At 56.6% G+C, this 57,671-nt stretch carries 46 protein-coding genes and 1 riboswitch (2 of these 47 cut by a window edge); of the genes, 18 read left to right on the top strand and 28 right to left on the bottom strand.

The window, feature by feature from the left end; all coding sequences use genetic code 11:
• From cpsB to IM317_RS03810, 14 genes are all read right to left on the bottom strand, one after another.
• A protein-coding gene (gene cpsB / locus IM317_RS03875) for a mannose-1-phosphate guanyltransferase (protein WP_033145975.1) crosses the window boundary here: on the bottom strand, window positions 1–1,126 show its 5' portion. It extends 311 nt beyond the left edge of the window; the window shows 1,126 of its 1,437 coding nt (coding positions 1–1,126); its start codon is at window positions 1,124–1,126; its stop codon lies beyond the left edge, outside the window.
• Between the two features lie 3 nt (window positions 1,127–1,129).
• Window positions 1,130–2,353, bottom strand: a complete 1,224-nt coding sequence (gene wcaI / locus IM317_RS03870) for a colanic acid biosynthesis fucosyltransferase WcaI (RefSeq protein ID WP_033145976.1) — start codon at window positions 2,351–2,353, stop codon at window positions 1,130–1,132.
• Complete coding sequence (locus tag IM317_RS03865; RefSeq protein ID WP_033145977.1) at window positions 2,350–2,829, bottom strand: GDP-mannose mannosyl hydrolase; 480 nt, start codon at window positions 2,827–2,829, stop codon at window positions 2,350–2,352. The genes wcaI and IM317_RS03865 overlap by 4 nt, the downstream gene beginning before the upstream one ends.
• Before the next feature lie 2 nt (window positions 2,830–2,831).
• A complete protein-coding gene (locus IM317_RS03860) occupies window positions 2,832–3,797 on the bottom strand; it encodes a GDP-L-fucose synthase (RefSeq protein WP_033145978.1) in 966 nt (321 codons plus the stop codon).
• Between the two features lie 2 nt (window positions 3,798–3,799).
• Window positions 3,800–4,921, bottom strand: a complete 1,122-nt coding sequence (gene gmd, locus IM317_RS03855) for a GDP-mannose 4,6-dehydratase (RefSeq protein ID WP_014884502.1) — start codon at window positions 4,919–4,921, stop codon at window positions 3,800–3,802.
• Window positions 4,922–5,077: 156 nt separating this feature from the next.
• Window positions 5,078–5,638, bottom strand: a complete 561-nt coding sequence (gene wcaF / locus IM317_RS03850; RefSeq protein WP_033145979.1) for a colanic acid biosynthesis acetyltransferase WcaF — start codon at window positions 5,636–5,638, stop codon at window positions 5,078–5,080.
• Between the two features lie 15 nt (window positions 5,639–5,653).
• Window positions 5,654–6,400 (bottom strand): colanic acid biosynthesis glycosyltransferase WcaE, encoded by a 747-nt coding sequence (gene wcaE / locus IM317_RS03845; RefSeq protein WP_033145980.1) that lies wholly within the window; start codon window positions 6,398–6,400, stop codon window positions 5,654–5,656.
• Window positions 6,401–6,416: 16 nt separating this feature from the next.
• On the bottom strand, window positions 6,417–7,637 hold the full coding sequence (gene wcaD / locus IM317_RS03840; RefSeq protein WP_029742034.1) for a colanic acid polymerase WcaD: 1,221 nt from the start codon (window positions 7,635–7,637) through the stop codon (window positions 6,417–6,419).
• Window positions 7,612–8,829: a colanic acid biosynthesis glycosyltransferase WcaC gene (gene wcaC, locus IM317_RS03835; protein WP_033145981.1), complete on the bottom strand. Its 1,218-nt coding sequence runs from the start codon at window positions 8,827–8,829 to the stop codon at window positions 7,612–7,614. Before wcaC ends, wcaD begins: the two co-directional genes overlap by 26 nt.
• Entirely contained in the window at window positions 8,826–9,317 is a 492-nt protein-coding gene (wcaB, locus tag IM317_RS03830; RefSeq protein WP_032642828.1) for a colanic acid biosynthesis acetyltransferase WcaB, read from the bottom strand. Before wcaB ends, wcaC begins: the two co-directional genes overlap by 4 nt.
• Window positions 9,317–10,159, bottom strand: a complete 843-nt coding sequence (gene wcaA / locus IM317_RS03825; RefSeq protein WP_023312403.1) for a colanic acid biosynthesis glycosyltransferase WcaA — start codon at window positions 10,157–10,159, stop codon at window positions 9,317–9,319. Before wcaA ends, wcaB begins: the two co-directional genes overlap by 1 nt.
• A 65-nt stretch (window positions 10,160–10,224) precedes the next feature.
• Entirely contained in the window at window positions 10,225–12,387 is a 2,163-nt protein-coding gene (gene wzc / locus IM317_RS03820; RefSeq protein WP_033145982.1) for a tyrosine-protein kinase Wzc, read from the bottom strand.
• Window positions 12,388–12,389: 2 nt separating this feature from the next.
• On the bottom strand, window positions 12,390–12,833 hold the full coding sequence (wzb, locus tag IM317_RS03815) for a low molecular weight protein-tyrosine-phosphatase Wzb (RefSeq protein WP_023312405.1): 444 nt from the start codon (window positions 12,831–12,833) through the stop codon (window positions 12,390–12,392).
• Between the two features lie 6 nt (window positions 12,834–12,839).
• Complete coding sequence (locus IM317_RS03810; protein WP_014170829.1) at window positions 12,840–13,979, bottom strand: polysaccharide export protein; 1,140 nt, start codon at window positions 13,977–13,979, stop codon at window positions 12,840–12,842.
• A gap of 692 nt (window positions 13,980–14,671) precedes the next feature.
• Here IM317_RS03810 and IM317_RS03805 point away from each other — a divergent pair.
• Window positions 14,672–16,255, top strand: a complete 1,584-nt coding sequence (locus IM317_RS03805; protein ID WP_033145983.1) for a TerC family protein — start codon at window positions 14,672–14,674, stop codon at window positions 16,253–16,255.
• A gap of 109 nt (window positions 16,256–16,364) precedes the next feature.
• Here the strand turns inward: IM317_RS03805 and asmA are convergent, their stop codons facing one another.
• The 3 genes from asmA to udk form a co-directional block, all read right to left on the bottom strand.
• A complete protein-coding gene (gene asmA, locus IM317_RS03800) occupies window positions 16,365–18,215 on the bottom strand; it encodes an outer membrane assembly protein AsmA (RefSeq protein ID WP_033145984.1) in 1,851 nt (616 codons plus the stop codon).
• Window positions 18,216–18,237: 22 nt separating this feature from the next.
• Window positions 18,238–18,819, bottom strand: coding sequence for a dCTP deaminase (gene dcd, locus IM317_RS03795; protein WP_023312408.1), 582 nt, complete (start codon window positions 18,817–18,819; stop codon window positions 18,238–18,240).
• Between the two features lie 91 nt (window positions 18,820–18,910).
• A complete protein-coding gene (gene udk, locus IM317_RS03790) occupies window positions 18,911–19,552 on the bottom strand; it encodes a uridine kinase (protein WP_033145985.1) in 642 nt (213 codons plus the stop codon).
• Between the two features lie 343 nt (window positions 19,553–19,895).
• On the opposite strand from udk, the gene IM317_RS03785 reads away from it, so the two are divergent.
• On the top strand, window positions 19,896–23,225 hold the full coding sequence (locus tag IM317_RS03785) for a diguanylate cyclase (protein ID WP_033145986.1): 3,330 nt from the start codon (window positions 19,896–19,898) through the stop codon (window positions 23,223–23,225).
• On the opposite strand, the gene alkA is transcribed toward IM317_RS03785, so the two are convergent.
• Window positions 23,190–24,062: a DNA-3-methyladenine glycosylase 2 gene (gene alkA / locus IM317_RS03780; RefSeq protein ID WP_033145987.1), complete on the bottom strand. Its 873-nt coding sequence runs from the start codon at window positions 24,060–24,062 to the stop codon at window positions 23,190–23,192. The two genes, IM317_RS03785 and alkA, sit on opposite strands and share 36 nt — an antisense overlap.
• A gap of 255 nt (window positions 24,063–24,317) precedes the next feature.
• Here alkA and yegD point away from each other — a divergent pair, with 255 nt between their 5' ends.
• The 7 genes from yegD (at window position 24,318) to baeR (ending at window position 36,808) form a co-directional block, all read left to right on the top strand.
• On the top strand, window positions 24,318–25,670 hold the full coding sequence (yegD, locus tag IM317_RS03775) for a molecular chaperone (RefSeq protein WP_033145988.1): 1,353 nt from the start codon (window positions 24,318–24,320) through the stop codon (window positions 25,668–25,670).
• Between the two features lie 200 nt (window positions 25,671–25,870).
• Window positions 25,871–27,073 (top strand): MdtA/MuxA family multidrug efflux RND transporter periplasmic adaptor subunit, encoded by a 1,203-nt coding sequence (locus IM317_RS03770; RefSeq protein WP_033145989.1) that lies wholly within the window; start codon window positions 25,871–25,873, stop codon window positions 27,071–27,073.
• Window positions 27,073–30,195: an MdtB/MuxB family multidrug efflux RND transporter permease subunit gene (locus IM317_RS03765; protein WP_033145990.1), complete on the top strand. Its 3,123-nt coding sequence runs from the start codon at window positions 27,073–27,075 to the stop codon at window positions 30,193–30,195. Before IM317_RS03770 ends, IM317_RS03765 begins: the two co-directional genes overlap by 1 nt.
• Window positions 30,196–33,273, top strand: a complete 3,078-nt coding sequence (mdtC, locus tag IM317_RS03760) for a multidrug efflux RND transporter permease subunit MdtC (RefSeq protein ID WP_033145991.1) — start codon at window positions 30,196–30,198, stop codon at window positions 33,271–33,273.
• Window positions 33,274–34,689 (top strand): MFS transporter, encoded by a 1,416-nt coding sequence (locus tag IM317_RS03755; RefSeq protein ID WP_033145992.1) that lies wholly within the window; start codon window positions 33,274–33,276, stop codon window positions 34,687–34,689.
• Window positions 34,686–36,089, top strand: a complete 1,404-nt coding sequence (gene baeS / locus IM317_RS03750; RefSeq protein ID WP_023312417.1) for a two-component system sensor histidine kinase BaeS — start codon at window positions 34,686–34,688, stop codon at window positions 36,087–36,089. The genes IM317_RS03755 and baeS overlap by 4 nt, the downstream gene beginning before the upstream one ends.
• Window positions 36,086–36,808, top strand: a complete 723-nt coding sequence (gene baeR / locus IM317_RS03745; protein ID WP_033145993.1) for a two-component system response regulator BaeR — start codon at window positions 36,086–36,088, stop codon at window positions 36,806–36,808. The genes baeS and baeR overlap by 4 nt, the downstream gene beginning before the upstream one ends.
• Before the next feature lie 55 nt (window positions 36,809–36,863).
• Here baeR and IM317_RS03740 read toward each other — a convergent pair whose 3' ends face one another.
• Window positions 36,864–37,865: a hypothetical protein gene (locus IM317_RS03740; protein WP_048976170.1), complete on the bottom strand. Its 1,002-nt coding sequence runs from the start codon at window positions 37,863–37,865 to the stop codon at window positions 36,864–36,866.
• Window positions 37,866–38,284: 419 nt separating this feature from the next.
• Between IM317_RS03740 and yegQ the strand changes: the two genes are divergently transcribed.
• Entirely contained in the window at window positions 38,285–39,646 is a 1,362-nt protein-coding gene (gene yegQ / locus IM317_RS03735) for a tRNA 5-hydroxyuridine modification protein YegQ (RefSeq protein ID WP_023312421.1), read from the top strand.
• Between the two features lie 161 nt (window positions 39,647–39,807).
• Here yegQ and IM317_RS03730 read toward each other — a convergent pair whose 3' ends face one another.
• Window positions 39,808–40,308, bottom strand: coding sequence for a DUF523 domain-containing protein (locus IM317_RS03730; protein ID WP_033145994.1), 501 nt, complete (start codon window positions 40,306–40,308; stop codon window positions 39,808–39,810).
• 141 nt (window positions 40,309–40,449) lie between these two features.
• Between IM317_RS03730 and yegS the strand changes: the two genes are divergently transcribed.
• The gene (gene yegS / locus IM317_RS03725; RefSeq protein ID WP_033145995.1) at window positions 40,450–41,349 is read left to right on the top strand and encodes a lipid kinase YegS; all 900 of its coding nucleotides are present in this window, start codon (window positions 40,450–40,452) and stop codon (window positions 41,347–41,349) included.
• A gap of 68 nt (window positions 41,350–41,417) precedes the next feature.
• On the opposite strand, the gene fbaB is transcribed toward yegS, so the two are convergent.
• On the bottom strand, window positions 41,418–42,470 hold the full coding sequence (gene fbaB, locus IM317_RS03720) for a class I fructose-bisphosphate aldolase (RefSeq protein WP_033145996.1): 1,053 nt from the start codon (window positions 42,468–42,470) through the stop codon (window positions 41,418–41,420).
• A 250-nt stretch (window positions 42,471–42,720) separates the two neighbouring features.
• Here fbaB and IM317_RS03715 point away from each other — a divergent pair, with 250 nt between their 5' ends.
• The 3 genes from IM317_RS03715 to IM317_RS03705 are packed head-to-tail and all read left to right on the top strand — an operon-like array spanning window position 42,721 to window position 45,949.
• Window positions 42,721–43,998 carry a nucleoside permease gene (locus IM317_RS03715; protein WP_033145997.1) on the top strand — a complete coding sequence of 426 codons (1,278 nt, stop codon included), beginning with the start codon at window positions 42,721–42,723 and terminating at the stop codon, window positions 43,996–43,998.
• A complete protein-coding gene (locus tag IM317_RS03710) occupies window positions 43,995–44,999 on the top strand; it encodes an ADP-ribosylglycohydrolase family protein (RefSeq protein ID WP_033145998.1) in 1,005 nt (334 codons plus the stop codon). Before IM317_RS03715 ends, IM317_RS03710 begins: the two co-directional genes overlap by 4 nt.
• Window positions 44,996–45,949: a PfkB family carbohydrate kinase gene (locus IM317_RS03705; RefSeq protein ID WP_033145999.1), complete on the top strand. Its 954-nt coding sequence runs from the start codon at window positions 44,996–44,998 to the stop codon at window positions 45,947–45,949. The genes IM317_RS03710 and IM317_RS03705 overlap by 4 nt, the downstream gene beginning before the upstream one ends.
• On the opposite strand, the gene IM317_RS03700 is transcribed toward IM317_RS03705, so the two are convergent.
• Genes IM317_RS03700 through thiM form a run of 3 tightly spaced genes read right to left on the bottom strand, consistent with a single transcriptional unit; the run spans window position 45,923 to window position 48,279 of the window.
• Window positions 45,923–46,669 (bottom strand): GntR family transcriptional regulator, encoded by a 747-nt coding sequence (locus tag IM317_RS03700; RefSeq protein ID WP_033146000.1) that lies wholly within the window; start codon window positions 46,667–46,669, stop codon window positions 45,923–45,925. The two genes, IM317_RS03705 and IM317_RS03700, sit on opposite strands and share 27 nt — an antisense overlap.
• A gap of 42 nt (window positions 46,670–46,711) precedes the next feature.
• A complete protein-coding gene (gene thiD / locus IM317_RS03695; RefSeq protein WP_033146001.1) occupies window positions 46,712–47,512 on the bottom strand; it encodes a bifunctional hydroxymethylpyrimidine kinase/phosphomethylpyrimidine kinase in 801 nt (266 codons plus the stop codon).
• Window positions 47,509–48,279, bottom strand: a complete 771-nt coding sequence (thiM, locus tag IM317_RS03690) for a hydroxyethylthiazole kinase (protein WP_033146002.1) — start codon at window positions 48,277–48,279, stop codon at window positions 47,509–47,511. Before thiM ends, thiD begins: the two co-directional genes overlap by 4 nt.
• Window positions 48,280–48,314: 35 nt before the next feature.
• Window positions 48,315–48,411: riboswitch (TPP riboswitch) on the bottom strand.
• A gap of 632 nt (window positions 48,412–49,043) precedes the next feature.
• Between thiM and IM317_RS23880 the strand changes: the two genes are divergently transcribed.
• The 4 genes from IM317_RS23880 (at window position 49,044) to IM317_RS03670 (ending at window position 53,748) form a co-directional block, all read left to right on the top strand.
• Complete coding sequence (locus IM317_RS23880) at window positions 49,044–49,928, top strand: YadA C-terminal domain-containing protein (protein ID WP_223997987.1); 885 nt, start codon at window positions 49,044–49,046, stop codon at window positions 49,926–49,928.
• Window positions 49,929–50,138: 210 nt separating this feature from the next.
• Complete coding sequence (locus tag IM317_RS03680; protein ID WP_049015802.1) at window positions 50,139–50,573, top strand: hypothetical protein; 435 nt, start codon at window positions 50,139–50,141, stop codon at window positions 50,571–50,573.
• Between the two features lie 313 nt (window positions 50,574–50,886).
• On the top strand, window positions 50,887–52,263 hold the full coding sequence (locus IM317_RS03675) for a diaminobutyrate--2-oxoglutarate transaminase (protein WP_014884533.1): 1,377 nt from the start codon (window positions 50,887–50,889) through the stop codon (window positions 52,261–52,263).
• 18 nt (window positions 52,264–52,281) lie between these two features.
• Window positions 52,282–53,748 carry an aspartate aminotransferase family protein gene (locus IM317_RS03670; protein WP_033146003.1) on the top strand — a complete coding sequence of 489 codons (1,467 nt, stop codon included), beginning with the start codon at window positions 52,282–52,284 and terminating at the stop codon, window positions 53,746–53,748.
• Between the two features lie 36 nt (window positions 53,749–53,784).
• On the opposite strand, the gene IM317_RS03665 is transcribed toward IM317_RS03670, so the two are convergent.
• From IM317_RS03665 to IM317_RS03650, 4 genes are all read right to left on the bottom strand, one after another.
• Entirely contained in the window at window positions 53,785–54,300 is a 516-nt protein-coding gene (locus IM317_RS03665; RefSeq protein ID WP_033146004.1) for a protein disulfide oxidoreductase, read from the bottom strand.
• A 76-nt stretch (window positions 54,301–54,376) separates the two neighbouring features.
• Entirely contained in the window at window positions 54,377–56,557 is a 2,181-nt protein-coding gene (locus tag IM317_RS03660) for a polysaccharide biosynthesis tyrosine autokinase (protein ID WP_033146005.1), read from the bottom strand.
• Window positions 56,558–56,571: 14 nt separating this feature from the next.
• On the bottom strand, window positions 56,572–57,006 hold the full coding sequence (locus IM317_RS03655; RefSeq protein ID WP_033146006.1) for a protein-tyrosine-phosphatase: 435 nt from the start codon (window positions 57,004–57,006) through the stop codon (window positions 56,572–56,574).
• On the bottom strand, window positions 57,006–57,671 hold the 3' portion of the coding sequence (locus IM317_RS03650) for a polysaccharide export protein (protein ID WP_033146007.1). Its footprint extends 474 nt past the window's final position; only the last 666 of its 1,140 coding nucleotides appear in the window; its start codon lies off the right edge, out of view — the gene reads right to left on this strand; its stop codon occupies window positions 57,006–57,008. Before IM317_RS03650 ends, IM317_RS03655 begins: the two co-directional genes overlap by 1 nt.

Raw genomic sequence — 57,671 nt, 5'->3', positions numbered from 1 at the left:
ATTTCCCCCACGGACGGTAGACTTCGCGGTGAATATGGTGCTCGTGACGGCCATCGGCCTTGATCTGCTCCACCACTTTTTTAACGTCCTGCACGGCGTTACGGTCGGCAATCAGCACGGCGTCCTTGGTCTGGACAACCACCAGATCCTTCACCCCGACCGTGGTCACCAGGCCGGATTCGGCGTAGACGTAGCTGTTTTCCGTTTTGTGGCTAATAACATCGCCGTGGTGGACGTTACCCTCCGGGGTATGGGCGCTGATCTCCCACAGGGAGGACCAGGAGCCGACATCGCTCCAGCCCGCATCCATAGGTACCACGACGGCGTCCGCCGTACGTTCCATCACCGCATAGTCAATGGACTCTTCCGGGCAGGCGAGGAACGCCTCTTCATCCACGCGGATGAAGTCGAGATCCGGGTCCACCACCGCCATCGCTTTCTCGCAGGCGTCCAGAATATCCGGGCGGTATTTGCGCAGCTCTTCCAGATAGCGTCCGGCGCGGAACAGGAACATCCCGCTGTTCCAGTAATACTCACCGCTGGCGACATACGCCTGCGCGGTTTCCAGATTCGGTTTTTCAACAAACTGCGCCACGTCAAACGCCACGCTGTCGCCTTCACCCGGCGTCACGCTGCCGCGACGAATATAGCCATAGCCGGTTTCCGGCAGATCCGGCACGATGCCGAAGGTCACCAGCTTGCCGCTCTCGGCGTAAGGGATCGCCGCACGCACCGCGTCGCGGAACGCGTCTTCCTGCTGGATAACGTGGTCTGCCGCCAGGACCAGCATCAGCGGGTCACAGTCCGGGCTGCTGCGTTTTGCCGCCAGCGCCGCCAGGGCGATCGCGGGCGCGGTATTGCGTCCGGCAGGCTCCAGGATGATGTTTTCGGTGAGCTTATTCAGCTGGCGCAGCTGCTCGGCAACAATAAAGCGGTGCTGTTCGTTACAAATCACCACCGGGCTTTCACACTCCACGCCGTGCAGACGGTTTACCGTCGTCTGCAGCATGGTGAGATCCCCTTTCAGGCAGAGGAACTGTTTTGGATAGAGCACGCGGGACAGCGGCCACAACCGGCTACCAGAGCCACCAGCCATCACAACCGGATACAAAGTGGTTTGACTCATGATTTATCCCCGTATATCTGCAATAAATTGGCTCAGCACGTTCTCTTTCTCGAGCGTGCGTTCGGCATATTCACGTGCCACCGTGTTCACTTTTGGCATGGCAAGTGCCTTCTCAATTCCGGTTACCAGCGCCGGGACCGATTCCGGCTCCACGCACACGGCAATACCCGGATAGCTGTCGCACAGCTGGCCTAATTCTGTTTCGGCTTCTGCCGTGATCACCGCGTTACCGCCCACTGCCAGAATGTTGGTCAGCTTGGACGGCAGCACCGCGTCCGCGGCGCCGCGTTTTTGGACCACCAGATGGCAGTCGCCCATCTTCAGCAGCGCAGGCAATGCCTCGTAAGACTGAAGCGGGAAAAATTTCACGTTGGTCAGGCCGCGTTCCCCGGCCATTTTTTCCAGCCGCGCCTTTCCACCGCCCTGCCCGACAATCACAAACGTCCACGGATGTTCACTCAGCAGCTGGGCCGCTTCAATCACGCTTTCCAGCCCCTGCTTTTCGCCGATGTTGCCTGAGTAAAGAATGATTTTTTGATATTCAGGCAAACCGAGCTGCGCGCGCAGGGCCTGAGCATCTTGCTCAGTTACATCGCGAAAACGCGCCACTTCTGACCAGTTCGGGAAGAAAATGACTTTCTCCGCCGGGACGCCCTTCTCCTGCGCCTTGTTCATCATCGAGCGCGAGATAGTTGAGACGTAATCAACGTTGTGCAGGCCGCTGCGCTCAAACGCGCTGGCGAGCTTCGCCACCTTGCCGCCCTTGCTTTTGCCTGCCATCCCCAGGCCTAGCATGGCGTCAACTTCGTAATCCTGTATGTGCAGCAGAGTGCGCGCGCCGGAGAGTTTGCCCAGCAGGCGCATGCCCGGCGTGCAAAACAGCGTTGGCACCACGCCGATGATGCGATCCGGCTTCCAGCGACGCTGCGCCATCAGCGGAAAGAAACTGCTCAGGGCAAAGCTGCCAAGATGAAGTAACCGCTTCAGCGTTGAGGGCTGCTTAGGCACATACAGCGGGCAGCGCCAGACGGTCGCTGCGCCCTCTTCGCGACGGTAGCGCCAGCTTGAGTAGCGCTCCCCGACTTTCCACTCCGGGTAGTACGGCGGCGCGGTAATGACCCGCACGTCATGTCCCTGGCTCGCCATCCACTCGACCATCTCGCCGGTGTATTTTCCGATGCCGGTTAGCTCCGGCGAGTAGTTGATTCCGTACACTAAAATTTTCATAAGCCCGGCACTCCGGACTGACGATCGGCCAGGAAATAGGCACGACTGTTGTCATGCACATTGTCGCTGGCAAGCAGCGCCTCTGGCGTCTGCCAGCGGTAGTCGTCATGCTGAGAATCAGGCAGACGCAGGTCTGCCTCACTCACCTTCAGGCGGAACCCCAGCACGATGTAGTGCGTGGTGAACCCGGTGCCTGAAAAGTTATCGTCATAGAAGTGCTGCCAGACCCCGTAAAACTGGCCCGCTGCCATCGGCAGCTGCAGGCCCAGTTCCGCCAGAGTGAGACGCTCAAACGCATCGCTGAGCCGCTCATCCTTCTGCACGCGCCCGCCGGGCACGAACCAGAAGCCCTGTGCAGGACGGTTGGTTCGTTTCCCCAGCAAGAACTCGCCGCGTTCGTTCTCCACGATCAAATCAATTGAGATGAGCGGAGTCGAACGCACTACCGTGGCAAAATCTTCCTGACTTAAAAACATCGTTACCCCCGGAAGCGGTGCTGGTTTTCCAGGAACCACTGGTAGGTACTGGCCAGCCCCTGCTCCAGTGACACCTCGTGATACCAGCCCAGCTGATGCAGGCGGGTCACGTCCAGCAGCTTGCGCGGCGTGCCGTCCGGTTTCGTCGCGTCAAACACCACGCGTCCTTTGTAGCCCACCACCTGCGCGATGGTTTGCGCCAGTTCGCGAATGGTGCAGTCCACGCCGGTACCGACGTTGATGTGCGACAGCATCGGCTCGGTGTTCTCCTGCCACACCTCACGATCCAGCTCCATCACGTGAATGCTGGCGGCAGCCATGTCGTCCACGTGCAGGAATTCACGCATCGGCGTACCGCTGCCCCACACCACCACGTCCGGCGCGTTCTCGGCGGTCGCCTCGTGGAAGCGGCGCAGCAGCGCCGGGATCACGTGCGAGTTGCTCGGGTGGAAGTTGTCGTGCGGTCCGTACAGGTTGGTCGGCATCACCGAGCGATAGTCGCGGTTGTACTGACGGTTGTAGGACTCGCACAGCTTGATCCCGGCAATCTTGGCAATCGCGTACGGCTCGTTGGTCGCTTCAAGCGTGCCCTGCAGCAGTTCGCTCTCGGCGATCGGCTGTTTCGCCATTTTCGGGTAAATACAGGACGATCCGAGGAACAGCAGCTTATTCACGTTGTGCAGATGCGCCGCGTGAATGATGTTGCTCTCGATCATCATGTTTTCGTAGATGAAATCCGCCGGGTAGGTGTTGTTAGCGACAATGCCGCCCACCTTCGCCGCCGCCAGATACACCTGGTCAATGCGTTCGTTAGCAAAGAAGTCCTGTACCGCGAGGCTGTCGAGCAGGTTCAGCTCGTCGCGCGTGCGGACAACCACTTCCACGTCACCGCGCTGTTCGAGCTGGCGAACAATCGCGGAACCCACCATTCCGCGATGACCGGCGACAAAAATACGTTGTTTCGTCATTCTCAGGACTCCAGCGCGATGGCAACCTCGTAGCCATGAGACTTGAGCAGGGAGTGTTTTTTCGCTGCTTCAAGATCTTTGGCTACCATCTCGGAAACCATTTCCTGCAGAGTGATTTCTGGTTTCCAGCCCAGCTTCTCGTGCGCTTTGGTTGGGTCGCCCAGCAGGGTTTCCACTTCAGCAGGACGGAAGTAGCGCGGGTCAACCTGGACAATCACGTCGCCTGGCTTCACGCCCGGAGCGTCGTGGCCGGTCACGGAAACCACGATACCTTTCTCTTCCACGCCGGTACCTTCGAAGCGCAGCTTGATGCCCAGCTGTGCCGCGGCCATTTCAACGAACTGACGTACGGAGTACTGCACGCCGGTCGCAATCACGAAGTCTTCTGGCTGTTCCTGCTGCAGCATCATCCACTGCATTTTCACGTAGTCTTTGGCATGGCCCCAGTCACGCAGGGAATCCATGTTGCCGAGGTGCAGGCAAGACTCCAGACCCTGCGCGATGTTGGCGATAGCGCGGGTGATTTTGCGGGTCACGAAGGTTTCGCCGCGACGCGGAGATTCGTGGTTGAACAGGATGCCGTTACACGCGTACATGCCGTAGGATTCACGGTAGTTCACGGTGATCCAGTAGGCGTACAGTTTTGCTACCGCATACGGAGAGCGCGGGTAGAACGGCGTGGTCTCTTTCTGTGGGATTTCCTGCACCAGGCCGTACAGCTCGGAGGTGGATGCCTGGTAGAAGCGAGTTTTCTTCTCAAGGCCGAGGAAGCGGATTGCTTCCAGCAGACGCAGCGTACCCATGGCATCAACGTCGGCGGTGTATTCCGGGGATTCGAAGGAGACCGCTACGTGGCTCATCGCGCCCAGGTTGTAGACTTCATCCGGCTGTACTTCCTGCAGGATACGGGTCAGGTTGGAGGTATCGGTCAGGTCGCCGTAGTGCAGATGGAATTTCGGGTTCGCCGCGTGAGGATCCTGATAAATATGATCCACACGTTCGGTGTTGAAAGAAGACGCACGACGTTTAATACCGTGTACTTCATACCCTTTTTCCAGCAGGAACTCTGCCAGGTAAGAACCATCCTGCCCGGTAACGCCGGTGATGAGAGCGACTTTAGACATGTTTATATTCCTCTACTTATGAATTTAATCAGAGCCGTTAAGTAGGCTATCTTTTTTGTCATTTTGAACGCGGGCTGTGCTCGAAATCCTCACGTACCTAAGTACGTTCCGGTTTCTCCGCGCAGTCCGCGTTCAAACTGCCTGCAACGATTACGCCTACTTAACAAGGCTCTTCGTTTCAACGCGTTCGCGTATCACCACTGCGGGGTTGCCACGGCAAATTTTATTTGCCGGTAGCGATTTAAAAACGCTGCTGCGGGCACCGACTACCGTGCCATCGCCAACAGAAACACCCGGTGCAACAAAAACATCCGTTGCCAGCCAGCATTTTTCGCCAATCACAACAGGCGAAGCGGTAATATCAAAATGCTGACTCATAAAGTCGTGGCTGCCGGTGCACAAATAACATTTCTGTGAAACCACCGAATTTGCGCCAATCGTAATTTCGCCAAGGGTATATAACACCGCGTCATCCCCAACCCATGCGTAATCTCCCAGCGTTAATTTCCACGGATAGGTAATTTTTACAGAAGGTCGGATGACTACGTTTTTTCCGATTTTTGCGCCAAACAGGCGCAATAAAAAAGCTCGCCAGCGGTACATTATTTGCGGCGACCAGGCAAATAATGTTGCCTGAACGGCCCACCACAGCTGTACCTTAATACCGTTCCCGCCCCGAAAACCTTTCGGCACGGAGAAACCTTTTAAATCCTGCATTGCGTTTCCTTATATTCAGGCTTTGTTATATAAGGTTTTCGTTTTGCCTGTGGTACGCAGGCGTAATAAATAAGACAATTCCGCCCAGAACCCCGGCACGCGTAATATTTTACGCTGTACGTTTTTGGCATCCTGGCACAATTCCAGATTATTCGAGGTTGACACGCCGCCCATGGAGAACTCAGACACCAGCCCTTTAATTCGACGGAACGGGTAACCTGATTTATACAGGCTGGCTGCCAGCGCATAATCGGAAGAAACCTTATACTGCAAATCGTAAGGCTGTTTTTTCAGACCCTTTACCGGGAAGAAAATGGCCTGATGGCTGGCCGGCAAGCTGTGATAGATATACCAGCCTGGCTTCGCGCTGCGGCACACTTTATGTCCGTCGCCAAAATCGAGCAGCGCATCGCCAATATACATGGCGTCCTCTTTCTGGCGAGCCAGCTGACGGGCAAACAGCGCCACGTCTTCATGAAAAATATCGCCCGAGTTCAGGAAGATGGCATAACGGCCTTGCGCCATATTGATGCCTTTATTCATCGCATCATAGATGCCTTTATCTTTCTCGCTGATGTAGCGTAAGTTGAACTCACCGTTGAGTTTTTCCAGAAACTCCGCCGTGCCATCGTTCGAGCCGCCGTCGACCACAATCCACTCAAAGGTGAGGCTTGGATCGCGCGCCAGGTTGCGCAGCGAGCGCCAGGTTTTTACCACCCCTTCGTAATTACGAAAAGCGACAGTAATGACGCTAAGAAACATAAATCACCTCATTTCGTCATACGTTCGTAATATTAAGCGCCTTGCGCAGAATAAACGGACAGACAATCAAGAAAGCATATTCCGGGCTAAATATTGACCCGGTAAAAAACAGCGACACCGGAGTAAACAGATAAAGCTGAACGCGAAAGTTCTGGTTATCACCAAACGCGTTAATCATCATTTTGAAAACTTTAAACAGATACCACAGGGTCAACAGTACGGCGAACCACGAAAAATAAATAATTAACAGATACAGACCATTGTCTATGGTTTTACCGACATCCGCACCGTTAAAGATTCCGAATGATGCAACATATTCGTAAAGTGAGCCGAATCTTACTACCCCATCAATATGGGTTAAAGAATAACCCACCATCACCAGTGGCCCAATGATGCGATAATAGGACGAAGACCCTTCCGTTCCCAAATCACCCAGACGTTCTGAGATGTAAGGGAAGGCAAATATCACGCCTACCATAAATACCGTCAGGGAGATAATCGCCAGCGGCAGTTTTTTCTTAATCGCATCTTTGTTCAGGTACTGGAACGCCCACTCCAGCAGGTAAAACAGGATAAATGTCATTACCCCTGAGAACGATCCAGACAGAACAATTCCTGCAAGAATCATAGCATCGGTCTTAGGCGTTTTGATACCAAACTGTTTGATGCTGAGCCAAATTGAGATTAACGCCAGAGCGAAAAACGCCGGTTCAAAATAGAGGGCTGTAGTACGCTTCCCGCCAAACTTGATGAAGTTCAATACATAGCTGTTACTGTAAATGAGATATTTCGAAATTATCTCCATCAGGCTGCTGCCGCCGGTGAGAATAATTTGCGCCATCTCCAGTGCGGCAAGCATAACAATTAACGCAACGGCAATATAAAAGAACCTAAGGATTTTCCGATAATTGTGCGGAGAAATAGTTTTAAATCGAATACTCCAGACCATACCGATAATAATGACAATATAAACAAACAGCATGGTCGAGGTGACGTATTTACTCGCATCCAGCGACTGGCCAAAGATGTAGTTAAACAGCGTCAGGCCCGTGCCCAGCCCTAGGGCAATCATCAGCTTCTTGAGGTTGATTTTATCGACATACAGCAGAAGCAGAACGGGCAGGAAGGTCACGATGGTTATCGGGAAGCTTTCGCCGAGCTGGGCAATTTTGACGTTGACCAGCAGGTAGATCAGCGGCAGCAGCAGATAACTACAGATTCTGATAGAACGAGACATATTCCTCCAGCATCTGTTGTCCACTGTAGGCCTTGCGGCTGCGGTTGCGGAACGATTCCAGGTCAGTACCAAAAACGATCTCAGCAATCTGCGCCTTCGGCAGCTGTACCAGCGGCAGGACCTCCTGCTCCGTGAAGGTTTTCCCGCCGGACTTTTCCAGCACTTCGCGCGCCGCATCGCTGTGGGTGGCGATCACCGGCACACCAATAGAGAGCGCCTCGCAGAGGATCAGCGGGTAGTTATCCACGCGGGAGCTGAACACCAGCGCGTCCATTTCATTCAGCGCGCTCATCAGCTTGCGCTTGTCGGTTTCAAACCCGTGGTTCACCACGTTGGTCCCTTCGAACGGCGAAAACTTGCCGAAGGTGTGAAGCTCTATCTTGTCACCCAGTGCCATCATGTCGCGCACCAGCTGCTGGTTGGTCTTACCGTCGTAACGCAGGTCATGCGCAACGATGGCGATTTTCGGTTTGCCCGCGGTTTCGGCCACCGGGGTTAGCTCGGCAAGAATGGCTTCCGTCGCCACGTCGATGCCGTTGTTGATAATCTGACAGCGCCCTGCCCCGTACAGGCTGTTGAAGGCATCGGCCACGTGCTGGCTCGGGGAGATAAACGTACAGCCGAGCGAGAGCATGTCGCGGAACAGCTGACGCTTTCCGGCCACCAGCTGATGCGCGCGATCCACTTTCACCGGCGGGTAGTTGCTTAACGTCGGGCACTTCTGGCAGTTATCTTTCCAGCCTTCGCAGCCGTCGGTAAACGCGCAGCGTCCGGTCACGCTCCAGTGATCGTGCAGCGTCCAGACAAAGCGGGTGTCGGGCTTGTGGGCCTGCACCTTCTGGCAAAACGCCACCACCTCTTCCAGATTCAGCCAGTAGCTGTGCAGAACGTGAAAATGCAGCACAACCGGGCCCGCGGTGCGGGTAACCGTGCGGTAAAGATTGTTCAGGTTGCCAAACAGATCGCGGTTAAACAGACGGAACAGCGCAATGTTGGCAATCGAGGTCAGACGCGGCGTGTGCTTGTGCACCTGCGGGAAATTATCGTGGCTGACGCTTTTCTTGCCGCCTTTGCCGTAGCCGTAAATAAACCGAGACTGAAGTCCTTTTTGCAGCGCGCGCTGGTGCAGATCCAGGGCCACGCCTGCCGCTCCGCCTTCTGCGAGGCGTACGTTAAATTGCAGAATGTTCATTTAATCACCTTCACGCGGGCTTTTTCTCCCACCACCAGCGCGTTATCCGGAATGCTGTCCAGCACCACGCTGCCAGCACCAATCGTGACGTTATTACCAATCGTAATGTCACCGACGATCACCACGTTCGCGCCCAGCTCGACGTTATTGCCGATGACCGGGCAGGCCAGGCTGTCAGGCCCGCGGTTGCCAATGGTGACCGCATGACGAATGGTGAAATCATCCCCGGCGACCACAAACTTGTTGATCACCACCGCATAGCCGTGATGGATGGTAAAGCGGCGGCCAATGGTGGCAGCGGCCTGAATTTCATAGCCAAAAAAGCATTCGGTAATGATGCGGTACAGCACCAGCACGGGCGCCGCCCAGATATTGTTCAGCACGTTTTTCTTACGCCACACCGAGCAAAAGTGCGCGATGCGGTACGCCAGAACCATGCAGCACGGACGCAGGCTCCAGCTGTTAGCGCGGCAATCTTCCAGAAACATTATTTCCCCCGAAGTCCATCAGCCAGGCGCTTGCCGTTACGCACGGACAGCAGCGTCAGCAGCGTGCGCCAGTTCATGCGCTTATTGCGGATCTGATAGAGGGTAAAGAGCTGATATTTACGGCTGGCACGGTCAAACTTGTCCTTGTGCTTGCGGTAAAAATGGAAGTAGCCGGAGAACTTCTTCGGCGAGGAGGTGATTTGCATCTCCCCGTGGTTGATATGCAGGATCTGGGTGGCCTCTTCCACTTTCCACGGCTCGCCGTATTCCACCACCATGCGCAGGAAGATGTCGTAATCCTGCGCGGCCTTGAGTTCGGTATCGAACAGGCACTCTTTGAAGCGCCACGCCCAGGTGAAGACCTGGTTACCAATAATGTTGCGCTTGTAGAACAGGCGGCGAGAATACGGCGATTTCGGGTACAGCGGCAGACTCGCGGGCTGCGAATAAACCTCGCCCTGGCAAACATAGTCGTTGGCATACAGGAAAGCGTGCGTGACCAGCTGTTCTTTATGCGACAGGAAGATAGACAGGCGGTTCGGCGTCCATTCGTCATCGTCGTCGATCCCGGTCAGATACTGCCCTTTGGCCTGCATAATCGCCTGATTACGCACCGCGCACGCGCCGGAGTTAATGGCGTTATGCGTATAGACCACCCGCGGGTCGTTGAGGTCAGTCACAAACTTTTGCAGCTGTTCATACGAGGAAGAGCAGTCATCAACAATGATCAGCTCCCAGTTATCGTAATCCTGTCGCAGGACGGATTTGATTGCGCGGATCGCCAGCTGCTGACGATTCCATGTCGGCATATAGATTGAAACTAAAGGGCGTTGTGTGGTCATGGTCTTCCCCTTATCCCTCACCCCGCCCCTCTCCCTGAGGGAGAGGGTTAGGGTGAGGGGGATTTTTATTTGCTGTCAGATTTATATTCGTACTCGTAATAGCCGTAATCCTGGTACCCGGTCGCGCGGCGGAAGATGGAGTTCAGGATCACCCCTTTCACCTCAATCCCGTTCTGCTCGAAGCGGCTCAGGCTGGTTTCCACCTCTTTCAGGGTGTTGACCGCGTAACGCGCCACCATCAGCGTGGTGCCAGCGTGGCGGCCAACAACCGCTGCGTCGGTCACGGCCAGAATTGGCGGCGTATCGATCAGCACCAGGTCGTAATTTTTGCTCGCCCACTCCACCAGCTCGGTAAAGCGTTCGCTCATCAGCAGCTCGGACGGGTTAGGCGGCACCTGACCGCGTGGGATCAGGTCAAATTTCGGCACCGTTGTGGGTTTCGCGCTCTGGCTGATTTCACCTTTGCCGAGCAGGATTTCCGACAGACCGTGCACGTTGTTGGTGCCCAGCAGCTCGTGGGTGTAGCCCTTACGCATATCGCAGTCGATCAGCAGAACGCGCTTGTTGGTCTGGCTGACCACCGCCGCCAGGTTGGCGCAGACGAAGGTTTTACCGATTGACGGGCTGACGCCGGTTAACATCAGGACGTTGTTTTTGGCCTGCATCATGGCGAAGTGCAGACTGGTACGCAGGCTACGGATCGCTTCGATGGCGAGGTCGGTCGGGTTACCCACCGCCAGAAGCTGGCTCTGTTTGTAACGCTTGACGCCCTTGATGGTTTTGACGCTGTCGCGGGATTTTTGCCACTCGGACAGCGGAATGCTGGCATAGACGTTGATACCGCTCTCTTCCAGCACCTGCGGGCTTTCGATACCGCGGTTGAACAGCGAACGCAGCAGTACGCCCACGATTGAGAGCATCAGGCCAAGAATAATGCTGCCGAGAATAATCAGCGCTTTCTTCGGCTTCAGCACCCCAGGCTGGGTAATGGCCGGGTCGACGATGCGCACGTCACCGACGGTACTGGCTTCGGTGATTTTCAGCTCCTGCTGCTTGTTCAGCAGCTGCATGTAAACCTGCTGTCCTGACTCCACGTCGCGGGTCAGACGCACGATCTCCTGCTGCGTTTTCGGCATCGCGGTCACGCGGTCATTGAGCTTCGCCTTCTCCTCTTCCAGGGTACGGCGTTTCTCCAGCAGCGTGCGGTAGGCCGGGTGACGTTTGGTATAAAGCTTGGAAATCTCCGCCTCTTTGAAGGTCAGCTCGTTGAGCTGCGCATCAATGTTGACCATCGAATCGAGGACCGATTTCGCCTCCAGCGGCAGGTCAACGGAGTCTTTATCCTGACGATAGGCGTTCAGCTTGTTCTCGGCATCATCCAGATGGGCGCGCACTTCCGGGAGCTGTTTCGCGAGGAAGGCCAGGCTTTTCGCCGCTTCCGCCGACTTACGCTCAACGTTCTGCTCAAGATAGTTGCGGGTAATGCTGTTCAGGATGTCGCGGATTTGATCCTTATCTTCACCGGTAAAGGTCATGCTCAGCACGCCGGTGTCCTTACCGTTTTCGGTGACGGTCAGGTTGTTTTGCAGATTGTTGATCATCCCCAGGGTGGAGAATTTGGTGACGGTGAATTCGCCGCCCTCCTGAGCGTTGATGGCGCTGACCATCATGCTGACGCCGTCTTTGGTCAGCATCTGCCCCACTTCGCCGCGGGCGCTAAAACCTGCGTCGCTGGTTAGCTGGTACTGTTTCGGGCCTAGCACCGTCAGGGTAAACGTCTGATCGCCTGCCCCTTTTGGCAGCACGAAGTCAGTGACTTTCACCGTGTCGTTGTTGCGCCCCATCAGCCGATCCCAGCCGGCACCAAAGACCGGGAAGGTATTTTTGGTGACGGAGATATCGAGCCCGAGGTCGTGAACCGTTTTACCCAGCACCAGGCGTGACTGGATGAGCTGAATTTCGGCGTCGGATGCCGGCGGCTTGTTCGCCAGCGCGGAACCAATGTCTTGCACCAGCGAGTTGCCGGTATTCTGCTCGATCTGCACCAGCGCGTCGGCGCTGTAGATAGGGGTGGCGAACAGCGTATAGACGACGGCCGCCGCGGCGAACACGGCGGTAATGCCCAGCACCCACCACTTTGCCTCTACAACAGTGCCGACCAGGCGCCCAATATCAATTTCATCACTGCCCGAAGTCGGGGCGGCAGAAGGTCTTGTTTTTTCTGTCATTGTTATCCCTGCTGAACTTTCAGTGCCTGCGCCCACTGTTGGGCAGATTGGTCAAGTAAGGTGTAAACCGCCTCAAAGGCCTCATGGCTTTTGCGATACGGATCGGGGATTTCACGTTCATTGTCCCAGTGACCAAACAGCATCACCTTGCCGCGCATCTCCGGAGCGATATCGCACAGCGCATGAATATGGCGTTTTTCCATCGTCAGGATCAGGTCATACTCCCGGCACATGCGGCCAGTGACCTGGCGGGCCACGTGGCCGTCGAGAGAGAGGTGATGATCCCGCGCCACGCTCGTTGCGCGCTCATCGGCACCTTTACCGACCAGTGCACCCAGCCCTGCCGAATCAACGGTCAGTTCGGGCTGGTAGTGTTTCAACAACCGTTCAGCCGTAGGGGAACGGCAAATGTTCCCCACGCATACCACCAGAATTTTGTTAAACATCGCGGATTACCAGGTATGAATGTCGCGCGCCGTATCCGTCATGTAGCGAACGCCACTGATGGTTGGCAGCAACTGGTTGATCAGACGGTTCCAGCGGGCAACCGGCGCGGTAGTGACATACACCACATCGTATGGCTGGAGACGGAACTCCGTTGCCATCACCAGAGAGGTCGCATCGGACATATCCAGCTGGTAGATGTTGGCAATCTTGCCTTTCGCACTGCCCTCACCTTTCAGCGGACGGATAACGAAGATACCGGTCGCGTTAGAGGTCGTCAGATCGATACCCTCAGCATTGCCCAGCGCTTCGGTCAGCGTCATACCGCTGAAGTCCATTTTGAGGGTGCTCTGTTTCTTCACTTCACCCATCACGAAGACTTTCAGATCGTCATTGCGCGGCACGTAGAGGATGTCGCCCGGATAGAGCAGGCGGTTCTGGGTCAGATCGCCGTTTTGCATCAGCGCCTGCAGCGAAATGCGCTGCTCCTTCCCGTTGTGGGTGAGCACCACGTTGCGCCAGTCGGCGCCGTCGGTTAACCCGCCCGCGGCGTTGATGGCATCCAGTACGGTCAGAGGAACGTTGGTGATGGCCTGCTGGCCGGATTTGTTCACCTGGCCGGAGATATAGGCTTTTTGCGAGCGGAATGCGGCGATATTAACGTCCACCTGCGGATCGGCGATGTACTGCGCTAAGCGGCCGGTAATATCACTACGGATCTCGGCAAGCGTTTTGCCTGCAACATGGACTTTACCAATGTAGGGATAGAACATGGTGCCATCTGACTGCACCCAGTTACCGGTATCGCTTGAGCTACGGTACTGGCCCGCTGGCGTGGTCAGTTCAGGGTGGTCCCAGACGGTCACGTTGATCACGTCACCCGGCCCCACGCGGTACTGGTAGGACGCAATTTCCTGGTCCAGCGACATATTCGGCTGGGCAACATTCGGACGTGGACGTAATTGTTCGACCAGACGAGGCGTAAGCGGATAAACATTCACCATTTTGTCGAGATCAAAATCGGCATCCTGTTGCTTGATCACATCCTTACCCATTGTTGACATATTGCTGCCGGGAAAGACCGTGCAACCACTCATCAAGGTCACAGACACCAATAATGGCATCAATTTCATTTTGGATTTCATCATTGATTATTTATCACTTTGGCAGAGTAATTATCCTGTGCAATTTAAATAAGCTCGAGTCGTATTGGGTTTCAGCATGCAGTTAATCAAATAGAAATATAACTGGCATCAGTCCTAAAAAGAGCTTATTCATCCATTGGCTATTGACAGAATAATCGAGGCTGATTCACACGCTTTCAGGCACGCTACCGCCCTTGGCTTTCAGTTACCAATCCACTGACTAAACAATGTGTTATGGATAGACACCCTCTTGAGCAAGGTCTTTTGGAAATATATCAGTCGCTTGAGAAACCCGACGGATAATGAATAACCATCCCTGAAGACCGAATATTAATAGCAACACCGAGATTTAACATTTGATGCTGGGAGAATTGTTGCAGCTAACCTAATAGCAGGCAAGGAGACAACTGTCCTAATATCGGTTTTTAAGATTAATATTAAGAGCAAATTTTTGACCTTTTAGGAATTTCTTTATATTGACAAAATGAGAGTAAAAATCATCACCTGCGATATATCCTAAAATGCATTCCTTGTAATTAAATATACGTATTTCGCTTATTTACACCCTATTGAGAATGCTCTCTTTTTTACCCGTCGTATTAAGAGAAATCTCAGCCCGGCATTGCAATTTCCCCCAGCTTTATCCATGATCGAAGTGTGACATTCGTCATATAACAGAAGGTATTGCTATTACTATGGAATGGATTGCCGATCCCTCAATCTGGGCCGGGCTGGTTACGCTGGTCGTCATCGAGCTGGTGCTCGGGATTGATAATCTGGTCTTTATCGCCATCCTCGCTGAAAAACTGCCCCCTTCCCAGCGCGACCGCGCGCGCGTGACGGGTCTGCTGCTGGCGATGGTGATGCGGTTACTGCTGCTGGCCTCTATCTCCTGGCTGGTGACGCTCACTCAGCCTCTGTTCTCCGTTCACGGCCTGAGTTTTAGCGCCCGCGATCTGATCATGCTCTTCGGCGGGTTGTTCCTGCTGTTCAAAGCCACGGTGGAGCTCAACGAGCGGCTGGAGGGTAAAGACAGCGAGAACCCAACCCAGCGCCGCGGAGCGAAATTCTGGCCGGTGGTGGCGCAAATCGTGGTGCTGGATGCGGTCTTCTCCCTCGACTCGGTGATCACCGCCGTCGGGATGGTCGACCACCTTGCGGTGATGATGGCCGCGGTGATCATTGCCATCACGCTGATGGTGATGGCCAGCAAGGCGCTGACCCGCTTTGTGAACAGTCACCCGACTATCGTGATCCTCTGCCTGAGCTTCCTGCTGATGATTGGCTTTAGCCTGGTGGCCGACGGTTTTGGCTTCCATATTCCGAAAGGCTACCTGTACGCCGCCATCGGCTTCTCCGTCATGATTGAAGCGCTCAACCAGCTGGCGATATTTAACCGCCGCCGCTTCCTGTCCGCGAATCAGACCCTGCGTCAGCGCACGGCCGACACGGTTATGCGCCTGCTAAGCGGTAAGAAAGAGGATGCGGAGCTGGATGCAGAATCCTCTGCCATGCTGGCCGATCGCAGCGACGGGCCGATCTTCGACCCGCAGGAACGACGGATGATCGAGCGGGTGCTTAATCTGAATCAGCGGACGGTCAGCAGCATCATGACCTCGCGGCACGACATTGAGCATATCGACCTGACGGCACCAGAAGAGCACATTCGCGCCCTGCTGGATAAAAACCAGCACACCCGCGTGGTGGTGACCGGCGGTGAAGAGGAAGAGGAGCTGCTGGGCGTGGTGCACGTTATTGACCTGCTCCAGCAGCAGCTTCACGGCGAGGCGCTCAACCTGCGCGTTCTGGTGCGCCAGCCGCTGGTCTTCCCTGAGGGGCTACCGCTGCTTTCCGCCCTTGAGCAATTCCGTAACGCGCGCACGCACTTTGCCTTTGTGGTGGATGAGTTTGGTTCGGTGGAAGGGCTGGTCACGCTCAGCGACGTCATGGAAACCATTGCCGGTAATCTGCCTAACGAGGTGGATGAGATTGACGCCCGCCATGACATTCAGAAAAACGCAGACGGGTCGTGGACGGCTAACGGCCACATGCCGCTGGAAGACCTGGTGCAATACGTGCCGCTGCCGCTGGATGAAAAACGGGAATATCACACGATTGCCGGCCTGCTGATGGAGCATTTACAGCGTATCCCGCAGCCGGGAGAAGAGGTTCAGGTGGGCGACTATCTGCTCAAAACGCTGCAGATTGAAAACCATCGCGTGCAGAAGGTTCAGCTCATTCCGCTGCGGGATGAGGAAGAGCTGGATTTTGAGGTTTAGGTAAAACAAAACGGCAACCCGGTTGCCGTTTTTAGTGTTTGCTCCCTCTCCCGTGGGAGAGGGCCGGGGTGAGGGCATCAGGCCGCAACGCCACCCGGCGCAACGGACATCAAAGCTTATCCAGCAGCTTCTTCACGTCCTTACCGTCCTGTGAATCTTTATTACGATCCGCCCAGCCGCTAAGCCGACGTTTCGCTTCATCCTGCAGATGCTTGCGCAGGATCTGATCCACCTGCAGGCTGTAATTCAGGGCCTGCCATTTGCCGTATACGGTCAGCGGGACAGGCGTCTCTTTCAGGAAGTCGATGAGCTTGCTTTCACCCTGCCAGCCGGAAAGTACCCGCACGTTAAAGCGCGTGTCCGCCGTCTCTTTCACCAGATCCAGCTTACCTTCACCGGTCATTGATAAAAGTGAAGAGGCGCCCTGCATTCCGTTGAGAGTAAGTTGTCCGTTGTCCAGCGTCAGGTCCGCGGTGAAGCTGTCGAGGCGCGTGGCGCTGTCGTAGTTATCCTGGGCCTTCACATCGCTGCTGCGCTCAACCGCCTGCTGCACCAGCTGCTGGAAGTTAAGCCCTTCCATACGGGAATTCTTAAGATCAAGATGCGCCTGCCCCTGCCACTCGCGGCGGAAAGCATCGGCATCAATTTTCGTGCCTGAGAAGTCACCCGCGAGCGTCAACTGCCCCGTCAGGGATATCGGATAGTTGAACGCGTTCAGGATGGTGCCTATCTCAACGTTGTCGAGACGCGGCTGGAATTCGGCGCTGGCAACGTCTTTACGGACGTCCAGCGTGCCGGGCAGCGAGAGGTTTCCTGCGCCCATCTTCCCGCTCAGTTCGGAGATCACCAGCAAACCGTTATGGTTAAACATCTGGCTGCTCACGTCGGTAAAATCAATGCCGCGCCAGCGCAGGCTATTGGCTTTCAGCAGAATATCCGCCGTGAACCCGCGCAGGGCGTTATAGTCAGGCTGATCGAGATTAGACGAGATAACCGGACGTGATGCCGGTGCCTGGCTTTGCCCCGTCTGCGTGGCATCGCTGTCCGTGGCGCTGGCCGGCAGAGGCGGCAGCAGGTTTTCCAGATTGAGCTTGTCAAACTGCAGATTCAGCACCCACTTCGGCTTCTCTTCGAGCGTGACGCTCGCCTGCCCCTTCAGGCTACTGTCATTTGCCTGCAGGTTGAGATTATCCAGCTCGAGCTGCTTTTGCTCTTCGCGCCACACGGCCTGCAGCGTTCCCTGCCCGGTTATTCCCTGGGAGGGGAGATCGGCACCCGTCAGCTGCCAGTTCAGCTGCTGGATGTCGGCCGTGAGCTGATGCGGGTAGTCCGAGGCGTTCACATTAGCATTCAGCGACAGGGTCAAATCGCGCTGATCGCGGTTCACGCGCCCGCTAAATTCCAGCGACGCAAGATGGTGAGCATCCTGTTCCATCTGCAGGTTAATGTTGCGAATGGTCACCTGCTCCTGGTGCTCATGCTGGAAAACCAACACGCTGTCGGCAACTTTCAGCTTGCCGATATCAAAGGACCAGCCGGTATCGGACGGTTCATCGGGCAGAGTATTTTCGCGCGGCGCAACCGGCGCGCTGGCATCACGCACGGCTTCGGTTTGCGGGGTGAGCTGAATCACTGCGCCTTTCAGCATCACCTGCTTAACCTGCAGCTGATGGGAAATGAGCGGGATCAGCGCCACATCGAGACGCATGTTGTCTGCGGACACCAGCGGCTGGGACGCCCCCGGTGCCGTGAGCGACATGCGGCCAGAGAGAATGCTGAGCTGCGGCCAGACGTGCCAGCGCAGCGGCCCGTCAAGCTTCAGTTGATAACCACTGCGCGCCTCGACCTGCCGCACCATGTAAGCGCGGAAATCGTTGGGGTTAACCAGCAGAACCAACGCCGAAAGGCCAGCCACCAGCACCACCAGCAAAATCATCAGCGTCGTCAGAACTCTTCTCATGGCATCCTCAATGGACTAACGATCAGTCTTTATCAATACGGCTGGCAACCGCGCCCTGCTGGTCGCGATATTTTGCGTCCTGCCGACGGTTATAAGGACGATCTGCCGGGCCTGACAGCGGTTCAAAGCTTAACGCGCCGATCATCATGCCCGGACGCAGCGCCAGCGGCAATTTACCGGCATTGAAGAATTCCAGCACGATACGCCCCGACCAGCCTGGATCGATACGGTGCGCGGTCACGTGAACCATCAGCCCCAGTCGCGCCAGCGAAGAACGGCCATCAAGCCAGCCGACCAAGTCCGGAGGCAGGGTGACGGATTCAAACGTCACCGCCAGGGCCAGTTCACCCGGATGCAGATAAAAAGCTTCGCCTTCATCAATTACGATTTCGTCACTCATCACGCGATCGAGCGCGGCGCTGACTTCGTCCTTCGGCCCGCTGAGGTCAATGAACGGCGCAGTGTGGCCACTAAAGGTGCGGAATTTATTCCCCAGGCGGACATCAACGGTCACGCCATTGATACGCTCAACGGGTGGGCGCGGGGTAATAGACAAACGGCCTTCATCCAGCCAGGCTTCAATATCGCGATCGCAAAGACGCATGCCACTTTCTCCTTTCATGCATCGTACCCTGAGGCGGTAAGCGCTCAGGGTAAAACCAGGTTATCTCTGAACGGTACACAATTCACGCGGGTTATTCAAAAAACTGGCTGATTTTCGCTTTTAAGATATCAATAGCAATGCGGTTTTTACCCCCGCGCGGCACGATGATATCGGCGTATTGTTTGGATGGCTCAATAAACTGCAGGAACATCGGGCGAACCGTTTTCTGGTACTGCGCCATGACGGAGTCCATCGAACGGCCGCGTTCATTCACGTCACGCTTGATGCGGCGCATCAGGCAGATATCCAGCGGGGTATCGACGAAAATCGAGAAGTTCATGGATTCACGCAGACGGGCGTCGGTCAGCAACAGGATGCCTTCAAGGATAATGACCTTTTTCGGCTCGATGCGGATGGTTTCCCGGGTGCGGGTGTGTTCTACGTAACTGTAAACGGGCAGCTCAATCGCCTGGCCGCTCTTAAGCGCTTCTAAATGCTGGAACAGCAAGCTGTGATCCATTGCATTTGGGTGGTCATAGTTGGTTTTGACGCGTTCTTCCATCGACAGATGGGATTGATCTTTGTAATAGCTGTCTTCGGGAATGACGCCGATATGCTCATCACCTACTTGTTCACGCAGTTCGCGATAAAGCGTACTGGCAATTAGACTTTTACCTGAAGCCGATGCGCCGGCGATGCCTATAATGACGCATTGATGAGACTTATCAGTCATAAATTTAGCGACCTGATTAACCTGGATGTTAAGGAAGGACGACGCCGGAGCGTCAAACGCGGCAATTATAGGGATTTCACGGGCGTGATACCAGTCGAAAGCACAGGTTCTGCGAGACTGGCCGAAAAGTGACGTCTTATTCCCTGAGTGAAATTTAAATGAGCGTTTTTTCAGCGTTTAACCGTTTTTTCTCACAGAGCCTCTATTTAATAAGTCTGTGGTGTCAAATTCTGAGCGGTCACCATATGAATTGTAAATTGTTTGTACTAGCATAAACCAAATTATCAAATTCACGCGTTCGGACATCTTCCCTGACGGCATGGCGTCTCTGGATAAAGCGGTAATGAATAAACAATACCAGCGGGTTTTGGTTACCACCCCACATCCTTTAATACGACTTGTCTGTCTGGGCCTGGTCACCTTTATCTTTACCTTATTTTCCCTGGAGCTTACCCGGTTCGGCACCCTGCTGGCCCCGCTCTGGTTCCCCACCGCCATTATGATGGTGGCGTTTTATCGCCATGCAGGAAAAATGTGGCCGGGAATTGCCCTGGCCTGTTCGTTCGGCAATATTCTGGCCACCTGGATGCTGTTTTCGTGGGGATCGATAAGCCTCACCTACACCTCGATTAACGTGGTTGAAGCCTTTACCGGTGCGCTATTGCTGCGCAAATTGCTCCCGTGGTACAACCCGCTGCAGAATCTGAATGACTGGATCCGCGTGGCCATCGGCAGCGCGGTGATCCCGCCGCTGGTGGGCGGCTTGCTGGTGTCCCTGCTGGCTCCCGGCCCTGAACCCCTGCGTAATTTCTTCGTCTGGGTGTTGTCCGAAGCCATCGGCGCGCTGGCGGTGGTTCCGTTGGGGCTGTTGTTTAAACCGCATTATCTGCTGCGCCACCGTGACCCGAGACTGCTGCTGGAAACCCTGACCACGCTGGCCGTAACGCTGGCCCTCAGCTGGGCAGCCATCACCTGGCTGCCGTGGCCTTTCACCTGCGTAATCGTTTTGCTTATGTGGAGCGCCGTGCGCTTGCCGCGAATGGAAGCGTTCCTGGTGTTTCTGGTCACCGTGATGGTTGTGTCGCTGATGATTGCCCAAAACCCTGTGGCGCTGACAACCCAGCACGTCGGGGCGATGCTGAACGCCCCCTGGCTGCCGTTCCTGATGCTGCTCCTGCCTGCCAACGTGATGACCATGGTGATGTATGCCTTCCGCGCCGAGCGCAAACACATCACCGAAAGCGAGGAGCGTTTCCGCAATGCGATGGAGTATTCCGCTATCGGTATGGCGCTGGTCAGCATTGAGGGCAAATGGCTGCAGGCTAACAAGGCGCTGTGCAATTTCCTCGGTTACAGCCAGACGGAGCTTCAGTCGCTGACCTTCCAGCAGCTCACCTGGCCGGAAGATCTGCACACCGACCTGGAACAGCTCGAACAGCTGGTCAACGGTGACATCAATACCTATACCCTCGAGAAGCGCTATTACACCCGCGACGGGGAAGTGGTCTGGGCGCTCCTTGCCGTCTCCGTCGTGCGCCATGCCGACGGCTCGCCGCTCTATTTTATCGCCCAGATTGAAGACATTAACGACCTGAAGCAGACCGAGTGGGTCAACAAACGCCTGATGGAGCGCATTACGCTGGCTAACGAAGCGGGCGGTATCGGCATCTGGGAGTGGGATCTGGAGCCAGACATTATCAGCTGGGACAAGCGGATGTTTGAGCTGTATGAAATCCCGCCGCACATCAAGCCTACCTGGCAGCTCTGGCATGACACGATGCTGCCGGAAGATCGTGCCCACGCTGAGCAGGTGCTGCGGGACTCGCTGATTTCCCGTCTGCCGTTTAAGCTGGAATTCCGCATCCGCGTGAAGGAAGGCGTGCGCCACATTCGCTCCCTGGCGAACCGGGTGCTCAATAAGCAGGGTGAAGTCGAACGGCTGCTCGGGATCAACATGGACATGACCGAGGTGAAGCAGCTCAACGAGGCCCTCTTCCAGGAAAAAGAGCGTCTGCACATCACCCTCGATTCTATCGGTGAAGCGGTGCTGTGTACCGATATCAACATGAACGTCACCTTCATGAACCCGGTGGCCGAGAAAATGAGCGGCTGGCTGCAGACCGAGGCTATCGGCCAGCCGATCCTCAAGGTGTTGCACATCACCTTTGGTGAAAAAGGGCCGCTGATGGAGAATATTCACAGCGGCGATATGTCCCGTTCCGATATCGATCAGGACGTGGTGCTGAACTGCCGTACCGGCGGTAATTTTGATATTCACTACAGCATTACGCCGCTCAGCACGCTGGACGGGCAGAATATTGGCTCGGTTATCGTGATTCAGGACGTGACCGAGTCGCGCAAAATGCTGCGCCAGCTGAGCTACAGCGCCTCCCACGATGCCCTGACCCATCTGGCAAACCGGGTCAGCTTCGAAAATCATCTTAAACGGCTCCTGCAGACCGTTCGCGAAACGCGCCAGCGTCATGCTCTGGTCTTTATCGATCTCGATCGCTTCAAAGCCGTCAACGACACGGCAGGCCATGCGGCGGGGGATGCCCTACTGCGGGAGCTCTCTTCCCTGATGTTGACCATGCTCCGCTCCAGCGACGTGCTGGCGCGTCTGGGCGGAGATGAGTTCGGGTTACTGCTGCCGGACTGCAATATTGAAAGCGCGCGCTATATCGCCGGGCGCCTGATCCACACGATCAATGACTATCACTTTATGTGGGAAGGCCGCCTGCACCGGATCGGCGCCAGCGCAGGCATCACGCTGATTGATGAAAATAACCATCAGGCGTCGGAGGTGATGTCGCAGGCCGATATAGCCTGTTATGCCTCGAAAAACAGCGGGCGCGGCATGGTGACGGTTTACGAACCCCAGCAGGAGCGGGATCACAACACGCGCAGCATGATGTCGCTTGATGAACAGTGGCACATGATTAAAGACAATCACCTGATGATGATCGCCCGCAGCGTCGCTTCCCCGCGTATCCCGGAAAGCAGTAATTTCTGGCTGCTGTCGTTACGCCTGTGGACCAGCCAGGGCGAAGTCCAGGAAGAGCATGCCTTCCGCTCGGGTCTGGCCGAGCCTGAGCTTTTGCACGCCCTCGACAGACGTATTTTTAATGAGTTTTTCCGCGCCTCTGCCGCACAGGTCGCCAGTAAAGGCATGGGGGTGGCGCTGCCGCTTTCTGAGGCCGGTTTAGCCAGCGTAACGCTGGTCGATGAGCTTCTCGACCTGCTGGATAAAAGCCCCATGCCGGGCCGTCTCCTGCATCTGGTCATCTCTGCCGACGTGGTGTGCAGCCCGGATAAAAACCTGCAGCGGAGTCTGCAAAAGCTTCGCCAGGCGGGCTGCCGCGTGATCTTCAGCCAGGTGGGCCGCGACATGAACGTCTTCACCCACCTGACCGCCAATATGGCCGACTATCTGATGCTGGACGCAGAGGTGGTAAGCAACGTGTATGGCAACCTGATGGACGAGATGATGGTGACCATTGTTCAGGGCCACGCCCAGCGTCTGGGGATGAAAACCATCGCGGGTCCGTGCAATCAGCCCATCATGATGGATACGCTCTCCGGCATCGGCATTGATTTCATCTATGGCGACACCATCGCCGAGCCGCAGCCGCTGGATCTACTGCTCAACACCAGCTATTTCGCCATCAACTGATGGCGTCCAGCCGTCGGTATACCAGATGTGCAGCAGCGCGTAAGAGCGCCACGGCTGCCAGCGTTCGGCATAACGACGAATTTGCGCGGGCGGCATCCCGGCAAAGCGTTGCTTAATCAGATAATCATCAGGCAGAAAGACATCTTTCGCCTGCCAGCCGCGCAGGGCCAGGTAGTTTGCCGTCCAGCGCCCTATCCCCGGCCGCTGCTGTAGCGCCTTCATCCCGGCCTCAATATTCTCGGGTGGGAAAAGCGGAAACGTCCCGTCGATGACCGACTGCGCCAGATGAATTAACGACTCCGCGCGTTTTACCGGCATGCCCAACGCTTTCAGCGCTAGCGCGTCCGCTGCCGCCAGCGCGTCCGGCGTGGGGAAACAGAGATACCCCGGACACTCCGCGATCGGCTCACCGCACAGCGCCACCACGCGCGACGTCAGTTTCGCCGCCATCGCCACGCTCACCAGCTGCCCGAGGATCGCCCGGACGCCCTGCTCGTACGCATCCATCGCCCCCGGCAAACGCAAGCCTGGCCGGGCAGCGCCGAGATCGCCCAGCGTATCCGCAATGTGCTGCGGGTTACAGGTGAGATCGAACAGGCGTTCGATGCGTTCAAGGCACGTCTGCGCAACCGGGATTAACCCCGGACTGAGCGTCACGTTCAGCGTATGGGTAGCGATATCCGGCGTCACGCGAAATATCCCCTGATACCCTTCGCAGGCAAAACTGCGCTCGTAGTAGTCGTGCGTGACGGTTTCAATGCCCGTCACCGCACGCGCGCCAAGAAAGCCAAACATCCACTGCCAGTCGTAAGGGGGTTGCCAGTTCAGGGTGTACATCGTTGCTCCTTTTTCATTCTTATACCCTAAATAATTCGAGTTGCAGGAAGGCGGCAAGAGAGCGAATCCCCAGGAGCATAGATAACTATGTGACTGGGGTGAGCGAGCGCAGCCAACACACCTGCAACTTGAAGTATGACGGGTATATCAGCATAAACGGAAAGACCTTGTATTGCCTTGCTTTCATATTCCTGTTGTCGCCATGAAGACATTTCGTTAAAGTCTCGCCCCTTCTCACTGGCATGGGGATTTATCGTGTTTATTGGATTCGACTACGGTACGGCAAACTGCTCGGTTGCGATTATGCAAAACGGGCAGCCACAGCTCCTGAAAATGGAAAAAGAGAGCACGCTGCTGCCCTCAATGCTCTGCGCGCCGACGCGTGAAGCGGTAAGCGAATGGCTGTTCCGCCACCATCAGGTTCCGGCCACGGCGGCGGAGACCCAGGCGCTGCTGCGCCGGGCGGTCAGCTTTAACCGCGAGGAAGACATCGACGTTACGCCCTCCAGCGTGCAGTTCGGCCTCTCTTCGCTCGGGCACTACATTGAAGATCCTGAAGAAGTTTACTTCGTTAAGTCGCCAAAATCCTTCCTCGGCGCCAGCGGCCTGAAGCCGCAGCAGGTGGCGATGTTCGAAGACCTGGTGTGCGCGATGATGCTGCATATTCGCACTCAGGCGCAGACACAGGTCTCCGATGCGATTACCCAGGCGGTCATTGGCCGCCCGATCAACTTCCAGGGGCTGGGCGGCGATGAGGCCAACCAGCAGGCGCAGGGGATCCTTGAACGCGCGGCGCACCGGGCAGGCTTCCGCGACGTGGTGTTCCAGTATGAGCCGGTTGCCGCGGGGCTGGATTTTGAAGCCACGCTGACGGAAGAGAAGCGCGTATTAGTCGTGGATATCGGCGGCGGCACAACGGACTGCTCGCTGCTGCTGATGGGACCGCAGTGGCATAACCGTCGCGATCGCGAAAATAGCCTGCTCGGGCACAGCGGCTGCCGCGTAGGCGGTAACGATCTCGATATCGCGCTGGCATTCAAGAGCCTGATGCCGCTGCTCGGCATGGGCGGTCAGACGGAAAAAGGCATCGCCCTGCCGATCCTGCCGTGGTGGAACGCGATTGCCATTAACGACGTACCTGCGCAGAGTGATTTTTACAGCACCGCGAACGGCCGCTTCCTGAACGATCTGGTGCGCGACGCGCAGGACGCCGAAAAAGTTGCCCTGCTGTATAAAGTGTGGCGTCAGCGCCTGAGCTACCGCGTGGTGCGTACTGCCGAAGAGAGCAAAATTGCCCTTTCCGATCGTACCGAGCATGCGGTCTCCTTGCCGTTTATCAGCGACAATCTGGCCACCGCGATTTCGCAGGACGGGCTGGAGACGGCCCTCGCGCAGCCGCTACAGCGTATTCTGGAGCAGGTGCAGCTGGCGCTGGAGAACGGTAAAGAGAAGCCGGACGTTATCTACCTGACCGGGGGTAGCGCCCGTTCGCCGCTGATCAAGAAAGCACTGGCGGAACAGCTGCCGGGCATTCCGATTGCCGGTGGCGATGACTTTGGCTCCGTTACCGCTGGTCTGGCGCGCTGGGCGCAGGTGATGTTTAGCTAGCGTTGTTGCGGTGCGGTCTGGTGCCCTCTCCCACAGGGAGAGGGAGAAAACACCAAAAACGGCAACGGATGTTGCCGTTTTGCGTTTACCTCCATTCAGACCATTCCTGACAGTCTTCCATATTTCCTCCATTTTTCCGCTGTGTTAGCTGACTAAACTAGTATCATTCCCCGAAGTCTTCAGGATGAGAACGTACAACGATGAAAGGCAGTAACAAATCCCGCTGGGCAATCGCCGCTGGCATCATTGTGGTGGTCCTTGCCGCCGCCTGGTACTGGCACAGTCAATCCGCGAACTCCGCAGCCCCCGCTGATGCCAATAGTCAGGCACAGCGCCCGGCAGGCGGAGGGCGTCACGGCATGCGCGGCGGCGCGCTGGCGCCGGTACAGGCGGCGACGGCAGTGAATAAAGCCGTTCCTCGCTATCTAACGGGCCTTGGGACCATTACTGCCGCCAACACCGTGACGGTACGCAGCCGCGTCGACGGTCAGCTTCAGGCCATTCACTTCCAGGAAGGTCAGCAGGTCAAAGCGGGCGATCTGCTGGCGGAAATCGACCCGAGCCAGTTTAAGGTCGCCCTCGCCCAGGCGCAGGGGCAGCTCGCGAAGGACAAAGCCACGCTCGCTAACGCCCGTCGCGATTTAGCGCGCTACCAGCAGCTGGTGAAAACCAACCTCGTGTCTCGTCAGGAGCTGGACACCCAGCAGTCGCTGGTCAGCGAAACGCAGGGCACCATCAAAGCCGACGAGGCCGCCGTGGCCAGCGCACAGCTGCAGCTGGACTGGAGCCGCATCACCGCGCCGATTGACGGGCGCGTGGGCCTGAAGCAGGTCGATATCGGCAACCAGATCTCCAGCGGCGACACCACGGGCATCGTGGTGATCACCCAGACTCACCCGATTGATTTAGTCTTTACCCTGCCGGAAAGCGAAATCGCGACCGTGGTGCAGGCGCAAAAATCCGGAAAGGGGCTGGTGGTGGAAGCCTGGGACCGCAGCAACAGGCAGAAGCTGAGCGAAGGTTCCCTGCTCAGCCTGGATAATCAGATCGACACCACCACCGGCACCATCAAGCTGAAGGCGCGCTTTAACAATCAGGACGATGCCCTCTTCCCGAACCAGTTCGTCAACGCGCGCATGCTGGTCGCCACCGAAGAGAACGCGGTGGTGATCCCCACCGCTGCGCTGCAGATGGGTAACGAAGGTAATTTCGTCTGGGTACTTAACGGCGACAATAAGGTCAGCAAGCACCTGGTGAAAACCGGTATCCAGGACAGCCAGACGGTGGTCATCGCCGCAGGCCTTTCCGCAGGCGACCGCGTGGTCACCGACGGCATTGACCGTCTGACCGAAGGGGCCAAAGTGGAAGTGGTTGAACCTGCGAAACAGGGAGCGAAATCCTGATGCAGGTGATGCCCCCAGGCTCTACAGGCGGGCCGTCACGCCTGTTTATCCTCCGTCCTGTCGCCACCACGCTGCTGATGGTAGCGATCCTGCTCGCCGGGATTATCGGCTATCGCTTCCTGCCCGTGTCGGCGCTGCCGGAGGTGGATTACCCAACGATTCAGGTTGTCACACTCTATCCAGGGGCCAGCCCGGACGTGGTGACGTCCGCCATTACCGCTCCGCTGGAGCGCCAGTTCGGCCAGATGTCCGGGCTAAAACAGATGTCCTCCCAGAGTTCCGGCGGGGCATCCGTCGTGACGCTGCAGTTCCAGCTGACGCTGTCGCTGGACGTCGCCGAGCAGGAGGTGCAGGCCGCCATCAACGCCGCCACCAACCTGCTGCCGTCCGACCTGCCCAACCCGCCGGTCTACAGCAAGGTGAACCCGGCGGATCCGCCGATCATGACGCTGGCCGTCACCTCCTCCGCCATGCCGATGACCCAGGTGGAAGACATGGTCGAAACGCGCGTGGCGCAGAAAATTTCACAGGTCTCCGGCGTCGGCCTCGTCACGCTGGCGGGCGGCCAGCGCCCCGCCGTGCGCGTGAAGCTGAACGCGCAGGCGATTGCCGCGCTGGGCCTGACCAGCGAAACCATCCGCACCGCCATCAGCAGCGCCAACGTTAACTCGGCAAAAGGCTCGCTGGACGGCCCCACCCGCGCCGTGACGCTCTCTGCCAACGATCAGATGCAGTCCGCCGATGAATACCGTCAGCTGATTATTGCTTACCAGAACGGCGCTCCGGTGCGTCTGGGCGACGTGGCGACCGTGGAGCAAGGTGCCGAAAACAGCTGGCTCGGCGCCTGGGCCAACAGGCAGCAGGCGATCGTGATGAACGTGCAGCGCCAGCCGGGCGCTAACATCATCGAAACCGCCGACAGCATCCGCACCATGCTGCCGCAGCTGATCGAAAGCCTGCCGAAATCGGTCAGCGTGAAGGTGCTTTCCGACCGTACCACCAACATTCGCGCGTCGGTTACCGACACCCAGTTTGAGCTGATGCTGGCGATTGCGCTGGTCGTCATGATCATCTATCTGTTCCTGCGTAACGTTCCGGCCACCATTATTCCCGCCGTCGCCGTGCCGCTCTCGCTGGTCGGGACCTTTGCGGTGATGGTGTTCCTCGATTTTTCGATTAACAACCTGACGCTGATGGCGCTCACCATCGCCACCGGGTTCGTGGTGGATGACGCCATCGTCGTTATCGAGAACATTTCGCGCTATATCGAGAAAGGCGAAAAGCCGCTGGCGGCGGCGCTGAAGGGCGCGGGCGAAATCGGCTTTACCATTATCTCGCTGACCTTCTCGCTGATTGCGGTGCTGATCCCGCTGCTGTTTATGGGCGATATCGTCGGGCGTCTGTTCCGCGAGTTTGCCGTGACGCTGGCGGTCGCCATTTTGATCTCCGCCGTGGTGTCGCTGACCCTGACGCCGATGATGTGCGCCCGTATGCTGAGCCACGAGTCCCTGCGCAAGCAAAACCGATTCTCGCGCGCCTCCGAGCGCATGTTCGAGCGGATTATTGCCGCCTACGGCCACGTGCTGGCGAAAGTTCTGAACCATCCGTGGGCCACGCTCGGCGTGGCGCTGGGAACCCTGGCGCTCAGCGTGATGCTGTGGATTTTCATTCCGAAAGGCTTCTTCCCGATTCAGGACAACGGCATTATTCAGGGCACGCTTCAGGCCCCGCAGTCGGTCTCCTTCGCCAGTATGGCCCAGCGCCAGCAGCAGGTGTCTGAGATCGTCATGAAGGATCCGGCGGTCGAGAGCCTGACCTCCTACGTGGGCGTCGACGGCACCAACCCGTCACTCAACAGCGCGCGTCTGCAGATCAACCTCAAGCCGCTGGATGAACGCGACGATCGCGTCAACGCCGTCATTGAGCGTCTGCAAAACGCCGTCGCGCGCGTGCCGGGCGTTGAGCTTTACCTGCAGCCGATTCAGGATTTGACCATTGATACCCAGGTCAGCCGCACGCAGTACCAGTTCACGCTTCAGGCCACCTCGCTGGACGCGCTCAGCACCTGGGTGCCGCAGCTGGTGAATAAGCTTAACACCCTGCCGCAGCTCGCCGACGTCAGCAGCGACTGGCAGGACAAAGGGCTGGCGGCATACGTGAACGTCAACCGCGATACCGCCAGCCGTCTGGGCATTACCATGTCGGACGTGGACAACGCGCTCTATAACGCCTTTGGTCAGCGCCTGATCTCCACCATCTACACCCAGGCGAACCAGTATCGCGTGGTGCTGGAGCACAACACGGAGAATACGCCCGGACTGGCGGGGCTGGACTCGGTGCGCCTGACCAGCAAAGACGGCGGCATTGTGCCGCTGAGCGCTATCGCCACGGTGGAAGAACGCTATACCCCGCTGTCGATTAACCATCTGGATCAGTTCCCGTCCACCACCATCTCCTTCAACGTGCCGGACAATTATTCTCTCGGCGAAGCGGTGGAGGCCATTCAGGCTGCTGAAAAAGAGCTCAGCTTCCCGTCCGATATTCAGACCCAGTTCCAGGGCAGCACGCTGGCGTTTCAGGCCGCGCTGGGTAACACCATCTGGCTTATCGTCGCGGCGGTCGTGGCGATGTACATCGTGCTCGGCGTGCTGTACGAAAGCTTTATCCACCCGATCACCATCCTCTCTACCCTGCCGACGGCGGGCGTGGGGGCGCTGCTTGCACTGATGCTGGCGGGCAGCGAGCTGGACGTCATTGCCATCATCGGCATTATCCTGCTTATCGGGATCGTGAAGAAGAACGCCATCATGATGATCGACTTTGCCCTGGCCGCCGAGCGCGAGCAGGGCATGTCGCCGCGCGACGCCATCTTCCAGGCCTGTCTGCTGCGTTTCCGTCCGATCCTGATGACCACGCTGGCCGCCCTGCTGGGCGCGCTGCCGCTGATGCTCAGCACCGGCGTCGGCGCGGAGCTGCGCCGTCCGCTGGGTATCGGCATGGTCGGCGGTCTGCTGGTAAGCCAGGTGCTAACGCTCTTCACTACGCCGGTTATCTACCTGCTGTTTGACCGCCTGGCGCTGTGGACCAAAAGCCGCTTCCCGAAACGTGAAGAGGAGGCATAAGTGAAGTTTTTCGCCCTCTTCATTTATCGCCCGGTGGCGACGATTTTAATCTCGCTCGCCATTACCCTCTGCGGCGTGCTGGGCTTCCGGCTGCTGCCGGTGGCGCCGCTGCCGCAGGTGGATTTTCCGGTGATCATGGTCAGCGCCTCGCTGCCGGGCGCGTCACCGGAGACCATGGCCTCGTCGGTTGCCACGCCGCTGGAGCGCTCGCTCGGGCGGATTGCGGGGGTCAACGAGATGACCTCCAGCAGCTCGCTGGGCAGCACGCGCATCATTCTGGAGTTCAGCTTCGACCGGGATATTAACGGTGCGGCGCGCGACGTGCAGGCGGCCATCAACGCCGCACAAAGCCTGCTGCCGAGCGGGATGCCGAGCCGCCCAACCTACCGCAAGGCCAACCCGTCCGATGCGCCGATCATGATCCTGACGCTGACCTCCGATACGTACTCGCAGGGGCAGCTTTACGACTTTGCGTCTACCCAGCTGGCGCAGACAATCTCACAAATTAACGGCGTCGGTGACGTGAGCGTCGGCGGAAGTTCCCTGCCCGCCGTGCGCGTGGGCCTAAACCCGCAGGCGCTGTTCAACCAGGGCGTGTCGCTGGATGACGTGCGCTCCGCCATCAGCACGGCCAACGTCCGCAAGCCGCAAGGGGCGATTGAGGACGGCAGCCACCGCTGGCAGATCCACACCAACGACGAGCTGAAAACCGCCGCGGAATATCAGCCGCTCATAATTCACTACAACAACGGCGCGGCGGTGCGCTTGAGCGACGTTGCCAGCGTCACCGACTCGGTGCAGGACGTGCGTAACGCCGGGATGACCAACGCGAAGCCGGCCATTCTGCTGATGATCCGCAAGCTGCCGGAAGCGAACATTATTGAGACGGTGAACAGCATTCGCGCCCGTCTTCCGGACCTGCAGGAGACCATCCCGGCAGCAATCGATCTGCAAATTGCCCAGGATCGCTCCCCGACCATTCGCGCCTCGCTTGAAGAGGTGGAGCAAACGCTGATTATCTCCGTCGCGCTGGTGATCCTGGTGGTCTTCCTGTTCCTGCGATCCGGTCGCGCGACGCTTATCCCGGCGGTGGCCGTGCCGGTCTCGCTGATCGGTACCTTTGCCGCCATGTACCTGTGCGGGTTTAGCCTCAACAACCTGTCGCTGATGGCCCTGACGATAGCGACGGGCTTCGTGGTGGATGACGCCATCGTGGTGCTGGAAAACATTTCCCGCCACCTGGAAGCGGGCGTGAAGCCGCTGCAGGCCGCGCTGCAGGGCACGCGCGAGGTGGGCTTTACGGTGCTCTCCATGAGCCTGTCGCTGGTGGCGGTATTCCTGCCGCTGCTGCTGATGGGCGGGCTGCCGGGCCGGCTGCTGCGCGAGTTCGCCGTCACCCTCTCCGTCGCCATCGGGATTTCGCTGGCGATCTCCTTAACGCTGACGCCAATGATGTGCGGCTGGATGCTCAAGCGCAGCAAGCCCCATTCGCAGCCGCGCCGCAAAGGCTTTGGTCGCCTCCTGATGGCGATGCAGGAAGGCTACGGCAAATCGCTGAAGTGGGTGCTGAACCATACCCGGCTGGTCGGCCTGGTGCTTATCGCCACCATTGGGCTGAACGTCTGGATGTACATCACCATCCCGAAAACCTTCTTCCCGGAGCAGGACACCGGCGTGCTGATGGGAGGGATTCAGGCGGACCAGAGCATTTCGTTCCAGGCGATGCGCGGCAAGCTGCAGGACTTTATGAAGATCATTCGTGAAGACAAAGCCGTGGATAACGTCACCGGCTTTACTGGCGGGTCACGCGTTAACAGCGGGATGATGTTTATTACCCTGAAACCGCGCGGCGAGCGCAACGAAACCGCCCAGCAGGTGATTGACCGCCTGCGGGTGAAGCTCGCCAAAGAGCCGGGGGCAAACCTGTTTTTGATGGCCGTTCAGGATATCCGCGTCGGCGGCCGTCAGGCGAACGCCAGCTATCAGTACACGTTGCTCTCGGACGATTTAGCCGCCCTGCGCGAGTGGGAGCCGAAGATCCGCAAGGCGCTGGCCGCCCTGCCGGAGCTGGCGGACGTCAACTCCGATCAGCAGGACAACGGCGCCGAGATGGCCCTGACCTACGACCGCGAAACCATGTCGCGTCTGGGCATTAACGTTGAGGCCGCCAACAGCCTGCTGAACAACGCCTTCGGCCAGCGCGAGATCTCCACCATCTACCAGCCGATGAACCAGTACAAGGTGGTGATGGAGGTTGACCCGCGCTACACCCAGGACATCAGCGCCCTGGACAAAATGTTTGTGATTAACAACGACGGCAAGGCGATTCCGCTCTCCTATTTTGCCAGCGGGCAGCCTGCCAACGCGCCGCTGTCGGTGAACCATCAGGGGCTTTCGGCGGCGTCGACCATCTCCTTTAACCTGCCCGCCGGTTCGTCGCTTTCTGAAGCCAGCGACGCAATCAACCGCGCGATGACGCAGCTTGGCGTGCCGTCCACCGTGCGCGGCAGCTTTGCCGGCACCGCGCAGGTGTTCCAGGAGACGATGAACTCGCAGGTGATTTTGATTCTGGCCGCCATCGCCACGGTTTATATTGTGCTGGGCGTGCTGTACGAGAGCTACGTTCACCCGCTGACCATTCTCTCGACGCTGCCGTCGGCGGGCGTGGGGGCGCTGCTTGCGCTGGCGCTGTTCGGCGCGCCGTTCAGCCTGATCGCGCTCATTGGGATCATGCTGTTGATCGGCATCGTGAAGAAAAACGCGATCATGATGGTGGATTTCGCCCTGGACGCCCAGCGCAACGGCAATCTGTCGCCGGAAGAGGCCATCTTCCAGGCCTGCCTGCTGCGTTTTCGTCCGATCATGATGACCACCCTGGCGGCGCTGTTTGGCGCGCTGCCGCTGGTTATCTCGGGCGGCGACGGCTCAGAGCTGCGCCAGCCGCTGGGGATCACCATCGTCGGCGGCCTGGTCATGAGCCAGCTGCTAACGCTCTACACCACGCCGGTAGTCTATCTGTTCTTCGACCGCCTGCGGCTGCGCTTTTCGCGTAAAAACAGAACCACGGTGACCGAGTAAATGACCGATCTTCCCGCTAACGTTCGCTGGCAGCTATGGATAGTCGCTTTCGGCTTCTTTATGCAGTCGCTGGATACGACCATCGTCAACACTGCCCTCCCCTCTATGGCTAAAAGCCTGGGGGAGAGCCCGCTGCATATGCATATGGTGATTGTCTCCTACGTGCTGACGGTAGCCGTCATGCTGCCAGCCAGCGGCTGGCTGGCGGACAAAGTGGGCGTGCGCAATATCTTCTTTACCGCCATCGTGCTGTTTACCACCGGCTCGCTGTTTTGCGCCCAGGCCAACACCCTCGACCAGCTGGTGATGGCACGCGTGCTGCAGGGCGTCGGCGGGGCGATGATGGTGCCCGTCGGGCGGCTAACGGTGATGAAGATCGTGCCGCGCGAGCAGTACATGGCGGCGATGACCTTTGTGACGTTACCCGGTCAGGTGGGGCCGCTGCTGGGCCCGGCGCTCGGCGGCATTCTGGTGGAGTACGCCTCCTGGCACTGGATCTTCTTAATCAATCTTCCTGTTGGCATCATCGGCGCCATCGCCACCCTGACGCTGATGCCGAACTACAAAATGCAGACGCGGCGCTTTGATTTCTTCGGCTTTATCCTGCTGGCGGCGGGCATGGCCACGCTTACCCTGGCGCTCGACGGGCAAAAAGGGCTGGGGATTTCGCCCCTGGCGCTGGGGATGCTGGTCGTTATCGGCATCACCGCCATACTGTGGTATCTGCGGCATGCCAGAGGTAACGATAAGGCGCTGTTCAGCCTGAATTTGTTTAAAAACCCCACCTATCGCCTTGGCCTGTTCGGCAGCTTCGCCGGTCGCGTCGGCAGCGGCATGCTGCCGTTTATGACGCCCGTTTTCCTGCAAATCGGAATGGGATTTTCGCCGTTCCACGCGGGCCTGATGATGATCCCGATGGTGCTCGGCAGCATGGGAATGAAGCGCATCGTGGTGCAGGTGGTGAACCGCTTTGGTTATCGTCACGTGCTGGTGACCGCCACGCTGGGGCTGGCGCTGGTGAGCCTGCTGTTTATGGCCGTGGCGCTGATGGGCTGGTACTACGTTCTGCCGCTGGTGCTGTTCTGCCAGGGGATCGTCAACTCCATGCGCTTCTCGTCGATGAATACCCTGACGCTGAAGGACCTGCCGGACGATCTGGCGAGCAGCGGCAATAGCCTGCTGTCGATGATCATGCAGCTCTCGATGAGCGTCGGGGTGACCATCGCGGGTTTACTGCTCGGCATGTACGGCCAGCACCATCTCAGCGTCGACACGCCGGTGGCGCATCAGGTCTTTTTGTATACCTATTTAAGCATGGCGGTCATCATCGCCCTGCCCGCTTTCATCTTCGCCAGAGTGCCGGATGATACCAGCAAGAACGTCGTGATTAGGCGCGGCAAAAGGAGTGGCTCATGAAATTCTGGCGTCCGGGCATTACCGGCAAGCTCTTCGTGGCGATATTTGCCACCTGTATCGTCCTGCTGATCACCATGCACTGGGCGGTGCGGATCAGCTTTGAGCGCGGTTTTATTGATTACATCAAGCATGGCAATGAACAGCGTTTACAGGGCTTAAGCGATGCGCTGAGTGAACAGTACGCCCAGCACGGCAACTGGCGTTTTCTGCGCAATAATGACCGCTTTATTTTCCAGATCCTGCGCTCGCTGGAGCACGATACCGGTGACGATCGCCCGGGGCCGGGCATGCCGCCGCACGGCTGGCGCACCCAGTTCTGGGTGATTGACCAGGACATGCGCACGCTGGTGGGTCCGCGCGCGCCGATACCGCCGGACGGCACCCGTCGGGCGATCAAAGTCAACAACGCGACGGTCGGCTGGGTTATCGCCTCCCCGGTGGAGCGCCTGACGCGCAATACCGACATCAACTTTGACCGCCAGCAGCGCCGGACAAGCTGGCTGATTGTCGCCCTCTCCACCCTGCTCGCCGCGCTCGCCACCTTCCCGCTGGCGCGCGGTCTGCTCGCCCCGGTGAAAAGACTGGTGGAAGGCACGCACAAGCTGGCCGCCGGGGATTTTACCACCCGCGTCGATACCCGCAGCCAGGACGAACTGGGCAAGCTGGCGCAGGATTTTAACCAGCTTGCCAGCACGCTGGAGAAGAACCAGCAGATGCGCCGCGACTTTATGGCCGATATCTCCCACGAGCTGCGCACGCCGCTGGCGGTGCTGCGCGGCGAGCTAGAGGCCATCCAGGACGGCGTGCGCCAGTTTACGCCTGAATCGGTGGCCTCTCTGCAGGCGGAGGTGGGCACGCTCACCAAGCTGGTGGACGATCTCCACCAGCTCTCCATGTCCGACGAAGGCGCGCTGGCCTACCAGAAAGCGCCGGTGGACGTGATTAACATTCTGGAAGTGATCAGCGGCGCCTTCCGCGAGCGGTTTGCCAGCCGCAACCTGAAAATCGATCTCTCCCTGCCGGACAGCGCGGTGGTATTCGGCGACAAAGACCGGCTGATGCAGCTGTTCAATAACCTGCTGGAAAACAGCCTGCGCTACACCGACAGCGGCGGCGGGCTGCATATCTCCGGCAGGCAGGAAAACGGGCGCTTTGCCCTCACCTTCGCGGACTCCGCCCCCGGCGTGCAGGACGCGCAGCTGGAAAAACTGTTTGAACGTTTCTACCGTACCGAAGGCTCCCGTAACCGCGCCAGCGGCGGTTCCGGACTGGGGCTGGCGATTTGCGTTAACATCGTCGAGGCGCATAATGGCACGATCCGCGCCGCCCATTCGCCTTTTGGCGGGGTTAGCATTACAGTAGAGTTACCTCTGGAACGGGATTTATCGAGAGAAGTATGACCGAGTTACCGATTGACGAAAACACGCCGCGCATTTTGATTGTGGAAGACGAGCCGAAGCTTGGGCAGCTGCTGATCGACTATTTACGTGCGGCCAGCTACGCTCCATCGCTGATCAGCCACGGCGATAAAGTGCTGGCATACGTGCGCCAGACCCCGCCGGATCTGATCCTGCTGGATTTAATGCTGCCGGGCGTTGACGGACTGACCCTGTGCCGGGAAATTCGTCGCTTCTCCGACGTGCCGATCGTCATGGTCACCGCCAAAATTGAAGAGATTGACCGCCTGCTGGGGCTCGAAATTGGCGCGGACGATTACATCTGCAAGCCCTACAGCCCGCGTGAAGTGGTCGCCCGCGTGAAAACCATTCTGCGCCGCTGCAGGCCGCAGCGCGAGCTTCAGGTGCTCGATGCCGGAAGCCCGCTGATTGTCGACGAAAGCCGCTTCCAGGCGAGCTGGCGCAGCAAGCTGCTGGACCTGACGCCTGCGGAGTTCCGCCTGCTGAAAACCCTCTCCCACGAGCCGGGAAAAGTGTTCTCCCGCGAACAGCTGCTGAACCACCTGTATGACGATTACCGCGTCGTGACCGACCGCACCATCGACAGCCACATCAAAAACCTGCGCCGCAAGCTGGAGGCGCTGGACGCCGAGCAGTCGTTTATCCGCGCGGTGTACGGCGTGGGGTATCGCTGGGAAGCGGATGCGTGCAGGATAATGTGAGAATATTGCCCCGCAGCACTGCGGGGCAGAGACTCCAGACATTAAAACTGTGGCCTTACCAGGAACGAAAAGGTGTAGCATAAGCAAAAAGTCGCGCTAATACATCGCGACGCTCGGTGCCAGTTATCATCGCCAGGAAAGCGAAGCTAATAACGTTCAAATCTTGCTGAGAAGGATGTTTATGCATTTTCTTCAAAATAGCATTAACCTTTTTATCATCAAAAAAACTCCAGATAGCCAAAAGTGCCCATCGTTTCCCGGCGGATAAATTTATTATATCGTCTGAAGTATCCCAGTCCGGTGGTAATTCATTAATATTGCTTACACTGTTAATACCGGCAGCAGGGATAATGAAATAATCTGAAAACATATGAACGGCATCTTTCCATGCCTGCAAGAACATAGGTTCATGGATATCATTCATCGCCTTCTCATTTGCATACTGTGCAGCTAAATTAGCATTACAGGCGTAGACCCGTGGCTCGTAGTCACTATAAACATCCGGGACTATCCAACCTGAAGAATGACGCACTGCGTCACAGGATGTGAAGGTGGGCAGTAGAGCAATAAATTGTGGTAATATATTTTGTACTGAACGAGGAAAAAAACGCTTTGCTAACTGAAAGCCCGCATGATTTTCCAGTAATAAGGTTTCAATATCCTCTGAATTATAAATCTGGTACAAAATCCCTTTTTTAGCTTTCAGTCGCTCCAGTTTTTGCTCAAGTCCGGACGATGCAATGGTGGAATAAAATCCAACAAACTCATCACATTCAAATTCAGCAAGTCTGTCCTGAATGTCCTCTTCATCACTGCGACCAACGGACTTTTTAGAAGGAGCGTAGTGTTTGCAGCTAACAAGTTTGGCAATTCGACATCCGGCAATATCAAACTCAACCCGTATATCTATGCCACCATCCGCCCCCCGGCTTGGGCCTTTAGTTACAATCCCTCCCAAAATTTTTTCCATGAATATTTTTGCGAACTTCTCAAATTGGTCGCTATCTGCAGTATCTGCGCTTGCAGAAGCAAGTTCACAGAAATCCAGCCTCGCCATACTCTTCCCCTGACAAATGGTAACGGTTCATAAACAGATTCCGTCTTTTTCTCTTCATTAATCAAGCTACGTATTCAGATAGGTTCCTGAACAGACGACTTGATGACGCTCAAAAGTTATACACGATCTCAATATCAGTTAGTTTTCCTGTATCTGGTTGATTCGAATTAAGCAAAAGCAATGACGTTCAGTCCACGATTGTACTGAAAGCGGGAAACGGCATTGCCTCGGTCTTTCAAGCCAGATGGTAAAGACAATACCTAAAAATATGCGTACACGCCGGATGGGCGGTGATACGACTCGACGCTTTACCTCCCTGCCCCGCAGCGCTACAATGCCCGCCCTTAAAGTGGGGGATCTCCCCTTACCGCTGCACCTGGTGCACGCGGATCTGACCTGTCATCAGAACGAGAACAAACATGTTTAAACCGGAACTCCTTTCCCCGGCGGGAACGCTGCAAAATATGCGTTACGCTTTCGCCTATGGTGCCGACGCCGTTTATGCGGGCCAGCCGCGCTACTCGCTGCGCGTGCGCAACAACGAATTCAACCACGAGAACCTGCAACTCGGCATCAACGAAGCGCATGCCCTGGGCAAAAAATTCTACGTGGTCGTGAACATCGCGCCGCACAACGCCAAGCTGAAAACGTTCATCCGTGACCTGAAGCCGGTGGTGGATATGGGGCCGGACGCGCTGATCATGTCGGACCCGGGTTTAATCATGCTGGTTCGGGAGAACTTCCCGGAGATGGATATTCACCTCTCCGTCCAGGCTAACGCCGTCAACTGGGCGACGGTGAAGTTCTGGAAGCAGATGGGGCTGACCCGCGTCATCCTGTCCCGCGAACTGTCTCTGGAAGAGATCGAAGAGATCCGCACCCAGGTGCCGGATATGGAAATCGAAATCTTCGTTCACGGCGCGCTGTGCATGGCCTACTCCGGCCGCTGCCTGCTCTCCGGCTATATCAACAAGCGCGACCCGAACCAGGGCACCTGCACCAACGCCTGCCGCTGGGAATATAACGTCCAGGAAGGCAAAGAGGATGACGTCGGTAATATCGTGCACAAGCACGAGCCTATTCCGGTAACCAACGTTGAGCCGACGCTGGGCATCGGCGCGCCAACCGACAGCGTGTTTATGATTGAAGAAGCCAAACGTCCGGGCGAGTACATGACCGCCTTTGAAGACGAGCACGGCACCTACATCATGAACTCGAAAGATCTGCGCGCCATCGCCCATGTTGAGCGTCTGACCCAGATGGGCGTGCACTCCCTGAAGATCGAAGGCCGCACCAAATCCTATTACTACTGCGCGCGTACCGCACAGGTGTACCGCAAAGCCATCGACGACGCGGCGGCAGGTAAACCGTTCGATACCAGCCTGCTGGAAACCCTGGAAGGCCTGGCGCACCGCGGCTATACCGAGGGCTTCCTGCGTCGTCATACTCACGATGACTACCAGAACTACGAGCACGGCTACTCCGTTTCCGAGCGCCAGCAGTTTGTCGGTGACTTTACCGGCGAGCGCAAAGGCGCGCTGGCGGCCGTCGCGGTGAAAAACAAGTTCACCAAAGGCGACAGCCTGGAGCTGATGACCCCGCAGGGCAACATGAACTTTACGCTGGAGCATCTGGAAAACGGCAAAGGCGAGGCGATTGACGTGGCGCCGGGCGACGGGCATACCGTCTGGCTGCCGGTTCCGGAAGAGGTGGAGCTGAAGTTTGCGCTGCTGATGCGTAACTTCAACGGTGAAAGCACCCGAAACCCGCACGGCAAATAGTTAATCAGGGAAATTTTTTCGCGCTGGGATAATTCTTAGAATCGGATCACATACCGCTTCGTTCAATACGGGTATTATCCCCCCGCTGAAAAACATAACCCATAAATGCTAGCTGTACCAGGAACCACCTCCTTAGCCTGCGTAATCTCCCTTACGCGGGCTTATTTTTTGCCTTCTCTCTCCTCAACCCAGGCAATAAGCTCGTCGATTTGCCCCTCAGAGAACACGGCTATCCCATGCTCTGCGAGCAACGATGCAGCCACACCCATCCCCGCTTTATGGATCCCGCGAAAAGATCCGTCATAAATAAACTGACTGCCGCACGTGGGGCTGCCATCGGTTAATAGCGCTGCGCTACACTCCGACTCCTGAGCAGCGCGTAGCGCGAGCCAGGCTGCAAGCTGATACTGCTCAGTCACATCCTGCCCTGTATTTTCACTAATTCTGGCTTGCCCTTGCATTACGTCTTTGCCATCAGCGGACATAATCTCTGCCGGAGGACGAGGGACAGGCATCCCGGCCGCAAGTTCAGGGCAGTGGATCACCAGACGCTTTTCCTGCTGCCAGCGAGCGAGCAGCTCGTTCATTCGCGCTTTTTCACTTCCGTTATAACGAACCTTAAAGCCCATCAGGCACGCGCTTACCAAAATTTTATTCATCATCACTTTCCTGTGATTACGTTACTATCATCGCTGGAGTGTAACGCGCTTTCGGGCATATTTTGTTCCTTTCATCCTGTTCTTACCCGCTTTTTTCCTCTCTGCTATACACTCTTACTAACGCTAAAAAAGGGAGCAGCGCGGATGGCAACCTATCCAGACAGTTTATTGATTCTCAATGGCAAAAGCGCGGGCAACGATCTGTTGCGTCAGGCAATTCAGGGTTTGCGTGACGATGGCGCGCGCATTCACGTCAGGGTGACGTGGGAAAAAGGCGACGCGGCACGCTATATCAATGAAGCCCTCGGGCTTGGCGTCAGCACCATCATTTCCGGCGGCGGCGATGGCACCATCAATGAGATTGCGTCAGCGCTTATCGACCTGCCCCCGGCAAACCGGCCGGTGATGGGTATTTTACCGCTCGGCACCGCCAATGATTTTGCCACCAGCGCCGGGATCCCGGAAGAGCTGGAGAAAGCGCTCCAGCTGGCGATCCTCGGCAAGGCCACCGCTGTGGATATTGCGCAGGTGAATGATAAAACCTGCTTTATCAATATGGCGACGGGCGGGTTTGGCACGCGCATCACCAGCGAAACGCCGGAAAAGCTGAAGGCGGCGCTGGGCGGTGTGTCATACCTGATCCACGGCCTGATGCGCATGGACACCCTCAAGCCTGACCGCTGCGAAATTCGCGGCGAGGATTTTCAGTGGCAGGGTGATGCGCTGGTGATTGGGATTGGCAACGGGCGTCAGGCGGGCGGCGGACAGCAGCTCTGCCCGGAGGCGCTGATTAATGACGGTCAGCTCCAGCTGCGTATTTTCACGGGCGACGGCCTGCTGCCCGCGCTGTTTACCACGCTGACGCAGCCGGAAGAGAGTCCAAATATCATCGCCGGGAAATCGGCGTGGTTTGAAGTGAATGCGCCGCACGGGATGACCTTTAACCTCGACGGAGAGCCGCTGAGCGGAACGCAGTTCCGCATTGAGGTATTGCCCGGCGCGCTGCAGTGCAGGCTGCCGCCGGACTGCGTGCTTTTGCGCTGATGTATCACACGGTGAGCAATGATGCCCTCACCCAACCCTCTCCCACCGGGGAGAGGGAGATGGAGCCGTCAGGCAATCGTGACTTTGCTGTCCAGATAGACGTCCTGAACCGCATTGATCAGCTTCACGCCGTCGGCCATCGATTTCTTAAACGCCTTACGGCCAAGGATCAGCCCCATGCCGCCCGCGCGTTTGTTGATCACCGCCGTACGCACCGCGTCTGACAGGTCGGTATCACCGCCCGCCGCGCCGCCGGAGTTGATCAGCCCCGCGCGGCCCATGTAGCAGTTCGCCAGCTGGTAGCGCACCAGGTCGATCGGGTTATCGCTGGTCAGCTTGCTGTAAACGCGGTCATCGGTGTAGCCAAAGTTCACCGCTTTGTAGCCGCCATTATTCTCGGCCATTTTCTGCTTCACGATATCCGCGCCGATGGTCGCCGCCAGGTGGTTCGCCTGCCCGGTCAGGTCGGCGGATACATGGTAATCCACGCCGTCTTTCTTGAACGCGCTGTTGCGCAGATATGCCCACAGCACGGTGACCATGCCCAGCTCGTGCGCGCGCTCAAACGCCGCGGAGATCTCTTCAATCTGACGACGGGACTGTTCGGAGCCGAAGTAAATCGTCGCCCCTACCGCCACCGCGCCCATGTTGAACGCCTGCTCGACGCTCGCGTAGAGGGTCTGGTCATATTCGGTTGGGTAGCTAAGAGTTTCGTTATGGTTCAGCTTCACAAGGAACGGAATGCGGTGGGCATAGCGACGCGAAACCGAGGCCAGCACGCCGTAGGTGGACGCCACGCAGTTACAGCCCGCTTCAATCGCCAGCTCAACAATGTTCTTCGGATCGAAGTAGAGCGGGTTCGCCGCAAAAGAGGCGCCCGCAGAGTGTTCCACGCCCTGGTCCACCGGCAGAATAGAGAGATACCCGGTGCCGCCGAGCCGCCCGGTGTTGTAAAGCGTCTGCATATTTCGCAGGACCGCAGGCGGACGGTTGTTATCGATCATCACGCGGTCAACGTAGTCGTGACCAGGCAGATACAGCTGGTCGGCTGGAATGGTCATACAACGATGCTGTAAAAGGCTGTCGGCGTCTTTGCCAAGCAACTGCGCAATATCAGTCATGTGATACTCCCGTAAGTCCGACGTCGTGTCGGTGTGTGTTTATCCAGTCCCATCTTTTATGGGCAGACTAAGCCTGGTACCGACTTAACAGATTTTCCACTCTTTGCTTTTTTTTTCAGCACAATCTGCTGGCTCGATTCGTGTACAACAAAACTGTTACATTGATCAAACAATCGCCACAAAGGTATTTAAAAGGTATTATTGAGTGGTATGTTAAAGGCGTACCCTCTCTGACATGCAGGATTAAAAAATGAAAACGAAAGTCCAACTGTCATTCATGATGTTTGTTGAATGGTTTATCTGGGGCGCGTGGTTTGTGCCGCTGTGGCTGTGGCTGAGCAAAAGCGGTTTTACCGCCGGGGAAATCGGCTGGTCTTACGCCTGTACCGCCATTGCCGCGATCCTCTCGCCGATTCTGGTCGGCTCGCTGACGGACCGCTTCTTCGCCGCGCAGAAAGTGCTGTCAGTGCTGATGTTCGCCGGAGCCATTCTGATGTACTTCGCCGCGCAGCAAACCCAGTTCAGCACCTTCTTCCCGCTGCTGCTGGTTTACTCCCTGACCTATATGCCGACCATCGCGCTGACCAACAGTATCGCCTTTGCCAACGTGGACGACGTTGAGGCCGATTTCCCGCGCATCCGCGTGATGGGTACCATCGGCTGGATCGCCTCCGGGCTGGCGTGCGGATTCCTGCCGCAGATGCTGGGCTACAGCGATATTTCCGATACCAATATCCCGCTGCTGATGACGGCAGCCAGCTCCGCCCTGCTCGGCGTGTTTGCCCTGTTCCTGCCGAATACGCCGCCGAAAAGTACCGGCAAGCTGGATTTCAAAGTGATGCTCGGGCTGGACGCGTTAATCCTGCTGCGCGACAGAAACTTCCTGGTATTCTTCTTCTGCTCGTTCCTGTTCGCCATGCCGCTGGCCTTCTATTACATCTTCGCCAACGGCTATCTCACCGAAGTGGGGATGAAAAACGCCACCGGCTGGATGACGCTCGGCCAGTTCTCCGAAATCTTCTTTATGCTTGCCCTGCCGTTCTTTACCAAACGCTTTGGTATTAAGAAGGTCTTACTGCTGGGCCTGATTACCGCCGCCATCCGCTACGGGTTCTTTGTTTACGGTGGAGCGGAACAGTACTTCACCTACGCCCTGCTGTTCCTCGGCATTCTGCTGCACGGCGTGAGCTACGACTTCTATTACGTCACCGCGTACATCTACGTGGACAAAAAAGCGCCGGTGCACATGCGCACCGCCGCGCAGGGCCTGATTACGCTGTGCTGTCAGGGCTTTGGTAGCCTGCTGGGTTACCGCCTGGGCGGCGTGATGATGGAAAAAATGTTCGCATACAAAGAGCCGGTGAATGGGCTGACCTTCAACTGGGCCGGAATGTGGACGTTTGGTGCAATCATGATTGCCGTGATTGCCGTGCTGTTTATGCTGTTTTTCCGCGAATCGGATAAAGAGATCGCCGCCATTGCGGTGGTTGATGGCGATGCCGCGCTGACACAAGGGGAAGTTAAATGAAACAAGAACGTGTTCTCGGTGCCCTTTACGGGCAGGCGTTAGGGGATGCGATGGGCATGCCGTCGGAGCTGTGGCCGAGAAAGCGCGTCAAGGCGCACTTCGGCTGGATCGACCGCTTTTTACCCGGCCCGGCAGAGAATAATGCGGCCTGCTATTTCAAACAGGCAGAGTTCACCGACGATACCTCAATGGCGCTGTGCCTGGCGGACGCGCTCATCGAGTGCGACGGGGAGATTAACGCGGACGTTATCGGCAAGCATATTCTGCGCTGGGCGCTCGATTTCGACGCGTTTAATAAGAACGTGCTCGGCCCGACCTCCAAAATCGCGCTTAACGCGATTCGCGACGGCAAGCCGGTTAGCGAACTGGACAACAACGGCGTGACTAACGGGGCAGCGATGCGCGCCTCCCCGCTGGGCTGCCTGCTCCCGGCCACGCGTCTGGAACACTTTGTTGAGCAGGTGGCGCTGGCCTCCAGCCCGACCCATAAATCCGACCTCGCCATTGCCGGCGCGGTGGTGATTGCCTGGGCGGTTTCACGCGCTATCGACGGCGAAAGCTGGCAGAACATCGTCGATGCGCTGCCGGGTATCGCCCGCTATGCGCAGGAGGCGAAAACCACCACCTTCAGCGCGTCGCTGGCGGCACGTATTGAGCTGGCGCTTAAGACCGTGCGGGAAGCCAACGGGGTTGAGTCCGCCAGCGAGCAGGTGTACCAGCTCGTGGGGGCCGGAACCAGCACCATTGAGTCCGTTCCGGCGGCCATTGCGATGGTCGAACTGGCGGGAACCGACCCAAACCGTTGCGCCATTTTATGCGCCAACCTGGGCGGCGATACCGACACCATTGGAGCGATGGCGACGGCCATCTGTGGCGCGCTCCACGGCGTGCAGGCGATTGACCCGGCGCTGAAGGCCGAGCTCGACGCCGTAAACCGGCTCGATTTCGACCACTATTGCGCGAAACTGCTGCACTACCGGGAGCAAAGGGAGGGCGTATGAATTCGTTTGCCCAACGTCTCGACACCCTGCACGCCGCGCGGCCGGTAACGGTGCTGGGCGCGGCGGTGATTGACGTCATCGCCGACGCCTACGCCCTGCCCTGGCGCGGGTGCGATATCGAGCTCAAACAGCAGGGCGTGAATATCGGCGGCTGCGCGCTGAACATTGCGATTGCCCTGAAGCGGCTCGGCATTGCGTCGCAAAACGCCCTGCCCGTCGGCCACGGCGTCTGGGCGGATATTATCCGCAACGCGATGGCGAAGCAGGATCTGCACAGCGCCATCGAGGCCGAAACCGGCGACAACGGCTGGTGCCTGGCGCTGGTGGAGCCAGACGGCGAGCGCACCTTTATGTCCTTTAGCGGCGTGGAGAACCAGTGGCAGCAGCGCTGGCTTGATGTGCTTAACATCCCGTCGAACAGCCTGGTCTATTTATCCGGCTATCAGCTCGCCTCGCCGTGCGGCGAACTGCTGACACGCTGGCTGGAGGGATTACAGGACGTGACGGCCTTTATCGATTTCGGCCCCCGCATCGCGGATATTCCCGACGCTCTGATGGCGCGGATTATGGCCTGCAGGCCGATCGTGTCGCTTAATCGTCAGGAAGCAGAGATCGCAGCCGAACGACTGGGCGTAGCGGCTGACAACCTGGGTGCGGAGTGGCAGCAGCGCTTCGGCGCCGCGCTGATTGTGCGTCATGATAAAGACGGTGCCGCGTGGTATGACGGCGACGATGCGGGCGTTGTTCCGGCGTTCCCGGCGACGGTTGTGGACACCATTGGCGCTGGCGACAGCCACGCGGGCGGCACGCTTGCCGGGCTGGCGGCGGGATGGCCACTGGCAGACGCCGTTCTGCTGGGGAATGCCGTGGCGTCCTGGGTAGTCAGCCACCGCGGCGGGGACTGCGCCCCGACTCGCGAGGCGCTACTCCTCGCACACAAAGACGTATAGATCGCTGCGACAGTAGCTGATGCTGTACTCAATCGGCCGGTGCTGTTGGTCAAGCGCGACCTGCTTGATCACCAGCACCGGTATTTTTTCGTCCATCTTAATGTGCGCCTGAAACTCGCTGTCCGGCATGCGGGCGCTAACCCGTGAACGGGTGCGCTGCGGGAAAATATTCTGACTACGGAAGTAATCGTACAGCGAAATGCCAATCGCATCCGGATCGGGAATGAGGCCAACCGGCACCCAGGACTCTTCAATCGACACCGCATCGTCATCCACATAGCGAATGCGCTTGAGCAAAAAGACCTCGCTGTCCGGAGGGACCGACAGATGGTTTGCGACCTCTTCCGGGCATTTCACCACCCGCTTGTTGACCCACAGCGTATTAGGCTTTTGGCCGCGCAGCACTACCTGCTGGGAAAAACCGCGCGCCTCTTTCAGCGAATATTCAAAGATATTGTTGATTTGGGTACCATAGCCACGGGAGCGGGTGACCACGCCCTCTTCCTCGAGCGCCTGCATCGCCTTTCGCACGGTGATGCGCGACACCCCGGTTAACTGGCTCAGATCGCGCTCGCCGGGCAAAATATTCCCGTGCTCCAGCACCCCGCTGCGCACCGCGTTTTTTACCGTTTCGGCAAATTTCAGGTACAGCGGCGTGTTGTCAGGCGCGGCGATCCGTTCATTCAGTTGAGCGATTAACCGGGTATGCGCTTGTTCCATCTCTGTTTTCTCAGGCGTGGTGTTTCCTGCCAGTATACTGGGTTACCACCATGCATGAAAATGATGAACCGGCCCAATACCGTGACCCACTTCCAGAGTATCGGCTTTTGCCAGCGCCGCCGAGAGCCAGGTTTTCGCTTCGCACACCGTATCGGCCCAGCCTTCATGCCGCGGGCGCAGCGCCGCCAGCGCGGCGGAGAGCGTACAGCCCGTGCCGTGGGTGTTTTTGGTCTGCACGCGCGGCGCGGTAAAGCGTACTTCGCCGTCGCGGGTAAAGAGCCAGTCCGGGCTTTCAGCATCATCCAGATGACCGCCCTTCATCAGAACCGCCCCGCAGCCCATCGCCAGCAGCGCGTTTCCCTGCGCTTTCATCTCGCGTTCAGTTTGCGCATGCGATGTGCCTAACAGCGCGGCGGCTTCCGGCAGATTGGGCGTGATAAGCGCCACCTGCGGCAGTAACTTTGTACGCAGCGTCTCCACGGCGGAGGTGGAGAGCAGCGGGTCGCCGCTTTTTGCCAGCATGACGGTATCCAGCACCACGTTTTGCACCTGATAGCGTTTAAGCCGCTCGGCCACCGCCTCCACAATATCCGTCTCCGCCAGCATGCCGATCTTGGTGGTATCGATGCGCACATCGCTGAACACTGAATCCAGCTGCGCGGCAACAAAATCCGGCTCGATACGGTAGACCGACTGAACGCCGCGCGTGTTTTGCGCCACCAGCGCGGTAATGACCGAGCAGCCGTACGCGCCAAGGGCCGAGAAGGTTTTGAGATCGGCCTGGATACCCGCGCCGCCGCTGGGATCGGTGCCGGCAATGGTCAGGGCGTTAATCCGCTTCATGCCTGCTCCTCCAGCGTATAGAGCGCATCCAGAAACGCGCTGGCAAAACTGCCAGGCCCACGTGACTGCGCAACGGCCACCGTTCCGGCCCGCTTCATCCATCCGCAGGCGGCAGCGACGTTATCCATCCGGTCGCCCGGCAGCGAGCAGCTCGCCGCCACAACGGCAGAAAGCGCGCATCCCGTTCCCACTTCGCGCGTCATCAACGGATCGCCGCCCGTTACCGTGCGGGTGCGTTGCCCGTCAGTGATGTAATCCACCTCACCGGTGACGACCACAACGGCATTGGTCTGGCGCGCCAGCGCCTGTGCAGCGGGCACCGCGCTGGCTGCGGTATCGGTTGTATCGACGCCGCGCCCGCCCGCGCTCATTCCGGCAAGGGCCAGAATCTCGGAGGCATTGCCGCGAATGGCGGCCGGTTTCAGGGCAAGGATTTGATGGCAAAAACGGGTGCGGAACGTCAGGGCGCCCGCAGCAACCGGGTCCAGCGTCCAGGGCTTGCCTGCCGCCACCGCGCTTTCTATTGCCCGACGCATCGACTGGGCACGCGGTGAGGTCAGCGTGCCAACGTTAATCAGCAGCGCATCGGCGATGCCGGCAAACTGTTCAGCCTCTTCGGCCTCAATCACCATCGCGGGTGATGCGCCAAGCGCCAGCAAAACGTTGGCCGTAAAGGTCTGTACGACATCGTTAGTCATACAGTGGGTCAGCGGAGAACGGGTTCGGAAGTGGTGTAAAACGTTTAAATCGAGCTGGTCAGGCTGCATGGGTTCGCTCCTGCCTTGCGTGAAGAAGCGATGACCGGGAAGGCATCTGACTTCCCTACGCTGGCATTATCCAGATCAGGTAATACGGGTATTTCTCAGCCTTCACAAAGAAGGGCACCCCGAGTCAAAATACTTTTAAAACAGTGAGTTATAAAACTCATTAACGTTATGTAGTGTAACCGCGCCCCCAGGCCAGGCGCAAGGAGTTTCGATTTATCACACCGTTTGTCACAGCGGAAATCTCCAGGCGCTCTTTCCCGTCATTTGCCAACATTTATTACGCTTTAGTTAATTCTGGTTCAGTAATTGTTAATGCGTTATTGAAAAACTTTATTACGTACTTTTGCTGAGACTATTGTTTTTATTTTTTATTACGTGCTCATTCCGCCTTTATAAGATAGATAAACTTCTTTCGCATGAAAGAATAAGACAGTATTAATTTATTTAACTCTATTAAACATTTGTACTTTGATCAATAGCTTAACGCTTCCCTTGATTTATCGCATAATCCATAAGTTAATGTATACATTAAATAAACCTCCTCGATACCGCATCCTGCCCTTTCATTTATTCATATCATTTATGATTTAGATCAAAATCATCAATTTGGGTTTAATCGATAGTTTATTCACGCCACTAAAAAAGGTCCGGGCATTGAATATTCTGTTTTGACATACGGAAATACAGATATCCACATGCCACTAAAGCCAAAACTGTTCTGATTAATTTTGTTTTTTAATACGTTAATGATGTGAGTCCTTCGAATGAAAATTTTCAATAAATCTGTTATTTCTGTTTTTATATTTGGGGTGGTCGCCGGTAGCGCCATGAATATTACCAACGCTGCTGCTGCCGTTTGGGATGACGCATCAATCACAGATATTGTGAATGACCATCAAGACCAAATTACGCAAAACAGGGTCGATAGCATTGCTCGCGATCTCTCAACTGAAAATCGCTTAACGCAGGTGGATAGCGACCTTCAATCCACTAAATTAGGTGTTTTGGTTATTGAGCAAGCCACAAATGACGCTTACCAAAAAGCCTTGCTTGCTGGTGCGCTTGCAGATACCGCCAATCAAAAAAGCGATGCGGCTTTACAGGGCGTTATGACGAACGGCACAGAAATTATCAATATGGAAAACGTTAACAAAGTGCAAGATAACCGTCTTGATAGCCTGGAAAGTGCTCCTAAACCCACTAACGGCGTAGATGGCAAAGATGGTAAAGATGGCGTGACGACCACCGTGACGCACATGCAGGTAGACGCAGCAACACAAACTAAAGTGGCTAATAATACCCAGGCGGTTACCGCTACCGCTCAGGATCTGCTGGCAACGAAACAGACGTTACAGGCAATGAATAATAATACCAACCAGCAATTTAAATCACTGCACGATGAAGTAGATAATAATAAGAAGCAAGCTAATGCCGGCATTTCAGGTGCCATGGCGATGGCAGGATTACCGCAGGTACAAACGAATCAGCATGTTATGTTCTCTGCTGGCGGAGCCACATACAATAGTGAAAGCGCCCTTGCCGTTGGGGCATCCGTTAACTTTAGTTCACATGTGATCGCGAAAGTGAGCTTCTCTGATGATACCGCCAATAATATGGGAGCGTCAGTTGGCGTCGGAATGGGCTTTTAACGAAATACAACTTAAGCATTATTAACTTACACCATTAAGTTAATAACCTGCTTGCCTCCGGCAAGAATAGCGATGACAGAAAAAACATGCTCAGACATATCATTATTTCAGCGACCCTGTATCTGATGCTCATTGGCGTCGGTATTTGGATCGGCATGATGTACGTCTCCTATTATCTGTGCGTTTTATAAGGTGGACAAAAGTTTAGCTATGAAAACTCAATTAATATGGATTGCACTGATGTTAACGGTAGCGACAACACCGGCTCATGCGATTAACGCGCACTATCGTGCTCAATTAGAGCGTTCAGGATGTACTGAGATGAACGCGAATGACGGCTCTTGTGATATCCACAAAACAAAAGCCCAAAATGCGGCGCAGCACACAACTGCTGCGGGCCACGACCCTTTGCGTGAAGCCACTTTTACATCGGATGCGGTTAACGCCACGATTTCAAATGGCTTTTTTAACGCCACCATTAACGGCAAAAAGGCCACCGTGAAACGTCTGAATGCTCATTTCTATGAGATTCACGGTAATGGTTTTGTTATATCGCTAAGCCTTGATGAGAACGGCATTACGGCGGCGTCCTGGAATAAGACGACGGGGCGTAACCACGGCATTTTGCAGGTGTCGCAGAAATAAAGCGAACAAGGAGGCAGTCTGCCTCCTTTTCGGTCAGCGAATGGCACGATTTGTCACACTCTTTTTTATGAATTTACAGTCAAGGCAGAACACACGTAACAGTCTGTTTTTCTTTACCATAAAGTGCAATTTTCTTTCTTAAAAAGGGGATATTCCCTCCCCTGAGCGCCATGTCACAAAACAGTAAACAAATTAACCATTGAGCCCCGTGGCAAAAGGCTCTATATTGGCGGCGTTTTTTTCAGGCCCCCATCTGTTTTTTAACTTTTTATTCAATCGTGGCTCATAACGAAGCGGCGGTTGTAGGAGTGATATGATGACGGATAAAGTCCGTATTGACACCGTAGATGCCCACAAAAGCAACGAAACCTATCTGGCCCGTCAGGCCGAGTTTGAATCTAACGTCAGGAGTTATCCGCGCAAACTGCCTTTAGCCATTACTAAAGCAGAAGGCGTGTGGATCACCGATGCAGATAATAAAGAATACCTTGACTGTTTAGCAGGCGCGGGGACCCTTGCGCTTGGCCATAACCATCCTGATGTGCTGAAAAGCATCCAAAATGTCATTACCAGCGGCTTGCCGTTACATACCCTGGATCTGACTACGCCTCTGAAAGACGCGTTTTCTGAATACCTGCTCTCTCTGCTGCCTGGTCAGGGCAAAGAGTACTGCCTGCAGTTCACCGGTCCATCCGGTGCTGACGCCGTTGAAGCGGCGCTGAAGCTGGCGAAAAAAGTGACCGGTCGTAGCGGTATCATCAGCTTCTCTGGTGGTTACCACGGTATGACCCACGGCGCGCTGTCCGTGACCGGCAACCTGTCTCCGAAAGAAGCGGTTGACGGTATGATGCCAGAAGTGCAGTTCATGCCTTACCCGCACGAGTACCGTTGCCCGCTGGGTATCGGTGGTGAAGCGGGCGTGAAAGCGCTGACGTACTACTTCGATAACCTGATCAACGACGTTGAAAGCGGCGTGCGTAAACCTGCTGCGGTGATTCTGGAAGCCGTTCAGGGCGAAGGCGGCGTGAACCCGGCTCCGGCTGAGTGGCTGCAGCGCATCCGTAAAGTGACTCAGGAACACGGCATTCTGCTGATCCTCGACGAAGTTCAGGCTGGCTTTGCCCGTACCGGTAAATTCTTCGCCTTCGAACACGCGGGCATTGAGCCAGACATTATCGTGATGTCTAAAGCCGTAGGTGGCGGTCTGCCGCTGGCCGTGCTCGGTATCAAAAAGCAGTTCGACGCATGGGCGCCAGGCCACCACACCGGTACCTTCCGCGGTAACCAGCTGGCGATGGCGACCGGCCTGACGACGCTGAAAATCCTGAAAGATCAGAACATCGCGGGCAAAGTTGCCGCTCAGGGCGAATGGCTGAAAGGCCAGCTGAAAGAGATGGCGAAACGCTATCCTGTTATCGGCCACGTGCGCGGTCTGGGCATGATGATCGGTATTGAGATCGTTAAGCCACACGAAGCCGCTGACCACATGGGCTGCTTCCCGGGCGACGGCGAGCTGTCTGCACTGATTCAGAAGAAGTGCTTCGAAGCCGGTCTGATTCTGGAGCGCGGTGGCCGTAACGGTATCGTTCTGCGTCTGCTGCCGTCTCTGCTGATCAGCGACGAAGAGCTGAAAATCTTCCTGGATAAATTTGAGCAGGCACTGCTTGCTGCGGGCGTTCGCCCGGCGTAACCGGAGTAATTGATTACGATGTCTGATTCAAACCCAATTTTGTTCTCCTCTGCGCAGAGCATTGAAGCTTACCAGCAGGCGATCGAACAAAGCACTCAGGCTGTGATGCAGTGGCTGAAACAGCCTGAGATGTACCAGGGCAAAACGGTCGCAGAGCTGCGCGACCGTATTAAGCTGGATTTCAACCCGAAAGGGCTGGGCAACGAAGCGGCGATTGAACGCGCCGTGGAGTTCTTCCTGAAAGACAGCTTGTCCGTTCATCACCCGCAGTGTGTGGCGCACCTGCACTGCCCAAGCCTGGTCGTAAGCCAGGCGGCGGAAGTGCTGATCAACGCCACTAACCAGAGTATGGACTCTTGGGATCAAAGCCCGTCCGCAACCATTATCGAGATCAAGCTGATCGAGTGGCTGCGTACCCGCGTGGGTTATCAGGCCGGCGACGCAGGTGTCTTCACCAGCGGCGGCACCCAGAGCAACCTGATGGGCCTGATGCTGGCTCGCGATGCGTTCTTCGCGCGTCAGGGTCACTCCGTTCAGCAGGACGGCCTGGTCGGCGATTTGCGCAAAATTCGCGTACTGTGCTCTGAAAACGCACACTTCTCCGTGCAGAAAAACATGGCGCTGATGGGTCTCGGCTACCAGTCCGTCGTGCAGGTGAAAACGGACGAATTCTCCCGCATGGATCTGACCGATCTGGCGGTGAAAATCGAACAGTGCAACGCGAACGGCGAGCAGATTCTGGCGATCGTCGCAACGGCAGGCACCACCGATGCCGGTGCTATCGACCCGCTGCGTGCGATTGCAGAGCTGGCCGCGAAGCAGAACATCTGGGTACACGTTGATGCGGCCTGGGGCGGCGCGCTGCTGATGTCTGAGCAGTATCGTCACTACCTGGACGGCATCGAGCTGGTGGATTCCGTCACCCTGGACTTCCACAAGCAGTTCTTCCAGACCATCAGCTGCGGCGCGTTCCTGCTGAAAGAAGCGCGTCACTATGAGCTGATGCGCTATCAGGCGGCCTACCTGAACTCCGAATTCGACGAAGAAGCCGGCGTGCCTAACCTGGTGTCCAAATCTCTGCAGACCACCCGTCGTTTTGACGCGCTGAAGCTGTGGATGAGCCTGGAAGCGCTGGGTCAGGAGCAATACGCGGCGATCATCGACCACGGCGTGACCCTGGCGCAGCAGGTTGCAGCCTACGTGAAAGAGCAGCCTGCTCTGGAACTGGTTATGCAGCCACAGCTGGCAAGCGTTCTGTTCCGCTTCCGCGGAAAGGTGCAGATGGATGACGCGGGCATCGCCCTGCTGAACCAGAAAATTGGTGATGCGCTGCTGGAATCCGGCCGTGCGAACGTTGGTGTGACCGAGCACAACGGCGTCACCTGCCTGAAGCTGACGCTGCTGAACCCAACCGTGACGCTGGAAGATATTAAAATCCTGCTGTCTCTGGTTGAGCGCACCGCGCAGGAAGTTCTGGCTAAGTAATACAACACCCCTCTTCCGCCGGGAGAGGGGTTATTTTTATACGCCTGCCCACCACATCCTTAATTTTAATCCCCAGTAACTCGTCCAGCCCGTCGTGGTGCTGACCACATTACCCTTCGACACAATGACCAGCGTCGGCGTTACGCTCACCTGCCACTGCTGCGACAACGCACCGTTTTCATCGTTGATCACCGGCATTTTCAGCTGTTTCTTTTCAACCCAGCGCGCAAGCTTTGCGTTATCGCCGGAACGCATGGCAATGCTTACGACGTTGCCCCCCTCTTTCGCCAGTTTATTGACCGAAGGCGTCGTGTAACGGCATATACTGCACCAGGTGGCCCAGACGTAAATCAGCAGCGGGCGTTCCTGGCTCAGCGCCACGATATCGTGAATATTGCCGTCGATGCTCTGCATCGGTGTTGCACTAAAACTGGCGGGGAGTGTCGGTTTTCGGTACCGATCAACTCCCCACACTACGGCCAGCGTCAGCAGAACGAATATGATCCCTTCCCGCACCCAGCGGCGCAGTCGACTGTTTTTGCGGTTATCCATTGTGACCTCATGTTTTAACGAAGGTCATCTTAACGGGCAATACGCCATCACGCTGTAAAGAAATGTCGCGTCAGGTTTATTCCTGGGTATAACCGTAGTCGTAATGGCTATATCCCGAGTTGTAATAGAGCGCAGCCGATTTCACGATATCATTGAGGATCGCGCCATTCACCTGCACACCCATCTGCTGCAGACGTTTCAGGCAGTTCTCGATCTCCTTGACGCTGGTTTTACCAAAGCGGGCGACCAGAAGCGTGGTAGCCGCTGCTCTGGTTATCAGCAAGGCATCCGTTACGGCAAGCACGGGTGGGGTGTCGACAATCACGATGTCATACAGTTTGTCTATCTGCGACATTACGGCCTGGAAGCGTTCACTCATGAGCAGCTCAACGGGATGTGAAGGTTGGGGTCCGCAGGTCAATACATCAAAACCGCCTTTTTCAACGCGTTGAACCGCCTCCTGCCACTCAACGGCTCCTCCGAGCACGCAGGATAATCCCCGATGATTGCGCAGTTGGAAAACATTGTGGACATATCCCTTGCGCATATCAGCGTCAATAAACAGCACTCGCTGTCCGGCCTGAGCGGCAATCGACGCCAGTGAAGTACTGACCAGCGTCTTTCCGCAGTCCTGCGTGGGGCCAGACACTACGACGATCCGGTTTGTGGCATCCATCATGGTAAAATGCAGACTGGTGCGCAGCCCGCGCACCGCCTCGACAAACATATCTGCCGGGCGGTCAACGGGCAAAAAAGGAACATTCGACGTCCTGTGCTTCCATCGGGAAGCAAACAGGGTTTTCCTGCGCAGGTGCGTTTTTTTCCAGAGCCATACCGAGCGCGGAAGCGTCGCCAGAAGCGGTATCCCCTGCGCTTCCAGTTGTTCAGACGAGGTTATGCCCCGATTAAAGGCTGAGCGCACTAAAACCATTCCGGCAGAAAGCATCAACCCGATCAGCATGCCCAGTACGATAATGAGTGCTTTGCGCGGTTTGATCGGCTCTGGCTGCGTCATGGCGGGGTCAATGATCCGCACGTTCCCGATAGCGCTGGAGCGCGATATACTCAGCTCTTGCTGACGCGTCAGCAGCTGCAGATATATGGTACGCCCGGATTCAACGTCACGACTCAGGCGTAAGATTTCCTGCTGCGTGGAAGGCATGGATGAGACGCGATTGTTCAGGCGCGCACGCTCCCGCTCAAGCGTTTGTTTCTTCTCCCGCAAGGCACGGTAGGTGGGATGGTCTTTTTTGAAAAGCTGGGAAACTTCTGCTTCGCGAAACGTCAGCTCGTTAAGCTGGTTTTCCACGTTAACCACCTGATCAAGCACTGACTTAGCCTCCAGAGATAAGTCGACAGAATCGCGTTGCTCTCTGTAGGCATTCAGTCTCGCTTCGGCTTCATCCAGCTCCCGGCTGATCTTAGGTAATTGCTCCTGTAAGAACGTGAGGCTGCGGGAATCTTTCGCTTCCTGGCGCGCAATATTCTGGCTGAGAAAATTTTCAGTAATGGTATTAAGTACCGTGGCGATCCTGGCGGGGTCTTCACCCATTAACGTTAATGAGATCATACCGCTTTGTTTCGCCGACTCGACAACCGTAAGCCTGTTCTGAATGGCGTTGATGGCGTCAAGCCTTGAGACGGTTTCGAGGGTAAATTGGGTGCCTGGTTCTGCGCTGAGGGATGTCACCAGAAGCGATAATCCATTTTTAAGCAGCGTTTTCCCCACGATGCCGTCTGCTTCAAGCGTTTTTCCCTCAAGACGATATCGCCCTTTTTCCCGTACGGTGAGTAAAAGCGTTTGTGGCTTACCTTCCAGAAGGGGAATAGTCAGCGCGCCAATCGTTATTTCAGCGGATTTACGTCCCTGCACGTATTCTAACAAAGGCCCGATGACGGGAAACACGCGCCGCCTGACGTAGTACGTCAACCCTAATTGATCGATGGTTTCTCCCAGGATCATCCGTGATTTAAGGAGTAAAAGTTCCGGCGCGACGTCAGGTGAGAGATCGGGCCCGAACGGAGTCAGGTTCTTGAGCAGTGAGTTATTCTGCTTCGCTTCAACCTGTATCAGGGCATCAGCCTGATAAACTGGCGTGGCGCTGAACGCATAGATCCCCGCACATACCGTGAGCAGGAGCGTGACACACGCGATCGTCACCCGGTGATCAAACATCTCAGCAAGCAACTGAAGAAGATCGATCTCATTATTCTGCGGTGTCGCAGCCTTATATTTCTCTGATTTAGAAGACGACATAACGGCTTCATTCCTTATTGACTCAAACGACGAGCCCATTCCTGACTGGCTTTTCCCAATTGCTCGAAAACATATTCATAGGCTTCACGACTTTTGTTGTAAGGGTCGGGAATGTCCCTGATGTCCAGCCATTGTCCAAAGAGCAGCGATTTTCCCCGGTTCTCCGGGGCCATTGTGGCAATGAAACGGAGATGTTCCGGCCCCATAACCAGGATCAAATCGGCTTGTTGCAACAGGTTACGCGTCACCTTGCGGGCAATATGCCCCTCCAGCGAAACACCATGACGCCGGGCCACAGCCTGCGCAGCCGCATCCGCCGGATGCCCCTCAAGCCCCAAAATACCTGCCGAGTTCACCTGCTTGCCGGGTAATTGCTGTCGCAACAGCCGCTCACCAATCGGTGAACGGCAAATATTGCCGGTGCAGACCACTAAGATTGACTGGAACATTACTGCGGCCACGATCTGATGTAACGAACGGTTTCGGTCAGGTCATGGACGCCGCTGATGGTAGGCACCAGCTGGGAGATCACGCGATTCCAGCGTGATAACGGTGCCGTGGTGACGTAGACAATGTCATACGGTTCCAGCTGGAATTCCGTACCCAGCACCATGGCAGAGGCATCTTCCGCATTGAGTTGATAGATGTTGGCAATTTTTCCCGTGTCGCCTTTTTCCGTTACCTGCCTGATAACAAAAATGCCGGTTGCATCAGCCATATTTTGGTTAAGCCCACCGGCATTGCCCAGGGCTTCGGCCAGCGTCATGCCGCTACGATCCATCTTAAGCGTGCTCTGTTTAACCACCTCGCCCATCACGAACACTTTCAGCGCGTCGTTTCGGGGAATAAACAGGATATCGCCTGAATAAAGCAGCTTATTTTGCATCAAATCGCCATGCTGCATCAGTGCATAGAGCGAAAGGCGGGAGTCCTTGCCATCATGCGTCAGCACGACGTTACGCCAGTCGGCATCCGCAGAAAGACCGCCAGCGGCGTTAACCGCATCCATCACCGTCAGCGGAATATTGGTTATGGGTTGCTGGCCTGATTTTTCGACCTCTCCGGTGACATAGGCTTTTTGGGAACGGAAGGCGGCAACGCTGACGTCCACCTG

The sequence above is a fragment of the Enterobacter cloacae complex sp. S3 genome (genome assembly GCF_014930495.1).
In the GTDB taxonomy this organism is placed as follows: Bacteria; Pseudomonadota; Gammaproteobacteria; order Enterobacterales; family Enterobacteriaceae; genus Enterobacter; species Enterobacter asburiae_B.
Note: the sequence above shows the minus strand (reverse complement) of the source record. Positions and strands in the feature narration are given on the sequence as shown.

Bases quoted from the DNA above. Each gene is read 5' to 3' on its own strand.
- gmd (WP_014884502.1), bottom strand. From the start codon at position 4,921: ATGTCTAAAGTCGCTCTCATCACCGGCGTTACCGGGCAGGATGGTTCT.
- baeR (WP_033145993.1), top strand. From the start codon at position 36,086: ATGACCGAGTTACCGATTGACGAAAACACGCCGCGCATTTTGATTGTG.
- thiD (WP_033146001.1), bottom strand. From the start codon at position 47,512: ATGAAGCGGATTAACGCCCTGACCATTGCCGGCACCGATCCCAGCGGC.
- wcaF (WP_033145979.1), bottom strand. From the start codon at position 5,638: ATGCAGGATTTAAAAGGTTTCTCCGTGCCGAAAGGTTTTCGGGGCGGG.
- wcaI (WP_033145976.1), bottom strand. From the start codon at position 2,353: ATGAAAATTTTAGTGTACGGAATCAACTACTCGCCGGAGCTAACCGGC.
- wcaE (WP_033145980.1), bottom strand. From the start codon at position 6,400: ATGTTTCTTAGCGTCATTACTGTCGCTTTTCGTAATTACGAAGGGGTG.
- dcd (WP_023312408.1), bottom strand. From the start codon at position 18,819: ATGCGTCTTTGCGATCGCGATATTGAAGCCTGGCTGGATGAAGGCCGT.
- wcaB (WP_032642828.1), bottom strand. From the start codon at position 9,317: ATGTTTCTGGAAGATTGCCGCGCTAACAGCTGGAGCCTGCGTCCGTGC.
- wzb (WP_023312405.1), bottom strand. From the start codon at position 12,833: ATGTTTAACAAAATTCTGGTGGTATGCGTGGGGAACATTTGCCGTTCC.
- IM317_RS03755 (WP_033145992.1), top strand. From the start codon at position 33,274: ATGACCGATCTTCCCGCTAACGTTCGCTGGCAGCTATGGATAGTCGCT.
- IM317_RS03710 (WP_033145998.1), top strand. From the start codon at position 43,995: ATGAAACAAGAACGTGTTCTCGGTGCCCTTTACGGGCAGGCGTTAGGG.
- asmA (WP_033145984.1), bottom strand. From the start codon at position 18,215: ATGAGAAGAGTTCTGACGACGCTGATGATTTTGCTGGTGGTGCTGGTG.
- yegQ (WP_023312421.1), top strand. From the start codon at position 38,285: ATGTTTAAACCGGAACTCCTTTCCCCGGCGGGAACGCTGCAAAATATG.
- thiM (WP_033146002.1), bottom strand. From the start codon at position 48,279: ATGCAGCCTGACCAGCTCGATTTAAACGTTTTACACCACTTCCGAACC.
- IM317_RS03680 (WP_049015802.1), top strand. From the start codon at position 50,139: ATGAAAACTCAATTAATATGGATTGCACTGATGTTAACGGTAGCGACA.
- IM317_RS03740 (WP_048976170.1), bottom strand. From the start codon at position 37,865: ATGGCGAGGCTGGATTTCTGTGAACTTGCTTCTGCAAGCGCAGATACT.
- fbaB (WP_033145996.1), bottom strand. From the start codon at position 42,470: ATGACTGATATTGCGCAGTTGCTTGGCAAAGACGCCGACAGCCTTTTA.
- IM317_RS03665 (WP_033146004.1), bottom strand. From the start codon at position 54,300: ATGGATAACCGCAAAAACAGTCGACTGCGCCGCTGGGTGCGGGAAGGG.
- IM317_RS03670 (WP_033146003.1), top strand. From the start codon at position 52,282: ATGTCTGATTCAAACCCAATTTTGTTCTCCTCTGCGCAGAGCATTGAA.
- baeS (WP_023312417.1), top strand. From the start codon at position 34,686: ATGAAATTCTGGCGTCCGGGCATTACCGGCAAGCTCTTCGTGGCGATA.
- wzc (WP_033145982.1), bottom strand. From the start codon at position 12,387: ATGACAGAAAAAACAAGACCTTCTGCCGCCCCGACTTCGGGCAGTGAT.
- IM317_RS03700 (WP_033146000.1), bottom strand. From the start codon at position 46,669: ATGGAACAAGCGCATACCCGGTTAATCGCTCAACTGAATGAACGGATC.
- IM317_RS03865 (WP_033145977.1), bottom strand. From the start codon at position 2,829: ATGTTTTTAAGTCAGGAAGATTTTGCCACGGTAGTGCGTTCGACTCCG.
- IM317_RS03770 (WP_033145989.1), top strand. From the start codon at position 25,871: ATGAAAGGCAGTAACAAATCCCGCTGGGCAATCGCCGCTGGCATCATT.
- wcaD (WP_029742034.1), bottom strand. From the start codon at position 7,637: ATGTCTCGTTCTATCAGAATCTGTAGTTATCTGCTGCTGCCGCTGATC.
- IM317_RS03730 (WP_033145994.1), bottom strand. From the start codon at position 40,308: ATGATGAATAAAATTTTGGTAAGCGCGTGCCTGATGGGCTTTAAGGTT.
- wcaC (WP_033145981.1), bottom strand. From the start codon at position 8,829: ATGAACATTCTGCAATTTAACGTACGCCTCGCAGAAGGCGGAGCGGCA.
- IM317_RS03765 (WP_033145990.1), top strand. From the start codon at position 27,073: ATGCAGGTGATGCCCCCAGGCTCTACAGGCGGGCCGTCACGCCTGTTT.
- IM317_RS03675 (WP_014884533.1), top strand. From the start codon at position 50,887: ATGATGACGGATAAAGTCCGTATTGACACCGTAGATGCCCACAAAAGC.
- IM317_RS03655 (WP_033146006.1), bottom strand. From the start codon at position 57,006: ATGTTCCAGTCAATCTTAGTGGTCTGCACCGGCAATATTTGCCGTTCA.
- wcaA (WP_023312403.1), bottom strand. From the start codon at position 10,159: ATGACCACACAACGCCCTTTAGTTTCAATCTATATGCCGACATGGAAT.
- IM317_RS03785 (WP_033145986.1), top strand. From the start codon at position 19,896: ATGAATAAACAATACCAGCGGGTTTTGGTTACCACCCCACATCCTTTA.
- udk (WP_033145985.1), bottom strand. From the start codon at position 19,552: ATGACTGATAAGTCTCATCAATGCGTCATTATAGGCATCGCCGGCGCA.
- IM317_RS03805 (WP_033145983.1), top strand. From the start codon at position 14,672: ATGGAATGGATTGCCGATCCCTCAATCTGGGCCGGGCTGGTTACGCTG.
- alkA (WP_033145987.1), bottom strand. From the start codon at position 24,062: ATGTACACCCTGAACTGGCAACCCCCTTACGACTGGCAGTGGATGTTT.
- IM317_RS03660 (WP_033146005.1), bottom strand. From the start codon at position 56,557: ATGTCGTCTTCTAAATCAGAGAAATATAAGGCTGCGACACCGCAGAAT.
- IM317_RS03715 (WP_033145997.1), top strand. From the start codon at position 42,721: ATGAAAACGAAAGTCCAACTGTCATTCATGATGTTTGTTGAATGGTTT.
- IM317_RS03810 (WP_014170829.1), bottom strand. From the start codon at position 13,979: ATGATGAAATCCAAAATGAAATTGATGCCATTATTGGTGTCTGTGACC.
- yegS (WP_033145995.1), top strand. From the start codon at position 40,450: ATGGCAACCTATCCAGACAGTTTATTGATTCTCAATGGCAAAAGCGCG.
- IM317_RS03705 (WP_033145999.1), top strand. From the start codon at position 44,996: ATGAATTCGTTTGCCCAACGTCTCGACACCCTGCACGCCGCGCGGCCG.
- IM317_RS03860 (WP_033145978.1), bottom strand. From the start codon at position 3,797: ATGACGAAACAACGTATTTTTGTCGCCGGTCATCGCGGAATGGTGGGT.
- IM317_RS23880 (WP_223997987.1), top strand. From the start codon at position 49,044: ATGAAAATTTTCAATAAATCTGTTATTTCTGTTTTTATATTTGGGGTG.